This is a genomic window from Streptomyces sp. NPDC006923, from assembly GCF_040635655.1.
Lineage (GTDB): Bacteria > Actinomycetota > Actinomycetes > Streptomycetales > Streptomycetaceae > Streptomyces.
Genome location: NZ_JBEYIF010000005.1, coordinates 286,844 through 343,226, shown reverse-complemented (window position 1 = coordinate 343,226; position 56,383 = coordinate 286,844). Strand labels below are relative to the sequence as shown.

49 protein-coding genes (2 of these 49 cut by a window edge) are annotated in these 56,383 nt (G+C 71.0%); 18 read left to right on the top strand and 31 right to left on the bottom strand.

The features are described 5' to 3' along the window. Together ABZ707_RS12650 and aspS are read right to left on the bottom strand one after the other, a co-directional pair. Nucleotides 1-253, bottom strand: partial view of a SigE family RNA polymerase sigma factor gene (locus tag ABZ707_RS12650; RefSeq protein ID WP_360172149.1) — the beginning only. 257 nt of this gene lie to the left of the window's left edge; only the first 253 of its 510 coding nucleotides appear in the window; its start codon is at nt 251-253; its stop codon lies off the left edge, out of view. A gap of 137 nt (nt 254-390) precedes the next feature. Next, entirely contained in the window at nt 391-2,163 is a 1,773-nt protein-coding gene (aspS, locus tag ABZ707_RS12645; RefSeq protein WP_360172146.1) for an aspartate--tRNA ligase, read from the bottom strand. A 130-nt stretch (nt 2,164-2,293) separates the two neighbouring features. On the opposite strand from aspS, the gene ABZ707_RS12640 reads away from it, so the two are divergent. Then, the gene (locus ABZ707_RS12640; RefSeq protein ID WP_360172143.1) at nt 2,294-4,540 is read left to right on the top strand and encodes a SpoIIE family protein phosphatase; all 2,247 of its coding nucleotides are present in this window, start codon (nt 2,294-2,296) and stop codon (nt 4,538-4,540) included. Here ABZ707_RS12640 and ABZ707_RS12635 read toward each other — a convergent pair. From ABZ707_RS12635 to ABZ707_RS12625, 3 genes are all read right to left on the bottom strand, one after another. Further along, complete coding sequence (locus ABZ707_RS12635) at nt 4,432-5,568, bottom strand: AI-2E family transporter (RefSeq protein WP_360172140.1); 1,137 nt, start codon at nt 5,566-5,568, stop codon at nt 4,432-4,434. The genes ABZ707_RS12640 and ABZ707_RS12635 overlap by 109 nt on opposite strands. Before the next feature lie 151 nt (nt 5,569-5,719). Further along, nucleotides 5,720-6,673: a pirin family protein gene (locus ABZ707_RS12630; RefSeq protein ID WP_360172138.1), complete on the bottom strand. Its 954-nt coding sequence runs from the start codon at nt 6,671-6,673 to the stop codon at nt 5,720-5,722. A 146-nt stretch (nt 6,674-6,819) separates the two neighbouring features. After that, nucleotides 6,820-7,296, bottom strand: coding sequence for an SseB family protein (locus ABZ707_RS12625; protein ID WP_360172135.1), 477 nt, complete (start codon nt 7,294-7,296; stop codon nt 6,820-6,822). A 153-nt stretch (nt 7,297-7,449) separates the two neighbouring features. Here ABZ707_RS12625 and ABZ707_RS12620 point away from each other — a divergent pair, with 153 nt between their 5' ends. The 3 genes from ABZ707_RS12620 to ABZ707_RS12610 all read left to right on the top strand — a co-directional run bounded on the left by ABZ707_RS12620 (nt 7,450) and on the right by ABZ707_RS12610 (nt 11,263). Further along, nucleotides 7,450-9,285, top strand: coding sequence for an acyl-CoA dehydrogenase (locus ABZ707_RS12620; protein ID WP_360172132.1), 1,836 nt, complete (start codon nt 7,450-7,452; stop codon nt 9,283-9,285). A gap of 351 nt (nt 9,286-9,636) precedes the next feature. Continuing rightward, complete coding sequence (locus ABZ707_RS12615; protein WP_360172129.1) at nt 9,637-10,926, top strand: M18 family aminopeptidase; 1,290 nt, start codon at nt 9,637-9,639, stop codon at nt 10,924-10,926. Nucleotides 10,927-11,038: 112 nt separating this feature from the next. Continuing rightward, entirely contained in the window at nt 11,039-11,263 is a 225-nt protein-coding gene (locus tag ABZ707_RS12610) for a DUF6458 family protein (protein ID WP_319679159.1), read from the top strand. Between the two features lie 81 nt (nt 11,264-11,344). Here ABZ707_RS12610 and ABZ707_RS12605 read toward each other — a convergent pair whose 3' ends face one another. Both ABZ707_RS12605 and ABZ707_RS12600 read right to left on the bottom strand, forming a co-directional pair. After that, the gene (locus tag ABZ707_RS12605) at nt 11,345-13,165 is read right to left on the bottom strand and encodes an NHL domain-containing thioredoxin family protein (RefSeq protein WP_360172126.1); all 1,821 of its coding nucleotides are present in this window, start codon (nt 13,163-13,165) and stop codon (nt 11,345-11,347) included. An 82-nt stretch (nt 13,166-13,247) separates the two neighbouring features. After that, nucleotides 13,248-14,048 (bottom strand): carbon-nitrogen family hydrolase, encoded by an 801-nt coding sequence (locus tag ABZ707_RS12600; RefSeq protein ID WP_360172123.1) that lies wholly within the window; start codon nt 14,046-14,048, stop codon nt 13,248-13,250. 166 nt (nt 14,049-14,214) lie between these two features. On the opposite strand from ABZ707_RS12600, the gene ABZ707_RS12595 reads away from it, so the two are divergent. Next, nucleotides 14,215-15,039 (top strand): maleylpyruvate isomerase family mycothiol-dependent enzyme, encoded by an 825-nt coding sequence (locus tag ABZ707_RS12595; protein WP_360172121.1) that lies wholly within the window; start codon nt 14,215-14,217, stop codon nt 15,037-15,039. Between the two features lie 107 nt (nt 15,040-15,146). Here the strand turns inward: ABZ707_RS12595 and ABZ707_RS12590 are convergent, their stop codons facing one another. The 7 genes from ABZ707_RS12590 to ABZ707_RS12560 form a co-directional block, all read right to left on the bottom strand. After that, entirely contained in the window at nt 15,147-15,347 is a 201-nt protein-coding gene (locus ABZ707_RS12590; protein ID WP_360172119.1) for a hypothetical protein, read from the bottom strand. A 109-nt stretch (nt 15,348-15,456) separates the two neighbouring features. Next, the gene (locus ABZ707_RS12585) at nt 15,457-16,758 is read right to left on the bottom strand and encodes an MFS transporter (RefSeq protein ID WP_360172116.1); all 1,302 of its coding nucleotides are present in this window, start codon (nt 16,756-16,758) and stop codon (nt 15,457-15,459) included. Further along, the gene (locus ABZ707_RS12580; RefSeq protein WP_360172113.1) at nt 16,755-17,417 is read right to left on the bottom strand and encodes a GntR family transcriptional regulator; all 663 of its coding nucleotides are present in this window, start codon (nt 17,415-17,417) and stop codon (nt 16,755-16,757) included. Before ABZ707_RS12580 ends, ABZ707_RS12585 begins: the two co-directional genes overlap by 4 nt. Nucleotides 17,418-17,623: 206 nt before the next feature. Next, complete coding sequence (locus ABZ707_RS12575) at nt 17,624-18,559, bottom strand: hypothetical protein (protein ID WP_360172110.1); 936 nt, start codon at nt 18,557-18,559, stop codon at nt 17,624-17,626. Between the two features lie 207 nt (nt 18,560-18,766). Continuing rightward, a complete protein-coding gene (locus ABZ707_RS12570) occupies nt 18,767-19,282 on the bottom strand; it encodes a hypothetical protein (protein WP_360172107.1) in 516 nt (171 codons plus the stop codon). Between the two features lie 69 nt (nt 19,283-19,351). Beyond that, nucleotides 19,352-19,525, bottom strand: coding sequence for a DUF397 domain-containing protein (locus ABZ707_RS12565; protein ID WP_360172104.1), 174 nt, complete (start codon nt 19,523-19,525; stop codon nt 19,352-19,354). After that, nucleotides 19,525-20,409 carry a helix-turn-helix transcriptional regulator gene (locus tag ABZ707_RS12560; RefSeq protein ID WP_360172102.1) on the bottom strand — a complete coding sequence of 295 codons (885 nt, stop codon included), beginning with the start codon at nt 20,407-20,409 and terminating at the stop codon, nt 19,525-19,527. The genes ABZ707_RS12565 and ABZ707_RS12560 overlap by 1 nt, the downstream gene beginning before the upstream one ends. A gap of 268 nt (nt 20,410-20,677) precedes the next feature. Here ABZ707_RS12560 and ABZ707_RS12555 point away from each other — a divergent pair, with 268 nt between their 5' ends. Further along, nucleotides 20,678-21,118, top strand: coding sequence for an ATP-binding protein (locus ABZ707_RS12555; RefSeq protein WP_360172099.1), 441 nt, complete (start codon nt 20,678-20,680; stop codon nt 21,116-21,118). Between the two features lie 158 nt (nt 21,119-21,276). Here ABZ707_RS12555 and ABZ707_RS12550 read toward each other — a convergent pair whose 3' ends face one another. The 4 genes from ABZ707_RS12550 to pdhA (ABZ707_RS12535) all read right to left on the bottom strand — a co-directional run bounded on the left by ABZ707_RS12550 (nt 21,277) and on the right by pdhA (ABZ707_RS12535) (nt 27,228). Then, entirely contained in the window at nt 21,277-23,193 is a 1,917-nt protein-coding gene (locus ABZ707_RS12550) for an N-acetylmuramoyl-L-alanine amidase (RefSeq protein WP_360172097.1), read from the bottom strand. 422 nt (nt 23,194-23,615) lie between these two features. Continuing rightward, nucleotides 23,616-25,049 carry a dihydrolipoamide acetyltransferase family protein gene (locus ABZ707_RS12545; protein WP_360172095.1) on the bottom strand — a complete coding sequence of 478 codons (1,434 nt, stop codon included), beginning with the start codon at nt 25,047-25,049 and terminating at the stop codon, nt 23,616-23,618. Between the two features lie 14 nt (nt 25,050-25,063). Next, a complete protein-coding gene (locus ABZ707_RS12540) occupies nt 25,064-26,044 on the bottom strand; it encodes an alpha-ketoacid dehydrogenase subunit beta (RefSeq protein WP_360172093.1) in 981 nt (326 codons plus the stop codon). A 2-nt stretch (nt 26,045-26,046) separates the two neighbouring features. Next, the gene (gene pdhA / locus ABZ707_RS12535) at nt 26,047-27,228 is read right to left on the bottom strand and encodes a pyruvate dehydrogenase (acetyl-transferring) E1 component subunit alpha (protein ID WP_360172091.1); all 1,182 of its coding nucleotides are present in this window, start codon (nt 27,226-27,228) and stop codon (nt 26,047-26,049) included. A gap of 323 nt (nt 27,229-27,551) precedes the next feature. On the opposite strand from pdhA (ABZ707_RS12535), the gene ABZ707_RS12530 reads away from it, so the two are divergent. From ABZ707_RS12530 to ABZ707_RS12520, 3 genes are all read left to right on the top strand, one after another. Beyond that, nucleotides 27,552-28,211, top strand: coding sequence for a response regulator transcription factor (locus ABZ707_RS12530; protein WP_360172089.1), 660 nt, complete (start codon nt 27,552-27,554; stop codon nt 28,209-28,211). 175 nt (nt 28,212-28,386) lie between these two features. Continuing rightward, nucleotides 28,387-28,803, top strand: a complete 417-nt coding sequence (locus ABZ707_RS12525; protein ID WP_360172087.1) for a pyridoxamine 5'-phosphate oxidase family protein — start codon at nt 28,387-28,389, stop codon at nt 28,801-28,803. A gap of 222 nt (nt 28,804-29,025) precedes the next feature. Further along, a complete protein-coding gene (locus ABZ707_RS12520; RefSeq protein WP_360172586.1) occupies nt 29,026-29,997 on the top strand; it encodes a phosphotransferase in 972 nt (323 codons plus the stop codon). Between the two features lie 156 nt (nt 29,998-30,153). On the opposite strand, the gene ABZ707_RS12515 is transcribed toward ABZ707_RS12520, so the two are convergent. After that, nucleotides 30,154-31,797 (bottom strand): protein kinase, encoded by a 1,644-nt coding sequence (locus ABZ707_RS12515; RefSeq protein WP_360172084.1) that lies wholly within the window; start codon nt 31,795-31,797, stop codon nt 30,154-30,156. A gap of 422 nt (nt 31,798-32,219) precedes the next feature. On the opposite strand from ABZ707_RS12515, the gene ABZ707_RS12510 reads away from it, so the two are divergent. The 6 genes from ABZ707_RS12510 (at nt 32,220) to ABZ707_RS12485 (ending at nt 39,914) form a co-directional block, all read left to right on the top strand. Beyond that, nucleotides 32,220-33,824: a protein kinase gene (locus ABZ707_RS12510; protein ID WP_360172081.1), complete on the top strand. Its 1,605-nt coding sequence runs from the start codon at nt 32,220-32,222 to the stop codon at nt 33,822-33,824. A gap of 154 nt (nt 33,825-33,978) precedes the next feature. Continuing rightward, a complete protein-coding gene (locus tag ABZ707_RS12505) occupies nt 33,979-34,734 on the top strand; it encodes a hypothetical protein (RefSeq protein ID WP_360172079.1) in 756 nt (251 codons plus the stop codon). A gap of 84 nt (nt 34,735-34,818) precedes the next feature. Beyond that, nucleotides 34,819-35,445, top strand: coding sequence for a PadR family transcriptional regulator (locus ABZ707_RS12500; RefSeq protein ID WP_360172077.1), 627 nt, complete (start codon nt 34,819-34,821; stop codon nt 35,443-35,445). 204 nt (nt 35,446-35,649) lie between these two features. Beyond that, the gene (locus ABZ707_RS12495; RefSeq protein WP_360172075.1) at nt 35,650-36,420 is read left to right on the top strand and encodes an ABC transporter ATP-binding protein; all 771 of its coding nucleotides are present in this window, start codon (nt 35,650-35,652) and stop codon (nt 36,418-36,420) included. Beyond that, nucleotides 36,417-39,257 carry an ABC transporter permease gene (locus ABZ707_RS12490; RefSeq protein WP_360172072.1) on the top strand — a complete coding sequence of 947 codons (2,841 nt, stop codon included), beginning with the start codon at nt 36,417-36,419 and terminating at the stop codon, nt 39,255-39,257. The genes ABZ707_RS12495 and ABZ707_RS12490 overlap by 4 nt, the downstream gene beginning before the upstream one ends. 114 nt (nt 39,258-39,371) lie before the next feature. Continuing rightward, nucleotides 39,372-39,914 carry a bacterial proteasome activator family protein gene (locus ABZ707_RS12485; protein ID WP_360172069.1) on the top strand — a complete coding sequence of 181 codons (543 nt, stop codon included), beginning with the start codon at nt 39,372-39,374 and terminating at the stop codon, nt 39,912-39,914. Nucleotides 39,915-40,031: 117 nt separating this feature from the next. Here the strand turns inward: ABZ707_RS12485 and ABZ707_RS12480 are convergent, their stop codons facing one another. The 7 genes from ABZ707_RS12480 to pdhA (ABZ707_RS12450) form a co-directional block, all read right to left on the bottom strand. Beyond that, on the bottom strand, nt 40,032-41,021 hold the full coding sequence (locus tag ABZ707_RS12480; protein ID WP_360172066.1) for an NAD(P)H-quinone oxidoreductase: 990 nt from the start codon (nt 41,019-41,021) through the stop codon (nt 40,032-40,034). A gap of 82 nt (nt 41,022-41,103) precedes the next feature. Continuing rightward, a complete protein-coding gene (locus tag ABZ707_RS12475; RefSeq protein ID WP_360172063.1) occupies nt 41,104-42,192 on the bottom strand; it encodes a potassium channel family protein in 1,089 nt (362 codons plus the stop codon). Further along, a complete protein-coding gene (locus ABZ707_RS12470) occupies nt 42,180-43,646 on the bottom strand; it encodes a molybdopterin molybdotransferase MoeA (RefSeq protein WP_360172060.1) in 1,467 nt (488 codons plus the stop codon). The genes ABZ707_RS12475 and ABZ707_RS12470 overlap by 13 nt, the downstream gene beginning before the upstream one ends. After that, on the bottom strand, nt 43,643-44,515 hold the full coding sequence (locus tag ABZ707_RS12465; RefSeq protein ID WP_360172057.1) for an NTP transferase domain-containing protein: 873 nt from the start codon (nt 44,513-44,515) through the stop codon (nt 43,643-43,645). Before ABZ707_RS12465 ends, ABZ707_RS12470 begins: the two co-directional genes overlap by 4 nt. A gap of 112 nt (nt 44,516-44,627) precedes the next feature. After that, the gene (locus tag ABZ707_RS12460) at nt 44,628-46,061 is read right to left on the bottom strand and encodes a dihydrolipoamide acetyltransferase family protein (protein ID WP_360172054.1); all 1,434 of its coding nucleotides are present in this window, start codon (nt 46,059-46,061) and stop codon (nt 44,628-44,630) included. Beyond that, nucleotides 46,061-47,065, bottom strand: a complete 1,005-nt coding sequence (locus ABZ707_RS12455) for an alpha-ketoacid dehydrogenase subunit beta (protein ID WP_360172051.1) — start codon at nt 47,063-47,065, stop codon at nt 46,061-46,063. Before ABZ707_RS12455 ends, ABZ707_RS12460 begins: the two co-directional genes overlap by 1 nt. Further along, complete coding sequence (gene pdhA / locus ABZ707_RS12450; protein WP_360172048.1) at nt 47,062-48,225, bottom strand: pyruvate dehydrogenase (acetyl-transferring) E1 component subunit alpha; 1,164 nt, start codon at nt 48,223-48,225, stop codon at nt 47,062-47,064. Before pdhA (ABZ707_RS12450) ends, ABZ707_RS12455 begins: the two co-directional genes overlap by 4 nt. A gap of 189 nt (nt 48,226-48,414) precedes the next feature. Between pdhA (ABZ707_RS12450) and ABZ707_RS12445 the strand changes: the two genes are divergently transcribed. Further along, on the top strand, nt 48,415-48,927 hold the full coding sequence (locus tag ABZ707_RS12445; RefSeq protein ID WP_360172583.1) for an Lrp/AsnC family transcriptional regulator: 513 nt from the start codon (nt 48,415-48,417) through the stop codon (nt 48,925-48,927). A gap of 7 nt (nt 48,928-48,934) precedes the next feature. Here ABZ707_RS12445 and ABZ707_RS12440 read toward each other — a convergent pair whose 3' ends face one another. Continuing rightward, the gene (locus ABZ707_RS12440) at nt 48,935-49,585 is read right to left on the bottom strand and encodes a TetR/AcrR family transcriptional regulator (RefSeq protein ID WP_360172045.1); all 651 of its coding nucleotides are present in this window, start codon (nt 49,583-49,585) and stop codon (nt 48,935-48,937) included. Continuing rightward, complete coding sequence (locus tag ABZ707_RS12435) at nt 49,582-51,102, bottom strand: 3-hydroxyacyl-CoA dehydrogenase (protein WP_360172042.1); 1,521 nt, start codon at nt 51,100-51,102, stop codon at nt 49,582-49,584. The genes ABZ707_RS12440 and ABZ707_RS12435 overlap by 4 nt, the downstream gene beginning before the upstream one ends. 158 nt (nt 51,103-51,260) lie before the next feature. On the opposite strand from ABZ707_RS12435, the gene paaN reads away from it, so the two are divergent. Next, complete coding sequence (paaN, locus tag ABZ707_RS12430) at nt 51,261-52,979, top strand: phenylacetic acid degradation protein PaaN (protein WP_360172039.1); 1,719 nt, start codon at nt 51,261-51,263, stop codon at nt 52,977-52,979. Nucleotides 52,980-53,053: 74 nt separating this feature from the next. On the opposite strand, the gene ABZ707_RS12425 is transcribed toward paaN, so the two are convergent. The 3 genes from ABZ707_RS12425 to ABZ707_RS12415 all read right to left on the bottom strand — a co-directional run bounded on the left by ABZ707_RS12425 (nt 53,054) and on the right by ABZ707_RS12415 (nt 55,947). Further along, nucleotides 53,054-53,827 carry a TrmH family RNA methyltransferase gene (locus tag ABZ707_RS12425; protein ID WP_360172036.1) on the bottom strand — a complete coding sequence of 258 codons (774 nt, stop codon included), beginning with the start codon at nt 53,825-53,827 and terminating at the stop codon, nt 53,054-53,056. 105 nt (nt 53,828-53,932) lie between these two features. After that, on the bottom strand, nt 53,933-55,240 hold the full coding sequence (locus ABZ707_RS12420) for an HTTM domain-containing protein (protein ID WP_360172033.1): 1,308 nt from the start codon (nt 55,238-55,240) through the stop codon (nt 53,933-53,935). Next, nucleotides 55,237-55,947 (bottom strand): DUF5819 family protein, encoded by a 711-nt coding sequence (locus ABZ707_RS12415; protein ID WP_360172580.1) that lies wholly within the window; start codon nt 55,945-55,947, stop codon nt 55,237-55,239. The genes ABZ707_RS12420 and ABZ707_RS12415 overlap by 4 nt, the downstream gene beginning before the upstream one ends. Before the next feature lie 115 nt (nt 55,948-56,062). Here ABZ707_RS12415 and paaA point away from each other — a divergent pair, with 115 nt between their 5' ends. Further along, nucleotides 56,063-56,383, top strand: partial view of a 1,2-phenylacetyl-CoA epoxidase subunit PaaA gene (paaA, locus tag ABZ707_RS12410; protein WP_360172030.1) — the beginning only. The gene runs 687 nt beyond the window's last position; only the first 321 of its 1,008 coding nucleotides appear in the window; its start codon is at nt 56,063-56,065; the stop codon falls past the right edge of the window.

Genomic DNA, 56,383 nt, shown 5'->3' with positions numbered 1-56,383 from the left:
GCTCCCCGTACGGCAGCTCGCCCCACCAGCGGCGCCGCCACCACGAGGCGTGCGTATGCACCAGTGCCTTGCGGACATACGCCTCCGGACGGTCCCCGGCGATCCGCGCCCATTTCGGCCACACCTTCGCGAGCGTGCTCTGGAGCAGATCCTCGGCAAGATGGGCGTCGCCGGTCAGCAGCCAGGCCACCCGCAGCAGCCTCGGGCCGTGGGCGGCGACGAATGCCTCGAAGTCGCCGTCGCCGGGATCCATCCTGTTGTCCTCGCCATCCTGCTGTTCGGTCTTCCACGCCCTTAGAACGCGCCGGGCCGCCGATCGGGTTGTCGCGGGACGCGAAGAGGCCCGGAACCTTTTCGGTTCCGGGCCCCCGTGGCCTGTACGCCCGAGTGCTACTCGGCGGACTTCGCGACCGGCTTGCGGAGCGCGATGTTCAGCTCGCGCAGACGGCTCTCGTCCAGCTCCGTCGGCGCGCCCATCATCAGGTCCTGCGCGTTTCCGTTCAGCGGGAAGGCGATGGTCTCGCGGATGTTCGGCTCGTCGGCCAGCAGCATCACGATGCGGTCGACACCCGGCGCGATGCCACCGTGCGGCGGGGCGCCGAGGCGGAACGCGCGCAGCATGCCCGCGAACTCGTGCTCGACGGTCTCGCGGTCGTAACCGGCGATCTCGAAGGCCTTGATCATCAGTTCCGGCTCGTGGTTACGGATCGCGCCCGACGACAGCTCGATGCCGTTGCAGACGATGTCGTACTGCCACGCCAGGATGTCCAGCGGGTCCTTCGTCTCCAGGTCTTCCAGGCCGCCCTGGGGCATCGAGAACGGGTTGTGCGAGAAGTCGATCTTCCCGGTCTCCTCGTCCTTCTCGTACATCGGGAAGTCGACGACCCAGCAGAAGCGGAAGACGCCTTCCTCGAAGTGGCCCGCGCGCTTCGCGGCCTCGACGCGGACGGCGCTCATGATCTTGGAGACCTCGCCGAACTCTCCCGCGCCGAAGAAGACGGCGTGGCCGGGGGCCAGCGCCAGCCGCTCGGTGAGGACCTTGACGTTCTCCTCGGTGAGGAACTTGGCGATCGGCCCGCTGAGCGTGGCGTCCTCGCCGACCCGCACCCAGGCGAGGCCCTTCGCGCCGTGCTCGACGGCGAACTCACCGAGCCCGTCGAAGAACTTGCGCGGCTGGCCCGCGGTGTCCGGCACCGGCAGGGCGCGGACGTGCTTCCCGGCGAACGCCTTGAACTCGGAGTCCGCGAAGACGTCCGAGATGTCGGTCAGCTCCAGCTTGGCCCGCAGGTCCGGCTTGTCGTTGCCGTACTTCAGCATCGACTCGCGGAACGGGATCCGCGGGAAGGGCGAGGTGACCTCGCGGCCGCCGCCGAACTCGGTGAACAGCTCGGTCATCAGCTTCTCGATCGGCTGGAAGACGTCCTCCTGCTCGACAAAGCTCATCTCGACGTCGAGCTGGTAGAACTCGCCGGGCGAGCGGTCGGCGCGGGCGTCCTCGTCGCGGAAGCACGGCGCGATCTGGAAGTAGCGGTCGAAGCCCGAGATCATCAGGAGCTGCTTGAACTGCTGCGGCGCCTGCGGCAGCGCGTAGAACTTGCCGGGGTTCAGCCGGGACGGGACCACGAAGTCACGGGCGCCCTCGGGTGAGGTCGCGGTGAGAATCGGCGTGGCCATCTCGTTGAAGCCGAGCGCGGTCATCTTGTGCCGGATGGCGGAGATGACGGCCGTGCGCAGCATGATGTTGCGGTGCATGCGCTCGCGGCGCAGGTCGAGGAAGCGGTACTCCAGGCGCCGCTCCTCGTTCACGCCGTCCTCGGTGTTGATCGTGAACGGCAGCGGCGCCGCCGCGCCGAGGACCTCGACTCCGGAGACCTCGATCTCGATCTCGCCGGTCGGCAGGTCCGGGTTGACGTTCTCCGCTCCGCGCGCGGAGACCTTGCCGTCGATACGGACGACGGTCTCCTTCGTGAGCTTGGACAGCTCCTCGTTGGCCGCGGTGCCGGGGCGGGCCACGAGCTGGACCAGACCGTAGTGATCGCGGAGATCGATGAAGAGGATGCCGCCCAGGTCTCGGCGATTGTGCAGCCAGCCGCTCAGCCGGACGTCGGTGCCGACGTCAGAGGCGCGGAGCTCGCCGCAGGTGTGGGACCTGTACCGATGCATCGTCGTTCATCCAGTCTTAGCAAGTCGGGGGTGACCGGGCCCGGGTTGTGCCGGTCCGGACAAGGCTACCGCCCGGCGACAGCGGCACTCTCGGTGGCGTTGGGGGCCCATGTATTAATAAAGTAGGACGATGCGCACGGAGCAGGTCCTGGCCGCTACCGCGACCGGTCTGTGGCACTGGGACAGAGCGTCCGGGGTGACTCTCGACGCGGAGGCGGCCCGGCTGGTGGGGCTGCCCTCCGAGCCGGCCACGCTGCGCGAGTCGGCGGCCCGCGCCCGGCTCCACCCCGTCGACTGGAACGAGATCGGCGCGATCGTGCATCTGGCGGTCACCGAGGGCACGGTGGCCGAGGCCAGGCTCCGGGTCATGGACGGGAACGGCCAGGTGCTGCGCACCCTGCGGGCCCGTACCAAGCCCATCGTCACCGCCAATCAGGACGGCGGCCTGGACTACACCTTCACCGGCACCGTCCAGGAGGTCGCGGAGCCGCCGCCGGGCACCACCATCGACGCGGCTCCCGTCACCGGCGACTGGCGCAGATCCCGCGAGGCATTCCTGCTGGACGCGGGCCGGGCGCTCGCCGAGGCGCGCTCGACCGCCGAGGTGCTGCGGGTCGCCGCCTCGCTGTCCATGCCCGGCTTCTCCCCCGACGGCCTGGCGGTCTTCAGCTCCTCCGGCGGCCGGCTCAAGATCATCGGACATCATGGGCACGAGGCCGGGGACATCGGCCCCTTCGAGGACATGTCCGTGCACACGGACTATCCGGCGGCCGAGGTCGTCAGGACGGGGCGCGCCGTCTATCTGCCGACGCCCGAGGCGTACCAGAAGCGCTACCCCGCCACCTGGCCGTACGTGCAGCGCTTCGACCGCCAGTCCTGGGCCTTCGTACCGCTGATCGTGTCGGGCCGCACGGTGGGCACCTGGATGGCCGCCTTCAAGCACCGGGTGAGCTTCTCGCCGGACGAGCGGTCCGTCCTGACGACGGTGGCGCGCATGCTGGCGCAGGCGCTCGCCCGCGCCGGGGTCGCGGAGTCCGAGCGCGCGCTCTCGCGCGGCCTCCAGCGTTCGATGCTGCCGACGCTCGGGCCGGAGATCCCGGGGATGACGGTCGCGGCACGGTACGTCCCGACCGGCGGCGGCCTCCAGGTCGGCGGCGACTGGTACGACATGATCCCGCTGCCGGGCCGCCCCGCCCGGCGCGGGGGCGGCGGATCCGGCAGATTCGCGCTGATCATCGGAGACGTCCAGGGGCACGACGTACGGGCCGCCGGGCTGATGGGACAGCTCAGGATCGCGCTGCGGGCGTACGCGTCCGAGGGACATCCGCCGGACGCGGTCCTCTCCCGGGCCTCCCGCTTCCTCTCCGGGCTCCAGCGCCATCCGCTGCCGGAGGACTCCGGCGGCAGCGCCGCGGCCGACGAGGACTACGCGATCAATGGCGCGCGCTTCGCGACCTGCCTCTATCTGGAGATGGACCCGGCCGCCGGCACCCTCGACATCGCCCGCGCCGGCCATCCCGACCCGATGGTCCGCTCCGTGGACGGGACGGTGCTGGTCCGGCAGACCGAGGGCGGGCTGCCGCTCGGTATCGAGGCCGACTCCGACTATCCGACGACCCGGCTCACCCTGGAGCCCGGCGAGACGCTGATGCTGTGCACGGACGGGCTGATGGAGACGGGCGGGCACGACTTCCTGAGCGGCTGGGCACGGCTGCGGCCCATCCTGGAGAAGGGCGGCGAGTCCCTGGAGCGGCTCGCCGACGCCCTCATCCAGGCCGTGCACGGCCCGGCCTCCGACTACGGCACCGGGCAGCTCGCCTTCCGCCACGAGGACGACATCGCGCTCGTACTGCTCGCCCGGGACCGCGCGCCCGACGGCCTCGGCGGCCGGCTCCAGCGGCGCACCGCGCTGACCATCGCGCAGACCGAGCCCGAGCGGCTCGCGGGCGCCCGGCGCCAGGTCCGCGAGCTGCTGCACGACTGGACGGACGACGAACAGGTCGACTCGGCGGAGCTGATGGTCTCCGAGATGGTCACCAATGTGCTGGTCCACACGGACAGTGACGCGCTGCTGGTCGCGGAGGCCGGCGGGGAGCACGGCGAGCGGCGGCTGCGGGTCGAGGTCGCCGACACCAGCGACGCCCTGCCGCACCGCCGGACCCCCGGCGAGCTGGCGTCCGGCGGCCGGGGCCTGCTGCTGATGGAGATCCTCGCCGACGCGTGGGGGGTGGTCCCCCAGGGCGAGGGCAAGTCCATCTGGTTCGAGCTCTACGAGTCGGGGCGGCCGGTGGCCGGACCGGGGCTCGCGCCGCTGTCGGGACCCGCGCCGGTGTCCGGGCCCTGTCCGGCGCGGGAGGCGCCGTTGCGGCGGCCGTAGTGCCCCCGCAGCTCCGAGACCACGCCGAACGCGGCGGCCGTCAGCGGCACGGAGAGCAGCAGGCCCAGGATCCCCGCGACGCTCGCGCCCGCGGTGATCGCCAGTATCACCACGGCCGGATGCATCTGGACCGTACGGCTCTGCACCATCGGCTGGAGCACATGGCCCTCCAGCACCTGCACGGCGAGGACCACGCCGAGCGTCCAGAGCCCGATCGCCAGACCCCGGTCGGCCAGCGCGACCAGCACGGCGACGGCGCCGGAGAGGACCGCGCCGAGATACGGGATGTACGCGCCGACGAAGACCAGCGCGCCGAGCCCCACGGCGCCGGGCACCCGGAGGATCAGCAGACCGACGGTGATGCAGAAGGCGTCGATGAAGGCGATGACGGTGGTGCCGCGCATAAAGCCCTCGACGGCCTCGAAGGCACGGCGGGCCATGGCCTCGGCCGTCTCGCCGGTCGCGCGCGGCGCGAGGGACCGGAGCAGCCCGGCGGCCTTGTCCGAGTCGCGCAGGAAGAAGAACATCAGCAGCAGCGCCAGGACGGCCGAGGCGATCAGCTCGCCGACGACGCTGAGCCCGGTGATCACTCCGGAGGCCGCGGTGGCGCCGAACTTCGCGACCAGGTCCTTGGCATTGGCCGCCACGTCGTCCAGCGAGGTCCCGGCCGCTCCGAAGTGCCTGGCCAGGTCCTTTCCCGCCTGCCGCAGCGAGGCCACGATCTGGTCGCCGGTGTCGACCAGCACGCTGACCACGATGTAGGTCGCGCCGCCGACCACGGCGACGACCGCGGCGCAGGTCAGCGCGGCGGCGAGGGACCGGTTGAGCCGCATCGCCACGAGCCGCCGGTGCAGCGGCCCGAGCAGGGCGGTGCCGAGGACGGCCAGCAGTACGGGGGTGACGGCGGTCTTGAAGGTGACGACCAGCCAGATCCCCACGGCGCCCACCGCGGCCACCAGCACCACCACCACGCACCACGCGGCGAGGCGCCGGGCGCTCTCGGGCAGGAGGGGTGACGGCGAGGGCATCTGCACCTTCCCACCCGACCACGCCACCCCGGCCGTGTCCCGCCGGGGCCCCCGCCCGGGTGATACGACGGCACCGCCCCGCGGGGCGGTGCCGCGGGGCGGTGCGGGACGGGGGCCGCGGCCCCCGCCGGCGGAGCGGGAGGGAGCGGGGTCAGGCGTGGGCCGCCGGGACCGTGCCCAGACGCCCCGACTGGAAGTCGTCGAAGGCCTGCCGCAGCTCCGCGTGGCTGTTCATGACGAACGGACCGTAGTGCGCCATCGGCTCCCGGATCGGGCGCCCGCCGAGCAGCACGATCTCCAGGTCCGGCGTGTTCGAGTCCTGGGACTCGTCCGCGCGCACGGTCATCGTGCCGCCCGCGCCGAACACCGCGGTCTGGCCCATCCGGACCGGCCGCCGGTCCGTACCGACCGTGCCCCGGCCCGCCAGGACATACGCGAGCGCGTTGAAGTCCTCGCGCCACGGCAGCGTGATCTCCGCTCCCGGCCGCAGCGTCGCGTGGATCATCGTGATCGGCGTGTGCGTGACGCCGGGACCCTCGTGGCCGTCCAGTTCGCCCGCGATCACCCGCAGCAGCGCACCGCCGTCCGGCGACGTCAGAAGCTGGACCTGGCCGCCCCGGATGTCCTGGTAGCGCGGGTCCATCATCTTGTCGGACGCCGGCAGGTTCACCCAGAGCTGGAGGCCGTGGAAGAGGCCGCCGGACATGACGAGCGACTCCGGCGGCGCCTCGATGTGCAGCAGGCCGGAGCCCGCCGTCATCCACTGGGTGTCGCCGTTGCGGATGGTGCCGCCGCCGCCGTTGCTGTCGTTGTGGATGAACGTCCCGTCGATGATGTACGTGACGGTCTCGAAGCCGCGGTGCGGGTGCCACGGCGTGCCCTTGGGCTCGCCCGGCGCGTACTCCACCTCGCCCATCTGATCCATCATGATGAACGGGTCGAGATGCTTGTAGTCGATCCCGGCGAAGGCGCGGCGCACCGGGAAGCCCTCGCCCTCGAAACCGCTGGGCGCGGTCGTCACGGCGAGCACGGGCCGCGCCACGGCGTCGGCCGGTGCCACCACCCTGGGCAGGGTCAGCGGGTTCTCGACGGTCACTGCGGGCATGAGGGCCTCCTCGATTGTTCCGCTCTCAATTTAGTTGAACGGTGAACATCCTGCAAGGCTCCATTCATTCCCGCGCCGGATCCGCCGCGCGCGACTGAGGCCCGTACCGGTGCGGCACGGGCCTCAGTCGTCGGTGAAAGCGCTGGTCAGCCGTACATGCGGCGCATCGCGAAGTCCACCATCTGCTCGACGGCCTTCGCGTCGAACACCATCCGGTGGTCGCCCTCCATGTCGAGCACGAAGCCGTACCCCGTCGGCAGCAGGTCGATCACCTCGGCGCCCGTGATCACGAAGTACTTCGACTCCTTCCCCGCGTACCGCCGCAGCTCCTTGAGCGTGCTGAACATGGGGATGACCGGCTGCTGGGTGTTGTGCAGCGCCAGAAAGCCGGGATTGTCGCCGCGCGGGCAGTAGACCTTCGACGTCGCGAAGATCTGCTGGAAGTCCTCGGCCGACAGCGACCCCGTCGTGAACGCCCGCACGGCGTCACCGAGCGACGGAGGCGACGGCTCCGGATACAGCGGCTGCTCGCCGTAACCGGGACCGCCCATCGGCTGCTGCGGCTGCTGCTGCGGGTGCGCGTACTGCTGCTGAGCGCCCGGATTCTGGTCGTAGCCGTACATGAGCGCAAGAGTACTGAGGATTACCGCGAAGAGGAGCCTCGTCACAGATGCCCGGAGGGGGTTGCGTCTTATTACCCATGGGTAGCATCATCGTAGCTACTTACCGGTACACGCATGAGGAATCCGCCTCCCGATCCTTACGGAGTCGCAGCCATGGGGCACTACAAGCCGAATCTCCGCGACATCGAGTTCAACCTCTTCGAGGTCCTCGGGCGCGACAAGCTGTACGGGACGGGACCGTTCGCGGAGATGGACGTGGAGACCGCCAGGAGCATCCTCGGTGAGGTCGTCCGCCTCGCGGAGAACGACCTCGCGGAGTCGTTCGCGGACGCCGACCGCAACCCTCCGGTGTTCGACCCGGAGACGAGTACGGCACCGGTGCCCGCCTCCTTCAAGAAGAGCTACCAGTCCTACATGGACTCCGAGTACTGGCGGCTGGGCCTGCCCGAGGAGATCGGCGGCACGACCGCGCCGCGCTCCCTGATCTGGGCCTACGCGGAGCTGATCCTCGGCGCCAACCCGGCCGTGTGGATGTACGCCTCGGGCCCGGCCTTCGCCGGCATCCTCTTCGAGGAGGGCAACGAGGCCCAGAAGAAGGCCGCCGCGCTCGCGGTCGAGAAGCAGTGGGGCGCCACGATGGTCCTCACCGAGCCGGACGCCGGCTCGGACGTCGGCGCCGGCCGCACCAGGGCCGTCCAGCAGCCGGACGGAAGCTGGCACATCGAGGGCGTGAAGCGCTTCATCACCTCCGGCGAGCACGACATGTCGGAGAACATCCTGCATTACGTCCTCGCCCGCCCCGAGGGCGCCGGACCCGGCACCAAGGGCCTGTCGCTCTTCCTCGTGCCGAAGTACGAGTTCGACTGGGAGACCGGCGAACTGGGCGCGCGCAACGGCGTCTACGCCACCAATGTCGAGCACAAGATGGGCCTCAAGGCATCCAACACCTGCGAGATGACCTTCGGCGACCGCCACCCCGCCAAGGGCTGGCTGGTCGGCGACAAGCACGAGGGCATCCGGCAGATGTTCCGCATCATCGAGTTCGCCCGGATGATGGTCGGCACCAAGGCCATAGCCACCCTCTCCACCGGCTATCTGAACGCGCTGGAGTACGCCAAGGAGCGCGTCCAGGGCCCCGACCTCGCGCAGTTCACGGACAAGACCGCGCCCAAGGTCACCATCACCCACCACCCCGACGTCCGCCGCGCGCTGATGACGCAGAAGGCGTACGCCGAGGGCATGCGCGCGCTGGTCATGTACACCGCCTCGGTGCAGGACGAGATCGCGCTCAAGGAGGCCGGCGGCGAGGACGTCACGGCGCTCAACGGGCTGAACGACCTGCTGCTGCCGATCGTCAAGGGCTACGGCTCGGAGCGCTCCTACGAGCTGCTCGCGCAGTCGCTCCAGACCTTCGGCGGCTCCGGCTACCTCCAGGAGTACCCGGTCGAGCAGTACATCCGGGACGCCAAGATCGACACGCTCTACGAGGGCACCACGGCCATCCAGGGCCAGGACTACTTCTTCCGGAAGATCGTCCGCGACCAGGGCCAGGCGCTGAACACCCTGGCCGAGGAGATCAAGACGTTCCTCGCCGTCGGCACCGGCGGTACGGAGCTGGCCCCGGCCCGCGACGCGCTCGCCAGGGCCGCCGTCGACCTGGAGGCGATCGTCGGCCGGATGCTCACCGACCTCACCGCGACCGGCGAGGACGTCAAGAACATCTACAAGGTCGGGCTCAACACCACCCGCCTGCTGATGGTCTCGGGCGATGTCGTCGTCGGCTATCTGCTGCTGCGCGGCGCCGCCGTGGCCGCCGAGAAGCTGGAGACGGCCGCCACCAGGGACATCGCGTTCTACCAGGGCAAGATCGCCGCCGCGAAGTTCTTCGCGGCGAACATCCTGCCCGGCGTCTCGGCGGAGCGCGCGCTCGCCGAGTCCGTCGACGGCACCGCCGACTCCCTCATGGAGCTGGACGAGGCGGCCTTCTAGGGTTCCCGCACCTTCGCTCGCGGCCCGCGGCCGTCGCGTGATCGTCAGGGGTCCACCGGGACCCCGATGACCAGGCGACGGCCGCGGCCGTTTCCGGCCCGGTCCAGACGACGGGGTCACGTGGTCGGCGGGCCGCCCGTACCCGCCCGCGCCCCCGCCGACGCCACCGCCCGGCGCCTCTCCCGCTGCCGTGCCCGCCCGGTTTTCCGGCCACTTTTCCAGCCGCGCGCACCGCTTCCCGTCCTTCTCCGGTGCCTGATTTACCCATGTGCGGAGCTTGTCCCGACCCTGCCCGAACCGTTGCCTCCGCAGGCGCGCCGGGGGCCATGAGCCGTCGTTATGGTGAACCCCATGAGCATTTCCGCCCGCTTCGACCGCGGCCACACCGACGACCTCATGTCCTTCCTCGCGGCGAGCCCATCGCCGTACCACGCGGTGGCCAATGCCGCGGAGCGCCTCACGGCGGCGGGCTTCCGCCAGGTGCTGGAGACGGACGCCTGGGACGGGTCGCCGGGCGGGCGCTTCGTGCTGCGCGGTGGAGCGATCATCGCCTGGTACGTACCGGAGGGCGCGGAGCCGCACACCCCGTTCCGCATCGTCGGCGCGCACACCGACTCGCCGAATCTGCGGGTCAAGCCGCTGCCGGACAGCGGCTCCTACGGCTGGCGGCAGATCGCCGTCGAGATCTACGGCGGGACGCTGCTGAACACCTGGCTCGACCGCGATCTGGGACTCGCGGGCCGCATCACCCTGCGGGACGGCTCGCACCGGCTCGTCAATGTCGACCGCGCGCTGCTGCGCGTGCCCCAGCTCGCCGTGCATCTGGACCGCTCGGTCAACACGGACGGTCTCAAGCTGGACCGGCAGCGCCACATGCAGCCGATCTGGGGCCTGGGAGAGCCGGAGGAGGGCGACCTGATCCGGTTCGTGGCCGAGGAGGCGGGTGTCGAGGCCGCCGACATCACCGGCTGGGACCTGATGCCGCACGCCATCGAGCCGCCCGCCTATCTGGGCCGCGACCGCGAGCTGCTGGCCGGGCCGCGGATGGACAATCTGCTGTCCGTGCACGCCGGTACGACCGCGCTGGCCGCCGTCTCCGGCGGACCGCTCCCGTACATCCCGGTGTTCGCCGCCTTCGACCACGAGGAGAACGGCTCCCAGTCGGACACCGGCGCGGACGGACCGCTGCTCGGGACCGTGCTGGAGCGTTCGGTGCTCTCGCGCGGCGGCACCTTCGAGGACCGGGCACGGGCCTTCGCCGGGACGGTCTGTCTGTCCTCGGACACCGGCCACGCCGTGCATCCCAACTACAGCGAGCGCCACGACCCGACGCACCACCCGCGTCCCAACGGCGGCCCGATCCTCAAGGTCAACGTCAATATGCGGTATGCGACGGACGGCAGCGGCCGGGCCGTGTTCGCCGCGGCCTGCGAGAAGGCGGGCGTGCCCTGGCAGTCGTTCGTCTCCAGCAACTCGATGCCCTGCGGCACGACGATCGGCCCGATCACCGCGGCCCGGCACGGCATCCGCACCGTCGACATCGGCGTGGCCATCCTGTCCATGCACAGCGCGCGTGAGCTGTGCGGCGCGGACGACCCGTATCTGCTGGCGAACGCGCTGGTCGCGTTCCTGGAGGGCTGACCGGACAGCGCGGAGCGATGCCCCGACTCCCGGCGCCCGCATGGCTGTTCCGGACCGGGGTACCCGCAGTGTGGCCCGGAACGGCCACCACTCGTATCAGGAGGCGGGATCCATGGGCATTGGCGGATGCATCGTTCTTATCGCGGTGGGGGCCATCCTCACCTTCGCGACCGACTGGGAAGTCGACAGCGTCAATCTCGACCTGGTCGGACTGATCATGATGGCGGTCGGCATCATCGGTATCGCCACGTTCACCAGCATCGCCCGGCGCCGTCGCGCCATCGTCACCCCGGTCGCGCCGACCGTCGTGGAACGGGACGAGCGCTCCGGCTTCTGACCCGCGCGGCCGAGCCCGGCGACGACCGGGCCCGGCGGCCGGGTGCCGGTCCCGCCGGACCGGCACCGGGGCCGAGAGGTCCTACGCGTCCATTCCGGCGAGCACCAGACCGAGCCGGGCCGTGCCCGACTCCGTCACCCGGACCGGAACTCCCCAGTCCTGCTGATGGACATGGCAGGCCGGGTACTCGTTGGCCGGGTCGTCGTCGCAGGACGCCGCCATCGCGGAGACATGCAGCACCCCCTCCGTGATCCCGTCGGCCAGCACCAGCTCACGGCTCAGGTCGGAACCGGCGCCGCCGCCGTCCGCCAGCAGCTCCGGCGGGGTGGCGGAGACCAGCAGCCGCGTCGACGGGCCGTAGCGGGTGTCCAGCTTCTGGCCGCTCGGCGCCGTGAAGACGACATCCAGCCGGAGCGCACCGGGTGCGACCTCGGTGGCGGCCCGCTGCGTCCGGTGCGCGACGGCCTCGACCCGGACAGCCTCGTCGGGCAGCCGCAGCCGGGTCAGCCGGTGCCGCGCCGACTCGACGACGACGATGTCCTCGCCGACCAGCACGGCGCCGCTCGGCTCCCGCAGGTCCGTGGCCAGCGTGGTCACCTCACCGGTCGCCGGATCGAAGCGGCGCAGCGCGTGGTTGTAGGTGTCCGAGACGGCGACGGAGCCGTCGGGCAGCGCGGTGACGCCCAGCGGGTGCTGAAGCAGTGCCTGTCCGGCCTCGCCGTCGCGGTGTCCGAAGTCGAAGAGCCCGGTGCCCACGGCCGTACGGATGACAAAGCCGTCCTCGCGGTCGCGCTCGGCCCAACGCAGCGCGCTGGTCTCCGAGTCGGCGATCCACAGCCGGTCACCGGCCGTGGCGAGCCCGGACGGCTGCGCGAACCACGCCTCGGCGGCGGGCCCGTCCACCAGTCCCTCGTTGGTGGTGCCGGCCGCGACCTCGACCGTGCCGGTGGCCGGGTCGTACGTCCAGAGCTGATGGACACCGGCCATCGCGATCCACACCCGGTCGGCCCACCACGCCACGTCCCACGGCGAGGAGAGGTCCACTTCGAGCGCGGGCCCGGCGGTCGGTGATCCCTGCCACCACTGCCGGCCGGTCCCGGCGACGGTCTCGATCGCGCCGCTGACCGGGTCGTACGTCCGCAGCGCGTGGTTCACGGTGTCCGCGACGATCACCTTGCCGTCGGGCAGCAGCGCCAGTCCCTGGGGCTCGCTGAAGGAGTCCCGGCCGAAGCCGCGCTCGCCGGTGCCGATCCGCCGTACGACCGTCTCGCCGTCCGGCTCCAGCTCGACGAGCTGGTGGCGGCTGGAGTCCGAGACGAGGAGGTTTCCGTTCGCCAGCGCCAGCGCCTTGCCCGGGAAGCGCAGATCGGTCGCGACCGGCTCCGGCGGGACATACGGTCCGTCGCCGCGCCGGAGTGTGCCCTTCGCCGCGTGCTCCGCCTCCAGCTCCTGGACCAGCCTCTCGATGGCGTGCGCGTGTCCCTCGCCCGCGTGCTGGGCGACCACATACCCCTCGGGATCGATCACGACAAGCGTGGGCCAGGCCCGTACGGCGTACTGCTTCCAGGTCGCCAGCTCGGGATCGTCCAGGACGGGGTGATGGACCTCGTACCGCTCGACGGCGTCCACGACGGCCTGGTGCTCGGCCTCGTGCACAAACTTCGGCGAGTGGACACCGATGATCACCACCGTGTCCCGGTGCTTCTCCTCCAGCTCCCGCAGCTCGTCCAGGACATGCAGGCAGTTGATGCAGCAGAAGGTCCAAAAATCCAGAATGACGATGCGTCCCCGCAGGTCAGCCAGGGTGTAGGAGGTGTCGCCCGTATTGAGCCAGCCACCCTTGCCGATCAGTTCGGGGGCGCGGACACGGGCACGGCGGGGCGCGGGAGAAGCATCGTTCATGCCTTAAAGAGTGCCACCACGGAATCCACCCCGGCCGACCGGGACCGGCCGGGGCCCCCGGGTTCGGGAGCGCGGCGCCGGCTCAGCGGCGCGGCGGTTCCAGGCCCAGCAGGCGGTCCTTCAGTACCGGGAACTGCTCGCGGGTGATCGCGACCTTCGCCGGGTCGATCTCCACGGTGAGGACCTCCTCGCCCGTCCCCGCCTCGGCGAGCACCTCGCCCCACGGGTCCACGACAAGGCTGTGGCCCGACTGCTCCACTCCGGCGTGGCTGCCGGCGGTGGCGCAGGCCAGCACGTACGCCTGGTTCTCCACGGCGCGGGCCCGGGTGAGCAGGGTCCAGTGCGCGCGGCGGCGGGCCGGCCAGCCGGCCGGGACGACGAGCAGCTCCGCGCCCGCGTCGATCAGCCCTCGGAACAGCTCGGGAAAGCGAAGGTCGTAGCAGGTGGCGAGGCCGATCGTGGTCTCAGGCAGCGTGACGGTGACGAGTTCGTCGCCCGCGCCCATCAGCGTCGCCTCGCCCTTGTCGAAGCCGAAGCGATGGATCTTGCGGTAGGCGCGGACCAGCTCACCGGCCGGGGAGATGACCAGCGAGGTGTTGTAGAGAGTGCCGGATCCGGACGCGGCCCGTTCCACGACGGACCCCGCGTGCAGCCAGACCCCGGCATCGCGCGCCGCCTCGGACATGGCTTCGAAGGTCGGCCCGTCGAGCGGCTCCGCCTCGTCGGCGAAGGACTCGTAGGCGAAGGCTCCCATCGGCCACAGCTCCGGGAGCACCACCAGACCGGCGCCCCGCTGCTGCCTCACCAGCGCCGCGACTCGTTGTCTCCGGGAGTCGACTGATTCGTCCGGGTCTACTGCGATCTGGAGGAGCGAGGCGCGCACAGTACCACCGTCCTGGCATTCAAGCCGTCAACACGGGCCTACGATCGTCACACGAAAGCACTGCCGGGGTGCCACCGGGCAGCGTAACTTAGCTGCCAAACCTCCCACGCAGCCCGCAGCCAGCCAGCAAGCCAGCCCGCGTACCGCAGAACCGCCGAGGGGTCCCGTGACCGTCCATCCCAGCCTTCAAAACTACGCCGATGCCTGGACCGACTCCATCGAGGCCATAGCCGAGCTGGTGCAGCCGCTCGTCGAAGGTGAGTGGAGTTGGCGCACGCCGTGCCCGGGCTGGTCCGTCCGGGACATCGTCTCGCATGTCATCGGCATGGAGTCCGAGATGCTCGGGGACCCGCGGCCGATCCATTCGCTGCCGCGTGACATCTTCCACGTGCAGAGCGAGATGGCTCGCTACATGGAGATGCAGGTCGATGTGCGGCGGCATCACACCGCGCCGGAGATGACCTCCGAGCTGGAGTACACGATCATCCGCCGCAACCGGCAGCTCCGGAACGAGAACCGCTCTCCCGACACCATGGTCCGTGCTCCTCTCGGTAAGGAGCAGACCCTCGAAACGGCCATGCGACTGCGCGCGTTCGACGTCTGGGTGCATGAGCAGGATCTGCGGACGACGCTGAACAAGCCCGGCAACCTCGACTCGCCCGGTGCCTACATCGCCCGTGACCACCTGCTGGCCGCCCTGCCGAAGGTCGTCGCCAAGGACGCGGGCGCGCCGCCGAACTCGGCGGTGGTCATCGATGTACACGGCCCGGTCGAATTCCTCCGTACGGTCCGGGTGAACGCGGACGGACGCGGCTCGATCGACGGCTCCCCCTCGCTCGGTCCCCTGGTGACGCTGGCGATGGACTGGGAGACGTACTTCCGGCTGGCCTGCGGCCGGGTGCGGGCGGCGGCTGTCGCCGACCAGATCAAGATTGACGGCGATCAGGAGCTGGCGACGGCGATCCTGCGCGAGTTCGCGGTGACGGACTGACCCGCGCGGGGCGTACGGCGCGGCGGTGGCGGCAGCGGTGAGGTGAGGTCGCTCCCGGCGGGGCGGGCCGGCCGGGAGCGATCATCGCCGGTGGGGCCTCAGGGGCCCTACCCGGCGTCCACCACCGGGACCGCCGGCGCGACGTGGGCGACGGCGGCGGTCAGTCGGTCCTTGTCGAGACGCCGGCCGCTCACCGGCCGTGAGACCAGCACGACATCGGCCGGCAGGTGCGGCACCAGCGTTTTCCGGTCCCAGCCGAACCGCGTTTCGTACACCGGCTTCCCCCCCGTCCGCCATGTCTGGATCATGGCAACTCCGGTGTCCGCGGGGAAGAGCGAAGCGTGTGCGTTTTCTGTCGGACATGCGCGGCAGGCGTTCCCTCGGACATCGGTGGTGGGCGCGCGTCCGCCCGGCGGGTCATGCCGGTACGTGCACGGCCTCCACCCGGCTCGCCACCAGCCGCTCCCGCTCCCGCCGTGCCGTCCGCGCGCGGAGCCGCAGGATCTGCACCACGCCGAGCGCCTGGAGGACGAAGACGGACGAGAACGCCGTCCGATAGCTGTCGCCGGTCGCGTCCAGCAGCACTCCCACCGCCAGCAGTGTGGTCATCGAGGCGACAAAACCGCCCATGTTGACGATGCCGGAGGCCGTGCCCTGACGCTCCGGCGGGTTCGCGGGCCTGGCGAAGTCGAAGCCGATCATCGACGCGGGTCCGCAGGCGCCGAGGACCGCGCAGAGCGTGATCAGCAGCCACATCGGGGCGTGGTCGGCGGGATAGGCGAGTGTCGCGGCCCAGAGCAGCGCCGTCGCTCCGACCGTGCCGAGGGCCAGTGGCGCCCTGGCCGCGTGGTGGCGCGCGATGACCTGTCCGTACACCAGCCCGACGGCCATGTTGGACAGGACGACCAGCGTGAGCAGTTCACCGGCGGTGGCCCGGGACAGGCCCTGCGCCTCGACCAGGTACGGCAGCCCCCACAGCAGCAGGAAGAACATCGCCGGGAACTGCGTGGTGAAGTGCACCCACAGCCCGAGCCTGGTGCCCGGTTCGCGCCAGGACTCGGCGATCTGCTTGCGGACATAGGCGGCGCCGGCGTGTTCGGCGGGCGGCGGCTCATGGCCTTCCGGATGGTCCTTCAGGAAGAGCAGCATCAGCACGAGGACCAGGACACCGGCCATGGCACTGCCGGCGAAGGTCGTGGTCCAGCCGAGGCCGTGCAGGGTGCGGGAGATGAAGATGGTGGAGACGAGATTGCCCGCCATTCCGAACAGCGCGGCGATCTGCGCGATCATCGGCCCGCGCCGGGCCGGGAACCAGCGGGTGCCGAGCCGCAGCACGCTGATGAAGGTCATCGCGTCACCGCAGCCGAGCAGCGCGCGGGAGGCGAGAGCGGTGCCGTACGAGGGGGAGAAGGCGAAGCCGAGCTGTCCGACGGTGAACAGCACCACTCCGAAGGTGAGCACCTTCTTGGTGCCGAACCGGTCGACCAGCAGCCCCACGGGTATCTGCATGCCCGCGTACACGAGCAACTGGAGTATGGAGAAGGTCGACAGGGCCGAGGCGTTGACGTCGAAGCGCTCGGCCGCGTCGAGGCCCGCGACGCCCAGGCTCGTGCGGAAGATGACGGCGACGAAGTAGACGGCGACGCCGATGCCCCAGACCCAGGTGGCGCGACGGCCGCCGGGTGGGTCGCCGGGCAGGGCGACGGAGGCGGCGGTCACCGGGCCTCACCCCTGATCAGGACCTTGACGCGGCTGACGTGACGTCGCACACACAGGGCCGCGCCGTCCGCGTCGCCCGTTCTGAGGGCTTCGAGCAGTTCGGCGTGCTCGATGATGTTCTTCGCGATCCGGTCCGGATGCGCCTCCATCACGGCGACGCCCATGCGGAGTTGCCGGTCCCTGAGCTGGTCGTACAGCTTGGAGAGGATCTGGTTTCCGGCGTTGCGCACGATCTCGGCGTGGAAGGAACGGTCGGCCATCGACGCACCCGCGAGATCGCCTTCCCCGGCCCTGAGCCGGTGCTCCGCCAGCAGCGCCTCCAGCCGGGTGATCAGGCGCGGCGACGCCGGTACGGCCTTGCGCACGGCGAAGTCCTCGACCAGCAGCCGGGTCTCGACGACATCCGCGATCTCCTGCGCGGACACCGCGAGCACCAGCGCGCCCTTCTTGGGATAGAGCTTGATCAGCCCCTCGACCTCCAGCTTGAGCAGCGCTTCCCGTACGGGTGTCCGCGACACTCCGACGGCCTCGGCCAGCTCTCCCTCGGTGAGCAGCGTGCCGCCCTCGTAGCGGCGGTCGAGCACGGCTTCCTTGATGTGGCTGTAGACACGATCGGCGGCGGGCGGTTGCTTCATCGGGGCGGCGGGAGCGGACGGCATGAGCACAGCTTAGATACAACAGAGGTGCAACAGGGTCGCCGTCCGGGATACGGACGGCGAAGGCGGCCCGGTGGCCCCGGCGGCACGGGCCAACGCCTCGGGCGCCAGGCGAATACGCCTGGCGCCCGAACGGGTGACGGCCCGTCGACCCCACCGACGACGGGCCCTCCCGGTCGCACCGCCTCCGGGAGCGGAGGCGGAGACCGTTATCCGAAGAAGACGGAGGAGACGGTGTTGTCGAAGCCGATCGTGGACAGGTCGGCGACATCACCGTTGATGATCTTCGACTGGCCGGTGCAGTTCGCCTCGGACCAGATCTTCAGCGAACCGCCGGCCTGGATGGAGGAGGCTATGTTGTCGCGTGCGACGTTCTGGCAGCCCTGGCCGGACAGGCCCTGCGAGCCGTTGTCCGCGAAGTTCTTGTCGTCGAAGAGGACGGCGCTGGTGGCGGGCGCCGTGTTCGCGCCGCCCCCGGTCTGACCGCCGTCGGCCGCCTGGCCGCCACCGACCGCCGGGCCGCCGGCCTTCTGGCCGTCGGGGGTGACACCGAACCACGTGCCGCCCACGCCCTGGCCATTGGTGTCGCCGGGCTTGAGGTCCTTGCTGAAGCGGTAGACCGGCCAGCCGCCGAGCGTCACCTGAAGGGTGCCGTCATCGCGCCTGACCACACCGACGTCGGACTTCTTGACGCCGTCGATGAAGATCTTGCCGCGCGGGTCCACGACCACCGGCGGCCAGGTGACGGCGCAGGCGTCGTTGCAGTTCGACTTCGACGGGTTCGCCGTGTCCTTGTCGAACCGGTAGAGAGTGAATCCGGCGCCGTTGACGACCACCGGGTCCAGGTTTCCGGCCTTGGCGGCCGAGAGCTGCACCCACTTCTTCGCGACCGGCGAGACCGCGGGCTTGCCGGGCTGGTTCGCCCAGTCTCCCGTGTTCGCCGGCGCGTTGTTCTTCTTCGCGGAGCCGCTCAGAAAGGCCAGATCGCCGGCGCCGGCCGCATTGGCGGCGGGAGCGGCGGCGGCCGAAGAGGACTCGCCGGCCGCACCGTTGTCGGTACCGCCGTCGTTGCCGCCGCAGGCGGTCAGCAGCATCGCGCCCGTGGCGGCGGCCGCGGCGATCATTCCCATGCGCTTCCGGAACATTCCGTAACTCCTCTGGTCGTGAACTCCGGCACATCCGGAGCCATCACCACCCAGTACGAGCCCGCCGTCCGGCCTTCTCAGCCGGTTACGGCCTGGTGACACAACACCAACAGGTCCCCGACAACGCCGACGTGATCAAGACGAAGAGCCGCGCGAGGAGCCGAGATTGTCACCCGGAGTGATCAATGGGGAGCGCATGTGATCTCACTACTGCCTGCGGGCCCGCCAGGCGGTGGCGACGGCGCCGCCGGTCAGTACGACGGCACCGCCCAGCGAGGCGAACAGCAGCGCGTTGATCCAGCGCGGGACGAGCTCGACCTCCGTACCGTCCGGCCAGGTGCAGAGGGTCGACGGGGGAAAGGCCCGCCAGGTGATGACGATGCCGTCGTTCTCAGGGGCCCGGTACGCCTGCGGGCTCATGTCCCCGGTGCGCTCGGTCACACAGGGCCGGGTCGGCCGGGTGTCGAATCCGCTCATGGCCCCCACGACAAAGGCGATCGCGGCCACACAGAGGCAGAACGCGATTCCACCGGCCCACTTGGCCCAGGACATACGAGCGGGCATCCGGACGGCGGCCGGCCGCTCCACGGCGGGGCGGCGCATCACCTTGGCCATGAGCAGGACGACGGCGATTACCGCGAGGAGTAAGGCTACTTCGAGGATGGTGTGCTCCCGGAGTTCGTCAGTCCGAAGTGGCGGGGGCTGGGTCCACGGTGTCGCCACGAAGTAGCACGATGGCACGAGCCGGTACGGGGCGCGGACAACGGGCGGTGACCGCGCCCCGTAACGGGCTCACGGACGACGCAGGCCGGACCGGAAAGCATCCCAGGCGGCCGGAGCCACACGCAGGACCGGACCGGAGACATCCTTGGAATCACGCACGGCGACGGTGCCGGGAACGTTGAGGGCTACCTCGACGCACGCCCCGGTCTGGTTGCTGTAACTAGACTTTTTGAAGCGGAACATCACTCACTCAATTCCTTGCCGAGGCTGTTGATGAGCTGCGCGGAGTCGTAGGGCGAGAGGCTGACACCGCACAAGCGGGCGAAGAGGTGTACGTAATCGGCGCTTTCCTCCAGGCCTTCGACCCAGGTTGTGGAGCGGAGACCGTCCATGTGCACCACGTCCAGCGCACCTTCTTCGGCGAACGAGAGGACGTTAAAGCAACCTCCCACGCCAGGGTAGCCGCCTGCCCGAAAAGGCAGCACCTGGATAAGGATGTTAGGTAGCCGGGCCAACTCATTGAGGTGTGCGAGCTGTTGCCGCATCACCTTTGGGCCGCCGATCAGTTGACGGAGCGCCGCTTCCCAGATCACCGCGTGGACCTGGAGCGGAGGGTCGTCGTAGAGGCGCGCCTGACGTCGGAGACGTACATCCACGACCTGCTCGATCTGGCCGATCTTGTCTACCGAGATGTCGGGCACCGCCATGGCTCGGGTGTAATCAGCGGTCTGGAACAGCCCCGGAATGAGCGAAAGCTGCCACTCACGCACCTTGAGGGCCGCGTCCTCCATGGCGATGTACTCACGCAAGTTGCCGGGGTCGAGGGCGCCCCACCAGCCCTTCGCCCTGCGGCGCTCGCGGTCCAGCTTGGCAAGGCGGAGAAGGCCCGCCACAACACGTTCGTCCTCAACCCCGTACAGCTTGCAGAGCGCGATGATGTCGGGATCGCGGAACGGCACCCAACCTCGCTCCATCTTGGCGACCTTGGCCGTCTGCGAGCTGAGCACCTCCGCCGCGCTCGACTGATTCAGGCCGGCGGCCTCCCTGAAGGACAGCAGTTGCCCGCCCAACTGGCGCGCCAGCACTGTCGATACACGGTTTCCCGCGTTCGCCCGCCCTTGTGTCACGGCTCATCACTCCTCGTGTCAGACACAGTCTGCAACCGCCTCTCGACAACACACAATCACCCTTGCGGGGATAAATATCCTGAGGATTATTGTGCGCAACGCCGCGAGGCCGCTACGTTCAGTGCCCAACCGCTCGCACAGCGGCGCCGACCGGCGGAAGTGCACCGCCCCGCCATGCCACCGCGCACGGCCGGACGCGGCATTGCCACTGCCAGGGCCACGCGCACATGTACGGGCAGATCCCGAACGCACAAGGAGATGCGTGTCCATGACCGCAGCCCACGAAGTGCCCGCGTCCGAGCCCGTCCTTCAGGAGGACTGCCTGAGCTACACGCCCACCGCGCGCAGCGTCAGCCTCGTCCGGCGGCGGGCCGCGCGGCTCGTCGGCGAATGGGGGCATCCGGAGCTGGCCGGTGACACCGCTCTGGTCGTCAGCGAACTCGCCACCAACGCGCTGCTGCACGGCGGTCTTCGCGACCGGCTCTTCCGGGTACGGATCGTGCTCACCCGCCGCGCCCTGCGGATCGAGGTCACCGACGCCCGTGGTGAGCGGCTGCCGACGCTGCGGACCGCCGCCGACGACGAGAAGTTCGGGCGCGGTCTGCTGATCGTCGCTCAGCTCTCGGACCGCTGGGGCGTCGAGCCCCGTACCGTCGGCAAGACCGTCTTCGCCGAGATCGGTCTGCCCGGTCCCGCGGAGGTCCTGTGAGGCCGGCCGCTCCGGGCCCCGGCCGTGCGGGCGGAGCACATCGCAGGCGGCAAAGGGCGCCGGGAACGCGGAAAGGCGCCCGGGGCCGCGTCGGCCCCGGGCGCCTCGTACCGGTGGTGTCCGTCCTGGCGGGACGGACACCACCGGCTCGGGAGTCACTACCTCCGGGAGGTGGTGGCGGTGACGTCGCCGGAGTTCACCAGGACATACCGGTGGTTGAACTGGATCGTGTAGTAGAGCTTCGCCCCGATGACGACCGCTCCGCTGGACGGGAAGAAGTCGGCGCTGGCGAGCGGCGGCTGGTCGGCGACATACGCCTGGCCGACGGGGATCGCGTAGTTCGCCGCGGCGAGCGGCTTCTGCGTCGACGGGGACAGTCCGGCCGGGTACTCGGCGACGTCCGGGTAGGCCGTGCCGTACACCGGCGCGGCGGTGGTGCCGGCCGCCTTGATGATCCGCGCGCCCGGGGCGAGAACGGTGTTCTTGCCCTTGGGGTTGTGGATCCAGCCCTTCTGGCCGTCGTACCAGATCGCGGTCCAGTCACCCTGGACCTCGGCGACGACAAAACGCTGTCCGGCCTGGACGGTGACGCTCCAGTCGTTGACGCGGTCGGTGCCGCCCGTGGCGGCCGGGTCCGGGTGGACGACCGGGTCGAGGATGAGCGGGGCGTCGGCGCTCGGCGCGCTGCGCACGAACAGGGCGCTGGACGGCTCGGTGACCTGCGTGCAGGCGGTGGTGGCACCGGTCGGGTCGTCCCCGGGGCAGACCGTGTAGGTCTGGAGGTTCCGGTTGTAGCCGGGAGCGATGGTGACGGCGGTTCCGACGGCGCCGACACCGCGGGTGCCGTTGTCGATCGGCGCGCCGATCATGCGCATGAAGCGGGTCCAGTCCCAGCCGTTGCCCGGATCCCAGTGCATGCCCGCGAGACTGCTGGTGGAAGGACCGGGCACATTGTCGTGGCCGAGGATGTGCTGACGGTCCAGCGGGATGTCGTAACGGTCGGCCAGATAGGTCACGAGCTTGGCCGTCTGACGGTAGGCCGCCGTCGTGTACCAGTCCGCGCCGTGCGCCGAGAAGCCCTCGTGCTCGATCTGGATCGAGTGGAGGTTGCTGTCGTAATTGCCGTCACCGAACGCGATGTCCTTGTTGGGCACCATCTGGGTGACGGCGCCGTCCGAGGAACGCATCACATACTGCGACGAGCTGCCGCCCGGCGTCTGGAAGGTCTGGATCGCGGCGTCGTAGGAACCCTCAGTCGTGTGGATGATGATCTGAGTGATCTTGATGCCGTTGTCGGGCCGGTTGGACACCTGGCCGTTGGACGGCGCCGCCGGGACGAACTGGCAGTTCATCGAGCGGGGGCACTCGGCCGCCGGTGAGGAGGCGTCCTTCAGCTTGAGCTTGGCGAGCTGGCCTGCGACCGGCTTCGCGGACGGGTCGGCCTTCATCGTGACGCCGTCCGCGGTCTTCCGCCGCGCGCCGGACTTGATGGTGGCGAACACGTCGTCGACGTACGACGCGGCGGCCTTCTTGTCCGAGAGCTTCCCGTAAGCGGCGATCGCCGCGGTCCACTGCGAGGGGTCCTCGGAGGTGCCGCCGGTGAGCTTCTTCTGGTACGAGGCGAGCAGTGCGGCGCCGCCGCGGATGTTGTCCCGCCGGTTGTTCTGGAGCCGCTCGGCCGGGATGCCGGTCAGCTTCGAGGCGGTCCGCAGGGTGTGCAGTTCGGGATGGTTGGTGAACGAGGCGAGGTCGGAGCGGCCGGCGGCGCCCGCGGGGCCCTCGGCCGCCATCTCCGGCGTCACCTCGGTGAGGTTCATCAGACCCCAGCCACCGGTGTTGCTGTAGCCGGAGTGCTGCTGCCAGCCGGACTCCTCGTGGGCCACGCCGAGCAGGACGGACAGCGGGACCTTGAACTCCGCGGCGGCGGCGGCGAAGTCGGCCTGTGTGGTCGACTGCCCCGCACTGTCCTCGTCCTGCGCCTGGGCGACGGTCGGCAGGAAAGCGAAAGCGCCCGCGGCCAGTGTGGTGCCGAGGGCGGCCGCTGAAAGCCAGCGCTTTCCATTTCGCTTGTGCAAGATGTTCCCTTCAATACAACGCTGCTTAAAGTAACGTCGGCGAAGCGTTCCGTAATCGTTTCGCGCGGACGCGAAAGCGCTTCGCCGGCCGTTAGGACGGAGCGGGCACGGCCGCGGTTCCTGCGCTGACGCACCGATGAGCCGAGGTCGCCGGGCAGGCCAATTCGCCGCTCGGGCCGAACCGCTGACACGTTGGCACCGATGTCCCGGCCCGGCCTTCGATCCCTGCCGTCATCAGATCAGACAATGACTCCGCTGCCCATTGCGGGGCCCAGAAATTGCCCAATTTCCTACACCGTGTGCACGGAAGGACTACCGGCACCGCCGGAAGGCCGAATGCCCCGGCGTGTGCCGGGACAGAGAAAACCCCGCGACGGCGGCGGCCGTCGCGGGGCTCGTGGTGGGACGGGGCCCGAGCGCCGTCAGCCCCAGGTGATCAGCCGCTTCGGCTGTTCCAGGACGGCGGCGATGTCCGCAAGGACCATGGAGCCGAGCGCGCCGTCGACCAGGCGGTGGTCGAAGGAGAGCGCCAGGGTGGTCACCTGGCGGGGCTTCACCTTGCCCTTGTGGACCCACGGCTGGAGCTTGATCGCGCCGACCGCCAGAATCGCGGACTCGCCCGGGTTGAGGATCGGCGTGCCGGTGTCCACGCCGAAGACGCCGACATTGGTGATGGTCACCGTGCCGCCCTGCATGGCCGCCGGTGTCGTCCTGCCCTCGCGGGCCGTGGACACCAGTTCGCCCAGCGCTTCGGCCAGTTGGGGCAGGGTCTTGTCGTGCGCGTCCTTGATGTTCGGGACGATCAGGCCGCGCGGGGTCGCGGCGGCGATGCCCAGATTCACATAGTGCTTGAGCACGATCTCCTGGTTGGCCTCGTCCCAGGTGGCGTTGATCTCCGGGTTGCGTCTGATCGCGACCAGCAGCGCCTTGGCGATCAGCAGCAGCGGATTGACCCGCAGCCCCGCCATGTCCTTGTCAGCCTTGAGTTCCTCGACGAGCTTCATCGTGCGCGTCACATCGACGGTGACGAACTCCGTGACGTGCGGCGCGGTGAAGGCGCTGCCCACCATGGCGGCGGCCGTGGCCTTCCGTACGCCCTTGACCGGGACACGGGTCTCCCGGCCGCCGGCCGGGACCGCCACCGGTGCGGCGGCGGGGGCGGTGGCCGTGGCGGCGGGCACGACCGGCGCCGGAGCAGCCGCCGGGGCCGTCGCCGCGTGGACGTCGCCGCGCGTGATGATCCCGTCGGGGCCGCTCGGCGTGATCGTCGCCAGGTCCACACCGAGGTCCTTGGCGAGCTTGCGCACCGGCGGCTTGGCGAGCGGCCGGGACGTCGTGACCGGCTCGGCCTGACCGACCCGGGGGATCTCCGGAGCCGGTGGAGCCTCGCCCGTGTGCCCGTTCATCTCGGCCTGGATCGCGGCGGAGGCCGGCGCCTGTACCGGCACCGGGGCGCCTCTGCGCGGGCGGCGCTTGGTGGACGCCTCGGCGACCCCGTATCCGACGAGGACGGGCTGACGGCCCGTCGGCTCGGCCGGCGCCTCGGCGGCGGCCGGCGGGGCGGGCGGCGCCGCCGGGGCCTCGCCGGGGGTGCCGGGCGCCACGTCCACCGTGATGATGGACGCGCCGACGTCGACGGTGGTGCCCTCCTCGAAGCGCAGCTCGTGCACCACTCCGTCGTACGGGATGGGCAGCTCGACGGCCGCCTTGGCGGTCTCGACCTCGCACACGACCTGGCCGTCGGTGACGGAGTCGCCCGGCTTTACGTACCACTTGAGGATCTCGGCCTCGGTCAGTCCCTCGCCCACGTCGGGCATCCGGAATTCCCGGTAACGAGTGGAAGTGTCAGCAGTCATGGTCACGGCACTCCTCAGTACGCGAGCGAGCGGTCGACGGCGTCGAGCACTCGGTCCAGGCCCGGGAGGTACTCGTCCTCCAGCCTGGCCGGCGGGTACGGCGCGTGATACCCGCCGACCCGCAGCACCGGAGCCTCCAGATGGTAGAAGCACCGTTCGGTGATGCGCGCGGCGATCTCCGCGCCGGAGCCGTAGAAGACCGGCGCCTCGTGCACGACGACCAGCCGGCGCGTCTTCTCCACCGAGGTCTGGATCGCGTCGAAGTCGATCGGGGACATCGAGCGGAGATCGAGGACCTCCAGCGACTTGCCCTCCTCGGCCGCCGCGGCGGCGGCCTCCAGGCAGACCTTCACCATCGGGCCGTACGCGGCGAGCGTGAGGTCCGAGCCGCCCCGGACCACCCGGGCCGCGTGCAGCGGGTCAGGGATGGCCTCGTCGTTGACCTCGCCCTTGTCCCAGTAGCGCCGCTTCGGCTCGAAGAAGATCACCGGGTCGTCGCTCAGGATGGCCTGCTGCATCATCCAGTACGCGTCAGACGCCGTCGACGGCGAGACGATCTTCAGTCCGGCGACATGCGCGAAGAGCGCCTCGGGCGACTCGCTGTGGTGCTCGACCGCGCCGATACCGCCGCCGTACGGGATCCGGATCACGACGGGCAGCTTGATCTTGCCGAGCGAGCGGGCGTGCATCTTCGCGAGCTGCGTGACGATCTGGTCGTACGCGGGGAAGACGAACCCGTCGAACTGGATCTCGACGACCGGGCGGTAACCGCGCAGCGCCAGACCGATGGCCGTGCCGACGATGCCGGACTCGGCGAGCGGCGTGTCGATGACGCGGTCCTCGCCGAAGTCCTTCTGGAGGCCGTCCGTGACGCGGAAGACACCGCCGAGCTTGCCGACGTCCTCGCCCATGATCAGGACCTTGGGGTCCGTGTCGAGGGCCTTGCGGAGCGACTCGTTGATCGCCTTGGCGATGGGGAGCTTCTGTACGGCCATGACTACTTGCCCTCCTCGGCGGAGCCGCTCTCCACGTCCGCGAACGACGCCTGGTAGGCGGCGAACTGCGCGCGCTCCTCGTCGACGAGCGCGTGCCCGTCGGCGTACACGTTGTCGAAGACGGCCAGCGGGTCGGGGTCGGGCATGGCCCTCACCGCCTCGCGCACACGCTTGCCGAGCGTCTCGCTCTCCTCCTCCAGGGCCGCGAAGTACGCCTCGTCGGCCCAGCCCTCCCGCTCCAGATACCTGCGCAGCCGGAGGATCGGGTCCTTGGCCTCCCACGCCTCCGTCTCCTCGTTCGCCCGGTACTTCGTCGGGTCGTCCGAGGTCGTGTGGGCGCCCATCCGGTAGGTGAACGCCTCGACCAGGGTCGGTCCCTCGCCCCGCCGGGCCCGGTCCAGCGCGGAGCGGGTCACGGCCAGGCAGGCGAGCACGTCATTGCCGTCGACCCGGACGCCGGGGAAGCCGTACCCCTGCGCGCGCTGGTAGAGCGGCACGCGGGTCTGCTTCTCGGTCGGCTCCGAGATCGCCCACTGGTTGTTCTGGCAGAAGAAGACCACCGGCGCGTTGTAGACCGCGGAGAAGGTGAACGATTCGGCGACATCGCCCTGGCTGGAGGCGCCGTCCCCGAAGTACGCGATCACCGCGGCGTCCGCGCCGTCCTTGGCGACACCCATGGCATAGCCGGTGGCGTGCAGGGTCTGCGAGCCGATGACGATCGTGTAGAGATGGAAGTTGTTGCTGTTCGGGTCCCAGCCGCCGTGGTTCACGCCGCGGAACATGCCCAGCAGATTGGTCGGGTCGACCCCCCGGCACCAGGCGACGCCGTGCTCCCGGTAGGTCGGGAAGACATAGTCGTCGTCGCGCAGCGCGCGGCCGGAGCCGATCTGCGCGGCCTCCTGGCCGAGCAGCGACGCCCACAGTCCCAGTTCGCCCTGCCGCTGGAGCGCGGTGGCCTCGGCGTCGAAGCGGCGGGTCAGGACCATGTCCCGGTACAGCCCACGCAGTTCGTCCGGGGTCAGGTCGATCTCGTAGTCCGGGTGCTCGACGCGCTCGCCCTCCGGGCTGAGCAACTGTACGAGCGGGGGCTCGGAAGTCTGTGGCTGCGGCGTCCTCTTCGCGCTGGCGCGCTTGGCGCCGCTGCTGCGTCGCGGTTTGCGCGCGGCAGTGCTCTCCACGGTCACGTGCGTGCTCCTCCGTCTGTCCGGCCCCCGGGATCCGCCGGGAACCAGTGCGGCTCGCCTGTACCGCCGCGCGCACGGGGTGGGTGCGACCCGGTAGGGACAGGCGTGACAGGTGCCCCGGCGAGCGCCCTGTCACAGGCACGTTACCCAGTGCGCCGCATTACTGCGAAACCCCGTTTGACCTGCAATTTTGCTTGGATTTCCAAGTAAATCGTCAAAGTCGGGAACAACCACTGGTCACAGCCTTGCAGGCCGCCGGAACAACGGCACGTTATCCCGCTGATCTGCGACAGGGAAGGGGTGAGTGTGTGAGACTGAATTCTGTGTACGAAGATGGAAAAATTACCGTATTCCTGGTTGATGACCATGAAGTCGTCCGCCGGGGTGTCTTCGAACTTCTGTCTGTGGAGGAGGACATAGAAGTCGTAGGAGAGGCGGGCACGGCCGAGGACGCCACAGCCAGGATCCCGGCGGCACGCCCCGATGTGGCCGTGCTGGACGTACGGCTGCCGGACGGCAGCGGGGTCGAGGTCTGCCGGGAGATCCGCGCGCGGGACGAGAACATCAAGTGCCTGATGCTCACCTCGTACGCCGACGACGAGGCGCTGTTCGACGCGATCATGGCCGGAGCGTCCGGATATGTGCTCAAGGCGATCCGCGGCAGCGAGCTGCTGGCGGCGGTACGGGACGTGGCGGCGGGCAAGTCGCTGCTCGATCCGGTGGCGACGGCTCAGGTGCTGGAGCGGCTGCGCGACGGCAACGGCCGCAAGGCCGACGACAAGCTGGCGGGCCTCACCGACCAGGAGCGCCGGATCCTGGATCTGATAGGCGAGGGCATGACCAACCGCGCCATTGGCGAGCGGCTGCATCTCGCCGAGAAGACGATCAAGAATTATGTCTCCAGCCTGCTGTCCAAGCTCGGGATGGAGCGGCGGTCGCAGGCGGCCGCGTATGTGGCCAGGCTGGGAGCGCAGAAGCACTGAGCCGCGCGGGCACGCGTGCTCGCAACGGCCCCGGGAGCCGCGCCGGCACGGACCGGCGAAATCGAATCCCGTATACATACCGTGACAGTCCCGGTCGTAATCGGGACCAACGTCCTCTGTTTTCGGGGCCGCCTCCCCTGTTGGACGAGGGGTTCGGTAACGGACAGTGGGATCCATGCTGACCGACGAACACCGCGCCATGGAACTGCTCGACCGAGTCCCCTTCGGACGAGTGGCGGCCAGCATCCGCGCGATGCCGTTCGTCGCACCGGCCCGCCATGCCGTGGCGGAGGGCTGCGTCCTGCTCCGACTGCACGAGGACCTGGGATACCGGCGGCTGTCCGGCGGCTGCGTGATGGCGTACTGCGCGGACAACTTCGGCAGCGCCGACGCCGAGCTCTGGTCGGTCCAGCTGACCGGGACCGCCGAGATCATCGATCCGACGCCCGGAGAGCTGGAGCTGTTCGGTATTGGCCCACAACAGGTGGACGACGAGCCGCTTGATCCGGTCTATATGCGGCTTGTGCCGCAGTTCGTAACCGTACACATGCTCGACAACTCCCGGGAGCGACGGAGCGGACACGCTGCGTGATCTACCATCTGACAAGTGCCGCGCTCATATGACCTCGCTGCGCCTGCCGCGACTGCTCTGATTCCCCCGCCCGCCCCCGCTTCTCACTTCTCACCAGCCACACCCGCACCACATCGAGCCCCACCTGTCACTCCTCCCCCTGCCATCGCTCGTACCTCTTCCGCCACTCACGCCGCTTCCGCTCCTCATGCCACCTCCGCCTCGGCGCCGCCCGTCCGGGCGCTGCTGCGCCGCTACCGCAACGCCGGCGAGCCCCTCTCGTGCGAACCGGTCGCCCAGGGGCTGCTGAACCGCGGCTACCGCCTCTCCACCACCCGCGGCTCCTACTTCCTCAAACACCATCTCGACGGCGACCGCGAGGCCATCGCCCGCCAGCACCGCGCCACTCTGCGGCTCCAGGCGCTCGGCGTGCCCGTCGCACCACCCGTCGAAAACACGGACGGTGACACCGTCGCCGTCATCGGTGGCCGCTGCTACGCCCTGCACCCCTGGGTCGAGGGCCGCCACCGCGACGGCGCCCAGCTCACGGCCAAGGGCTCCCGCCGTCTCGGCGGACTCCTCGGGCTGGTGCACGTCTGCCTGGAGCAGGTGATGGAGCCGGACCCGGCGGGCCGGGCACACGACAGCCCGGACCCGGCCGGGACCTTCGCGCTCATCGACGAACTGCTGACGCTGGCCCGCGACCGCACACCCAGAAGCGCCTTCGACGCGCTGGCCGAGCACCGCCTCACGGAACGCCGCGTCCTGCTGGAGCGCCACGCCCACCGCCGCCCGCCGCCGGGCGCCGAACCGGCCACGGGCTGGGTGCACGGCGACTTCCACCCGCTGAATCTGCTCTACCGGGGCGCTGAGCCCGCCGCGATCGTCGACTGGGACCGGCTCGGCGTACAGCCGCGCGCGGAGGAGGCGGTACGGGCGGCGGCGATCTTCTTCGTCCGGCCGACGGGCGAGCTGGAGCTCGGGAAGGTACGGGCGTACGCGCGGGCCTACCGGAGGGCGGCCGGCGCGGACGCCTCGGAACTGGCCGCCGCCGTGCACCGCGTGTGGTGGGAGCGGCTCAACGACTTCTGGATACTGCGCTGGAGCTATCAGCGGGGCGACCGGAGGGCCGACCCGCTGTTCGCCGCCGTGTCGGCCCTCGCGGTGTGGTGGACGCGCGAGTACGAGGCGGTGTACGAGGCGTTCACGGCCTGACAGTTCACGGGCCGTGAGGTCACGGGCCGACAGATCACGGCCTGACAGTTCACGGGCCGACAGGTCACAGGCCGACAGAAAGGTCCCGGGTCCCCGCCATGACGGGCGGGGACCCGGGACCGTGCCGTACGCGTCCCGCCCGGGGCGGGGCGGGCGTCAGCCGCCGCCGCCGGGAGCGCCGCCCTCCTGGCCGGCGACCGACGTACCGGGATCGCCGTTGGCGGCGCCGTCCGTGGTCCCTCCGGTGTCGGTGCCCGTGCTCGCCCCCTGGTCGGTCCCGCCCGAGTCGGTACCACCGTCGGTGGTGCCCTCCGAGGTGCTGCCGGTGCTGCCGTCCGTGCCGCCCTGGTTCGACCCGCCGGTGGTGCCCGTCGAACCCGACGACTGGCTGGGCTTGGTCGGCGAGACGGTCGGCTTCTCGGTCTCCCCGCTCGGCGTCTCCGACGGCGTCTCGCGCGGCGAGTAGTCGGGCTGCTGATTGCCGCCCGAGGAATCGTCGGACTCCGTGTCCTGCGACGACTCCTCGTCGGACGGCGTCGGATCGGAGCTCTGGGACGACTCGCTCGGCGAGACGACCGGCGTGTCCTTGCTCTTCTCGTTGTCCGTGCCGCTCATCCCGTTCAGCGCGTACGCGGCGCCCGCCACGATCGCGACCAGCGCGAGCGCGACGAACAGCCACATCATCCTGCCGCGCCCGCCGCCGCCCTGGTGACCGCCCTCGTACCCGCCGTCGTCCGGATTCATCGGCGGCAGTATCGGACCCTGCGAGGTGTCGCCGTGCGGCGGATAACCCATCGCGGTCGTGGCGGCCATGCCCATCGCGCGGGTGCCGCCGCCGGGGTGCGCCTCTACCGGGCCGGTGTTCCAGCTTCCGGTGTGGCCGCCCTGCTGCTGGAGCATCTGCATGCCGTACTGGACCAGCCCGCGCATCTCCTCGGCGCTCTGGAACCGGTCGTCGGGCTCCTTCGCGAGCGCCCGCATGACCAGGCCGTCCAGCTCCGGCGGGGCGCCGTCCGAGACCTCGGAGGGCGGCACCGGGATGTCCTGGACATGCTGGTACACGACGGAGAGCGGGGTCTCACCGGTGAACGGGGGCCGCAGCGCGAGGAGTTCGTAGAGCAGGCAGCCCGTCGCGTACAGGTCGCTGCGGTGGTCGACGGCCTTGCCCAGCGCCTGCTCGGGCGAGAGGTACTGGGGCGTGCCCATGACCATGCCGGTCTGGGTCATCGTCGACTGCGCGCCGTGCAGGGCGCGCGCGATGCCGAAGTCCATGACCTTCACGGCGCCGCTGTGGGTGATGATCACGTTCGCGGGCTTGATGTCGCGGTGCACGATGCCGTGCTGGTGCGAGTAGGCGAGCGCCTCCAGCACACCGGACACGATGATCAGTGCCTGCTCCGGGGGCGGGGCCTCCGCGTTGACCAGCAGATCGCGGATGGTGCGGCCCTCGACCAGTTCCATCACGATGTACGGCACGGTCTGGCCGTTGACGGTGTCCTCGCCGGAGTCGTACACCGCCACCACCGCGTGGTGGTTGAGGCCGGCCACCGACTGGGCCTCACGCGTGAAGCGTGCCTTGGAGACCGGGTCCTCGGCCAGGTCGGCCCGGAGCAGCTTGACGGCGACCGTGCGTCCGAGCCGTACGTCCTCGGCCGCGAACACCTCGGCCATGCCGCCGCGGCCGAGCCGGTGGGTCATCCGGTAGCGGCCGTCGCCGACCAGTCCACCGACCAGCCCGCCGTCGCCCCAGGATTCCGCGGCATCCGACACTCCGCCGCCTGCTTCGGGTTCGGCTGCCATCAGTCCTCGCCGTCGTTTCTGTCCGCGTGATACCCGCGTGCGCGGTCCGCGGTGTCGCTGTGTGTCTCAGATGTGGCCATGCGTGTCTCATCAGGTGTCGCTCTGCCATGTCACGCTACAGGCTTCCCGGGACACGCCGGTTCAGGATGGACGGGCCATCAAACCCGCTGCCACCGCACCCAGGCAAATTCCCCGTTCCGCCTGTAACGCTTCCGAGACGCTTGCTGTGCGTACGGTCACGGAACGGGCACCCGGCTTGACGTGTCGGTGCCCTGGGGCAGACTTGGCCCGTACTACGGATCACCGCGTCAATATTCACCATTCACCGCGTCGACATCACAGCACCGGCATCAGTGCGGAGCGCCTCCTCACGGCGGCCGGGCCGGCCGTGCTGTGTGGCGTGCCGAGGGGGAAGCACAGTCATGAGCCAGGACGGCGCACACGGCCGCCATGCGGGCAGTTCGGTCGCGGGCGGCCGGTACCAGCTTCGTGACCTGCTCGGTGAAGGCGGGATGGCGTCCGTATACCTGGCGTACGACGTGGCGCTGGACCGCCAGGTGGCCATCAAGACCCTCCACACTGAACTGGGCCGCGAACAGTCCTTCCGTGAGCGCTTCCGGCGCGAGGCCCAGGCTGTCGCCAAACTGTCACACACCAATATCGTCTCGGTATTCGACACCGGCGAGGACGAGCTGGACGGCGCGCTGATGCCGTACATCGTCATGGAGTACGTCGAGGGGCAGCCGCTCGGCTCCGTGCTCCAGGCGGACATCGCGCGGTACGGCGCGATGCCGGCCGACAAGGCGCTCAAGGTGACGGCCGATGTGCTGGCCGCCCTGGAGACCAGTCACGAGATGGGCCTGGTTCACCGGGACATCAAGCCGGGCAACGTCATGATGACCAAGCGCGGCATAGTCAAGGTGATGGACTTCGGCATCGCCCGTGCCATGCAGTCCGGCGTCACCTCGATGACACAGACGGGCATGGTCGTCGGCACACCGCAGTATCTGTCGCCCGAGCAGGCGCTGGGACGCGGCGTCGACGCCCGTTCCGATCTCTACTCGGTCGGCATCATGCTCTTCCAACTGCTGACGGGCCGGCTGCCGTTCGACGCGGACTCGCCGCTGGCGATCGCGTACGCGCATGTGCAGGAGGAGCCCGTCGCGCCGTCCGCGTTCAACCGCTCGATCACCCCGGCGGTGGACGCGCTGGTCGCGCGGGCGCTGAAGAAGAACCCGAACGAGCGCTTCCCGAGCGCGGTCGCCATGCGCGACGAATGCGCGCGCGTGATGGCGGCGGGGCACAGCGGCGCCCCGGTGATCGTGCAGGGCGGTCCGCGCCACAGCGGCCCGGGGGTCGGCTCGGCGGTCTTCCCGCCGGTGGACTCCGCGGCCGTGCCGCCGCCCGGGGTGCGGACGCCCTACCAGCCGGGACCTTACGGACCGCCCGCGCACACGCCGCCTCCGATACAGACCCCGGCGCCCGGCTACGGCTATCCGCAGGCGCCGCCGCCCTACGGCAACCCGCAGTCGTACTCCGTCTCCTCCCACTCCGCGGCCGGCGTCCACGGCGCTCACGGCGGCCGTGGCGGCGGCCGCCGGAACATGCCGCTCATCGTGGGCTCGGTCGTGCTCGCGGTCCTCGCGATCGGCGGTGTGATCACGGCGCTCTCCATGAACGGCGACTCGGACCCCGGCGGCACGGAGGGCACGGGGATCAGCGACTCGCCGGTGGCGGGTCACCAGCCGCCGGAGCGGAACCGGACCATGGACGCCTCGGACTGCACGGACGCCTCCGAGGACGGCATCGACCCGGCCAAGGTCGAGGCTCCCGATCTGCGGTACAAGGACCTCATCTCCGTGAAGGAATGCCTCCGTGAGGCGGGCTGGAGATGGACGGTCAAGGAGGAGAACAACGGCCAGTACGCCGAGGACACCGTGATCGACCAGTTCCCGCGCGAGGGCTCCGGGATCGTGCCGAGGAATCAGGTGTTCGAGTTGACGATCTCGACGGGCGACCCGGAGTAGTCCCTCCGTCGTACACCCGGCCTCCCCCCTCCGGACGATTCCGGACGGCGTCCCGGACGACCGGCTTCCGGGCCGCGCACACCGCCCGACGGGCAGGCGTCCCATACGGCTCATCCGGGATGCCGGAGTCCCGGTCGCGTGTGACGCTGATCCGGTGACTCCAACGCTGGGCTCCCGCTGTGCGATCACGGTCGCGTCCCTGTTGCTGGCCGCGCCGGCCGCGTACGCCGAGGAGTCCCCGCTACCCGCGGCCGTACCGGTGTCGTCCCGGGCGCCGGCCAACGGACCGGCCGGCCTGATCGCCGACGGGCCGGCGGAAGCGCTGGACGCTCCGGCGGACGGACCGGAGGAACCGGAGGACGGACCGGCCGAGGAGCCCGGCGACGAGCTGTCGGAACCACTGGCGGGCCGGCCGGCCGGCGAGGGACGCATCAGGCCGGGCAGACCGGCCGAGCCCGGGGAATGGCCGCCGGAGGACCCGGCCGGCGAAGAGAGTGACACCTTCTGGGACGACGCCCGGGGCCACGCCTGGGACGACCCGAGAGCGGAGACGGGCCTGAACCCGTCCAGGCGGCCGGGACGGTCGCCCTCCCCCTCCACGAGCCCTTCCCCGTCGGCCTCCGCCTCCCCCACGGCGCAGCCGACGCCCGAGCCGTCCCGCGAGAGCGGGAGGACGGACGAGGGGAACGCGAGGGATCAGACCTGGGAGTCGGAGGATCCCGCGGACGAGTATCCGGCGGAGGAGGCGACCCCGCGCGGGTCCCGGCCGCCCTCCGCCGCCCGCAAGCCGGTCTCGAAGGCCATCGCCGAGTCCATGACCCGGCCGATTCCCGTGCTGACACTGGGCGCCGGAATCACGCTCATCGGCCTCGGACTGGGCTTCCTGGGGATGCGGCTGCGCCACCGCTGACCGGCGCCTCCTCCTTCCGGCGTAGGTGTCAGGTCCGTCTCAGGTCGCTTGCGGGCCACTCCATACTCGGTATACATACTGAGTATGTCGATTCGCCACGGGCTTCTCGCCCTGCTGGAACACGGCTCGCGCTACGGCTCTCAGCTCCGCACGGAGTTCGAGTCCCGCACCGGTGCCACCTGGCCGCTCAACGTGGGCCAGGTCTATACGACCCTCAGCCGCCTGGAACGCGACGGCATGGTCGCACAGGACGGTGAGGACGACGCGGGCCATGCCCTCTACGCGATCACCGACGCCGGCCGCGCGGAGCTGCGGTCCTGGTTCCGCACGCCCGTCGACCGCAGCAGCCCGCCCAGGGACGAGCTGGCGATCAAGCTCGCCATGGCGGTGGGCGCGCCCGGAGTCGACATCCGGGAGGTCATCCAGTCGCAGCGCCACCACACCGTCCAGGCGATGCAGGACTACACCAGGCTGAAGGCCCGGGCGCTGGAAACCGCCCCGGCCGACCGCGACGAGGTGGCCTGGCTGCTCGTCCTCGAACAGCTCATCTTCCAGACCGAGGCCGAGGCCCGCTGGCTCGACCACTGCGAGTCCCGGCTGGTCCGGCTCTCGCTGCCGGCGGAACGGAAGGACGGGGCGGCGCAGTCGCCTGCGGGCCGGCCGGCCGCGCGGCCGGAGCCCGAGCCCGTGGTCACGCCCTCCGCCGACTAGGGGCCGAAAGTCTCGTCCGGATCGTGCTGGGCCGGCGTGTCGGCCCGTGCGCCTGCGGTCCGTCGCACCGGCGGGCGGTTCCCGCCGGTGCGGCCTCCGTCTTTCGGCCGACCCCGTCTCGTCTCGCCTCTCGCCTTCCTCCCGCTCACTCATATCCGCTCGCGCTCACGCGGGCCCACGCGTACGCCCCAAGGGGGACCCCTCATGCCCGGCCAGTCACACCAGCAACAGCAGAAACACCAGCAACAGCGCCAACCCGTGCTGCGACTCCAGGAACTGACCCGTGTCCATGGCAGCGGAGCCACCGAGGTCCATGCCCTGCGCGGTATCAACCTCGATGTCTTCCCCGGCGAACTCGTCGCCGTCATGGGCCCGTCGGGCTCCGGCAAGTCCACGCTGCTCACCATCGCGGGCGGCCTCGACACCCCGACCTCCGGGCGCGTGATCGTCGAAGGCACCGACATCACCGGCGTCGGCCGCAAGAGGCTCGCGGCGCTGCGCCGGCGCAGCATCGGCTATGTCTTCCAGGACTACAACCTCATCCCGGCCCTCACCGCGGCGGAGAACATCGCGCTCCCGCGCGAGCTGGACGGCACCTCCGCGCGCACGGCACGGACCGAAGCGCTCGCCGCGCTCGCCGAGATGGGCCTCGACCAGCTCGCCGACCGTTTCCCCGACGAGATGTCCGGCGGCCAGCAGCAGCGGGTGGCGATAGCCCGCGCGCTCATCGGCGACCGGCGTCTGGTGCTCGCGGACGAGCCGACCGGCGCCCTGGACTCCGAGACCGGTGAAAGCGTGCTCGCGCTGCTGCGCACCCGCTGCGACGCGGGCGCCGCCGGTGTCCTGGTCACTCATGAGCCGCGCTTCGCGGCCTGGGCGGACCGGGTGGTCTTCCTGCGGGACGGCGCGGTCGTCGACCAGACCCTCCGCAGCACGGCGGACTCGCTGCTCACCGGCCAGGCGGCCGAGCTGTGACGACCTGGTTCCACTCCTGGCGTGCGGCGGTGCGGATAGCCCGCCGTGACGCCTGGCGCTTCAAGGGACGCAGTTTCCTTGTCCTCGCCATGATCGCGCTTCCCATCCTCGGTGTGAGCGCGGCGGATCTGACGCTGCGCAGCGCGGATCTCTCCACCGAGGAGAGCCTGAGCCGGACCCTCGGACGGGCCGACGCCCGGTTCACCGATCCGTCCCTCGGCGGTACGCCGCTCCTCCAGAGCCCGGACGGCCAGAGCTATATGCCGGTCGGCGACTTCGAGGAAAACCCCTGGCCCGAGGGTTCCGCCGAGGTCAGGAAGGCCCTCCCGCCGGGCGCCACCGTCCTGGAGGACTCGCTCGGCTCCGCGAAGCTCCGCACCACACACGGTCTGCTTCCGACCGAGATCCGCGAGCTGAGGGCCGCCGACCCGATGGCCCGGGGCATCATGCGCCTGGACAGCGGACGCTTCCCCGAGAAGGCCGGTGAGGTCGCCGCGACCACCCACTTCCTGGAGACCAGCGGGCTGCGGGTGGGCTCGAAGCTCACCGCCCGCGGCCTTGACGCCGACTACCGGATCGTGGGCGCGTACGAACTGCCCGACGCCCTCAAGACCGATCAGGTCACCGCGCTGCCCGGAGCGATGCTGGGTCCGCTCGACAAGGCACTGGAGGCGGACGGGCTGCCCGGCACGGACCAGAGCACCACCCTGCTGGTGAACGCGCCGGGTGGTTTCACGTGGAACAAGGTCCAGCAGGTCAACACCCATGGCATCACGGTGGAATCCCGCGCCGTCGCCCTGGCCCCGCCGGCCGACGCGGACGTCCCGCTGTACCAGGAGGAAGGCTGGGGCGATCGCCCCGCGACCTCCTCCACCACCGAGCTCGCCGTGGCCGCCACCGTCGTGGGCCTCGCCATGCTGGAGATCTGTCTGCTGGCCGGCCCCGCCTTCGCCGTCGGCGCCCGGCGCTCGCGCCGTCAGCTCGGCCTGGTCGGAGCCAATGGCGGCGACCGGCGCCATATCCGCGCCATCGTGCTCGCCGGCGGTCTGGTGATCGGGGTCGCGGCGGCCGTGACCGGCACGGCCCTGGGCATCGCCCTCACCTACGCCCTGCGGCCCGTCCTGGAGCAGTACCTGGGCAAGCGGTTCGGCAGCTTCGACCTGCGGCCGGCCGAACTGCTCGGGATCGCGCTGCTCGCCGTGGTCACGGGTCTGCTGGCCGCGATCGTCCCCGCCGTCACCGCTTCCCGGCAGACGGTGCTGGCCTCGCTCACCGGCCGCCGAGGTGTGCGCCGGAGCAGCAGGGTCCTGCCCGTACTGGGTCTGATCGCGTTGGTGCTCGGCGCGGCGATCGCGCTGTACGGATCGGCGGTGAGCGAACAGTTCGCCATCGTCGCGGGCGGCAGCGCCATCGCGGAGCTGGGCGTGGTCGCGCTGACCCCGGCCCTGGTGGGCCTGTTCGGCCGGGTCGGCCGCTGGCTGCCGCTCTCGCCGCGGCTCGCGCTGCGCGACGCCGTACGCAACCGGGGGCGTACGGCCCCGGCCGTGGCCGCGGTGCTCGCGGCGGTCGCCGGCACGGTGGCCGTGTCCACCTACGCGGCGAGCACCGACGCCCAGAGCAGGGCCGCGTACGAGCCGCAGCTTCCGCGCGGCGCGGTCTACGTCATGATCACCGAAGACGGCGGCCGGGATGTGCCGACCGTGCGCTCGGCCGTCCAGAAGACCCTGCCCGTGGACATCCGGGCCAATGTGGACCGGATCTCCGTGGGGAAGCCGAGCTGCCCGGTCTACGGCGGCGAGGACGGCTGCGGACGGTACGAAGTGGTCGTCCCCCAGCCCAATCGCTGCCCGCTGTGGGAGACCGGCCCCGCCGACCCCGCGACACAGTTCAGCGCCGAGGAGCGCCGCAAGCTCGTCAAGGACTGGCGCTGCAAGGAAGCGGACGTCTACAGCAATGTCGACGGCCGGGTCCTGATCGGTGACGCCACGGTCCTGAAGGTCCTCGGGATCGACGACCCCGGAGCGGAGAAGGCGCTGGCGGACGGCGAGGCCGTCTCCTTCGACAAGCGCGATATCGACTCCGACGGGAAGGTCGGCATCCGTCTGATCACGGACACCGACCGGGCGGACGCCGCCGCCGGGAGGGGCCAGGACGCCCCGGGTGTGATCAAGTCCTTCCCGGCCCACCAGATCCCGGACGGACAGAACGCGTACGGCCTCTCGATGATCCTGACGCCGGCCGCGGCCAGGTCGGCGGGCATCGGCACCGTCCCGCTCGGCGCGTACTACACGACCAGCGCCATGCCGGACAGCGCGCAGGAACAGAAGCTGAACAGCGAGATCGACAAGACCGGTACCGAGGCCACCGTGCACATCGAGCGGGGCTATGTCGGCGAGAGTGACATCACGCTGCTGGCGCTGACCGTCTTCGCCGGACTGATCACCATCGGCGCGGCGGGTATCGCCACCGGTCTCGCCCAGGCCGACGCGGAGTCCGATCTCAAGACGCTCGCCGCGGTCGGCGCACCGGAGCGGGTACGCAGGACGCTCAGCGGATTCCAGTGCGCGGTGGTGGCCGTGATGGGTGTGCTGCTGGGTTCGGCCGCCGGTGTGCTGCCGGCGGTCGGGCTGCGGCTGACCCAGCGCCGTGAAGGGCTGGCCGGATACCAGCGGACGATCAAGGAAGGGCTGAGCGACGCCACCGCGCCGTATGTGCCCGTCGTCATCCCCTGGGAGACGCTGGCGGTCCTGCTGATCGCGGTCCCGCTGGGCGCGGCGGTCCTGGCGGCCCTGGTCACCCGCTCGCACCGGACGCTGGGCCGCCGGGCGGCCGCGTAGCGCGGACGGCGCGAGTCCCGCCCGGCACGGCGGGATGTGCCCCCGTAGGAGGGTGGATCATCCTCGTACGGGGGCACACCGTCTGATGACGCACACGTGCGCGACAATGGCGGCATGGAGATGCCGAGGAACGAACGGTCGCAGGAGAGCCCCCATGTCCTTGTTGTGGGACAGGACGGGATGTCGCTCGGCGGCGGTGGAGCCGACAACGAGGCACGCGAGGTCCCGGTGACGGAGATGGTCGAACAGCCCGCGAAGGTCATGCGCATCGGCAGCATGATCAAGCAGCTTCTGGAGGAGGTGCGTGCGGCTCCTCTGGACGAGGCGAGCCGGGTGCGGCTCAAGGAGATCCACGCCGGCTCGGTGAAGGAGCTGGAGGACGGGCTGGCCCCCGAGCTGGTCGAGGAACTGGAGCGGCTCTCGCTTCCCTTCACCGACGAGGCCATCCCCTCCGAGGCAGAACTGCGGATCGCGCAGGCACAGTTGGTGGGATGGCTGGAGGGCCTCTTCCACGGAATCCAGACGGCGCTGTTCGCTCAGCAGATGGCCGCCAGGGCCCAGTTGGAGCAGATGCGGCGCGCCCTTCCGCCCGGCTCGGTCCAGGAGGACGACGGCGAGCCCGGACACGGGGCGCTGCGCTCCGGCCCGTATCTGTAGACGGCCGTCCCCCGGGGCCGCCCTCGCGCGGCCCGCTGCTCAGCGACTCGGGGAGATCCGCCCCCGAGCCGGCGCACCGTGCGGTGCACCGGATCGGGGGCGGACCGGACTCTCGCCTCAGACCGCGGAGGGCGTGAGCAGCAGGATCTTGCCCACATGGGCACCGGCCTCCAGCGCGCGATGCGCCTCGGACCCTTCCGACAGCGGCAGCCTCTGATCCACGACCGGCCGGACCCGCCCCGCCGCGACGAGCGGCCAGACGTGCTCGCGTACCCCCGCGACGATCTCGGCCTTCTCGCGCAGCGGCCGGGCGCGCAGTGAGGTCGCGGTGACGGTGCCGCGCTTGCGCAGCAGCTCGCCCAGGTTGAGCTCGGCCTTCACCCCGCCCTGCATACCGATGACGGCCAGCCGGCCGTTCACCGCCAGGGCCTTCACATTCCGTTCCAGATACTTCGCGCCGACGATGTCGAGAATGACATCGGCACCGGCGCCGTCCGTGGCCTCGCGGATCTCCGCGACGAAATCCTGCTCGCGATAGTTGATCAGGGTGTCCGCGCCCAGCTCGGCGCAGCGCGCCAGCTTGTCGGCGCCGCCCGCCGTGACCGCGACCCGCGCGCCGGTCGCCTTGGCGAGCTGGATCGCCATGGTGCCGATGCCGCTCGCTCCGCCGTGTACCAGCAGCGTCTCGCCCGGCGCCAGCCGGGCGATCATAAAGACGTTCGACCAGACCGTGCAGGCCACCTCGGGCAGGGCCGCGGCCTCGGCCAGATCCACTCCCTCCGGCACCGGGAGCAGTTGCCCCGCCGGTACGGCGACCTTCTCGGCGTATCCGCCACCGGCCAGCAGCGCGCACACCTCGTCGCCGACGGCCCAGCCGGAGACCCCGGGGCCCAGCTCGATGATCCTGCCCGAACACTCCAGGCCGGGGTACGGGGAGGCGCCGGGCGGCGGATCGTAGAAGCCCTGCCGTTGCAGCAGATCGGCGCGGTTGACGGCGCTCGCCACGACCTCGACGAGCACTTCGCCCTCGCCGGGTACGGGGTCGGGCACCTCGGCCCAGACAAGTGCCTCGGGGCCACCAGATTCCGGAATCGTGATCGCATGCATGGCCGCGAGGCTACTCCCCGGAAACCTCCGGGGCGCGTTCAACGGCGGGGTCATGACCCCCTGTTGGCGGCGGGCCGCCTTGTCATTCCGAGTGGGCCGGGGCCGGGTCGCTCTGGGCCCGGACGATGGCGATCAGACGGTCGGTCAGTTGCAGCGGGCTCGCGGCCGGGTCGTCGTAACCGATCAGACGGTGTCCTCGCAGGACACACACCACCAGGTCGTCCGTCTCGCGGACGCTCCGTCCCACTTCCGCCTTGACGACCGGGCGCTCTATGAGGTCGAGACCGCTGCCCTGCTGGATGAGATCCTCCATCACGGCGCCCGCCCGGGGACTGAGTACCGAGAGGCCGAGCAGCCGGCCGGCCGCGCTGGCGCTGGTGATGACCGCGTCGGCGCCGGACTGGCGCAGCAGCGGCGCGTTCTCCTCCTCGCGCACGGCGGCGACGATCTTCGCTCTGCGGTTCAACTGCCGGGCGGTCAGCGCGACCAGAACCGCCGTGTCGTCGCGCTGAGTGGCGATGACTATCTGACGGGCCCGCTGAAGCTCGGCCCGCAACAGCACATCGCTGCGGGTGGCATCGCCGACAACGCCCACAAACCCTTCCGCGTTGGCCGCCTCGATCACCTTGCTGGAGGGATCGACAATGACGATCTGTTCCTTCTTGATGCCTGTGGCGCAGAGGGTCTGCATCGCCGACCGTCCCTTGGTGCCATAGCCGACGATGACGGTGTGGTCGCGCAAGTTGGACCTCCAGCGGTTCAGCCGCCACTCCTCCCGGGTGCGCTCCGTGAGGACCTCAAGAGTGGTACCGACCAGGATGATGAGGAAGAGCACCCGCAGCGGGGTCACAAGCAGCACATTGGCGAGCCGTGCGCTGTCGCTGTACGGGACGATATCGCCGTACCCCGTCGTGGAGAGCGTCACGGTCGCGTAGTAGACAGAATCGAGCAAATCGACGGCGTCGTCCGAGTTGTCGTGATAGCCCTCGCTGTCCACAAAGACGATGAACACCGTCAGGGCCAGCACGAACAGCGCCATCAGCAGTCGTTTGCTGACCTGGCGCAGGGGCCGTTCGACCCGTCGGTGCGGAAGCTTCACCCGGGCGGTGACCAGATACTCGTCCGCATGCCTGGCCATCGCGTCATGACCGGGAAGTTTCACGTGAAACATCCGCCTTCCGCCGAGGCCGCCCACGGCAGGTCGAGAACTTCCAGCTCCTCGCCGGGCCGTCCGCCGCCCGGCGGTACGACCGCGAGACCGTCGGCCCCGGCGATACCCCGCAGCATGGCAGGGCCGTTGAAGCGCAGCGGCACGAGCCCCTCGTCCCGGTGGACGAACGGCACCAGCCGGGTGTCATGGGGGTGCCCCTGCACCGCGTCCCGCAGGAGTGCGCGGTACGGAGTACCGGGTGCCCGGCCCGCCAGCGCGTGAAGCACCGGCTCGGCCAGCGTCAGCAGTCCGGAGACGGCGGCGAGCGGGTTGCCGGGCAGCCCCACCAGATGCCGTCCCGATGCCAGCCGGGCCAGCAGCATCGGATGACCGGGACGGACGGCGACGCCGTCCACGAGCAGCTCGGCACCCGCCTTCCGGAGCACCGGATGGACATGGTCGACCGGCCCGGCGGCGGTGCCGCCGGTGGTGATGACGAGATCGGCCGTGGATGTGGTGATCGCGCCGTGCAGGGCGCCCGCGTCGTCGCCGATCCGCCGGGTGGCGACGACCTCGGCGCCCAGGGCGCGGAGCCAGGGCGCCAGCATCGGGCCCAGGGCGTCACGGATCAGCCCGTCATGGGGCAGTCCCGCCGCGAGCAGCTCGTCACCGAGGACAAACACCTCGACCCGGGGACGCGGGACGGTGAGCAGCTCGTCGTAACCGGCCGCCGCCGCGAGGCCCAGCACGGCGGGGGTCACCAGGGAACCGGCGGGCAGCAGCCGGTCCCCGAAGCGGCACTCCTGGCCGCGCGGCCTGATGTCCTGCCCGGGGACCACCTCGCGCTCGGCATGGAGATGGCCGCCGCTGTCCGTACGGGCGTGCTCGCTGCGGATCACCGCGGATGTGTCGGGCGGGACCCGGGCGCCGGTGGCGATCCGTACGGCGGCTCCGTCGGGCAGCGCCGCCACCGCGTCATGACCGGCGAGAATGCCGTTGTTGTCACTGGCGTCCGCCGCCTCGCCGCCGGGGCGCCGCACGGACCAGGGCCCCGGCCCCGAGACGGCCCAGCCGTCCATGGCGGAGGTGTCGAAGGACGGCAGGTCGGTGAGCGCGGTCAGGGGCTCGGCAAGCGCCAGGCCCAGGGCCTGGTCGAGGGGGAGCGGACGGGCCGCGGCGGACGGCGACGACCGTCCCGCACGGGCCGCGAGCGCGCGGGCCACCGCCCATGGCTCCGGCCGCCGGCCGCTCGCCCCGGCGAAGCCGCCACCATGATCCTGACCCGCGCCATGGCCCCGGCCGGAGCCATGGTCCCGGCCCGGGTCACGGTCCGGGGAGGCACCGCGTCCCGTGGCACCGCCGGCCGGGCGGCCGGCGCTCCATGCCCGGCCGGGGTCACGTGGTGCGGCCGAGTCCCTGCTGACCAGGGCCAGGGCGTCCGCGATCCCCTCGTCCTCGCCGTCCTGGGCCGTCATCCGGCGTCGGCCCCCTCGGACCCGGTCCCGCCGGTGTCCTCCGCCTCGTCCGCCCAGCGCGCGGCGAGCGCCGCCGCCTTGCGGGACGCTTCAGCGACGGCCTCCGGCCCGCCTCCGGCCCGCGCCGCCGCGTAACCGACCAGGAAGGTCGTCAGCGGCGCGGCGGGCCGGGCGACACCATGGGCGGCGTCGCGGGCGAGGTCGAGGAGGACACGGGTGTCGACATCCAGCTCGATGCCGAGTTCGTCCTTGACTGCGGTGATCCATTCATCCAGCACGGTCCCATGCTCTCTGATCCGGGCCCGGGCCGTGGAGATGTCTTCCCAGGTGTCGCAGTCGAAGGAAGCGAAGGGATCGGCATCGACCCGGGCGAAGTCGAGTTCGTGCGACAGCAGACGCAGCGGCAGACCGGCGAGCGTGCCGTACTCGGTTGCCAGCAGCGCGAGTTCGCGGCGCAGCGGCTCGGCGCGGTAGGCGGCGACCAGCGGCTGGTCCCTGCCGTCCTCGTCGGTGAGCAGAACCGCCTCCCGGCCGCCGGCGGTGAGCGTCTCGATCAGCAGGCGCACCGTCGGCTCTCCCAGGAACGGGAGGTCCGCCGAGAGCACCAGCACATGATCGGCCTCGACGCACCGCACCCCCGCGTCGAGCGCGGCCAGCGGTCCGCCGCCGGGCGGCTCCTCCCGCGTCCAGCGCACGGGCCGGACCGTGGGCCGTCTGCCGCCCACCACAACGGTGCGGGCGGCCCCCTCACAGGCCGCCAGCACCCGGTCGAGCAGCGCCCGGCCTCCGACGCTCACGCCGGGCTTGTCGGCGCCGCCGAGCCGCTTGGCGGCACCTCCGGCGAGCACGATGGCGTCATACGCGGTCATGGCTGAAGTATGGTCCGTGATCGCCCGTTCGAAGCGTCCCTTGCCCGGCCGGCTTGGGCCCCGGGCGGTGCCCCCGGCCGTTCCCCGCCCGTTTCCCGCGGACCGGACCCCGTTACAGCGTGCGCAGCAGCACCGCCGGCTGTTCGACGCAGTCCGCCACGTAGCGCAGGAATCCTCCCGCCGTACCGCCGTCGCAGACCCGGTGGTCGAAGGTGAGCGAGAGCTGGACGACCTGCCGGACGGCCAGCTCGCCCCGGTGGACCCAGGGCTTGGGCACGATCCGGCCGACCCCGAGCATCGCCGCCTCGGGATGGTTGATGATCGGCGTCGAGCCGTCCACGCCGAACACCCCGTAGTTGTTGAGCGTGAAGGTCCCGCCGGTCAGATCGCCCGGTGTCAGCGTCCCGGACCGGCCCGCCTCCGTGAGCCGCGCGAACTCCGCGCTCAGCGATTCCGCCGAGCGCGCCTGCGCGTCCCGTACGACGGGCACGACCAGACCTCGGTCGGTCTGCGCGGCGAAGCCCAGATGCACCTGGGGCAGTCGCACGATCTCCCGGGCGGCCATGTCCACCGTGGAGTTGAGCTCCGGATGGCGGGCCAGAGCGGCCGTGCAGATCCGGGCGAGCAGCGCGAGGAGCGAGATCTTCGGGCCGCCGGACGCGTTCATCGCGGCACGGGCCGCCATGAGTTCCGTCGCGTCCGCGTCGACCCAGCAGGTCGCGTCCGGGATCTCGTGGCGGCTGCGGGAGAGCTTGTCCGCGACCGCCCCCCGTACGCCCCGCAGCGGCACCCGGACGGCGCCGTCCCGGGCCGTCGAGACCGCCGGAGCGGCGGACGGGACCTCGGGGGCGGGCACGGGGGCCGGAGCGGCGGGCGCCGGTGTCCGCGCCGCGCCCCGCCGGATCGCCTGCTCGACATCGCCCCGCAGGATCAGCCCGTCCCGGCCCGAGCCCGTCAGCTCCCGCAGGTCGAGGCCGTTCTCCCGGGCCAGCCTGCGCACCAGCGGCGAGACCACCGGGACCGGCCCGGCCGCGCCGTTCACCGCCCGGCCGCCGGAAACGGCGGGGGACCCGGCGCGGGCGGCGGAATCGGCGACCGGCGCCCGCCGGACCCGGCGCCTGCGCGCCGCCGGAGCGGCCGTGCCGTAGCCGACCAGCACATTGCCCGACCCCTCGGCGGAGGCGGAGGCGGCGGACCGCTCCGGCGCCGGACCCGCAGACGGGGCGGCGGCCGTGTCAGGACCGGCGGCCGGGGACGGGCCCGGCGGGACGCTCCCGGCCTCCTCCCCGCTCCCGGCCGCGGCGCCCACCGCCACGGTCAGCAGCGGCGCCCCCACCGGCAGCTCCGTGCCCTCCTCGCCGTACCGCGCCGTCACCACGCCGCCGTACGGACAGGGGACCTCCACCATCGCCTTGGCCGTCTCGACCTCGACGACCGGCTGATCGACGGCGACGACATCCCCCACCGACACCAGCCAGCGGACGATCTCCGCCTCGGTCAGCCCTTCGCCGAGGTCCGGCAGCCTGAATTCGAGCACCTGGGCCATCAGCTCTCCATCTCCCACTGAAGCCGCGCGACCGCGTCCAGCACCCGGTCCACCCCAGGAAGATGGTGTCTCTCCAGCATCGGTGGCGGATAGGGGACATCGAATCCCGCCACCCGCAGCACCGGCGCCTCCAGATGGTGGAAACAGCGCTCGGTGACCCGGGCCGCGATCTCGCCGCCGGGACCGCCGAAGCCCGTGGACTCATGGACGACGACCGCCCGACCCGTACGCCGTACGGAGGCCGCGACCGTCTCGTCGTCGAACGGCACCAGCGAGCGCAGATCGACGACTTCCAGGTCCCAGCCCTCGGCGCGGGCCGCCTCCGCCGCCTCCAGACAGACCGGCACGGAAGGCCCGTAGGTGAGGAGCGTCGCGCTGCTGCCCCGGCGCCGCACGACCGCACGCCCGACCGGCTCCACCGCGGCCGGCGCGTCCGGCGACCACTGCGCCTTCGACCAGTAGAGCCGCTTCGGCTCCAGGAAGATCACCGGGTCGTCCGAGGCGATCGACGCCCGCAGCAGTCCGTAGGCGTCCTCCACCGTCGCCGGGGTCACCACATGGAGACCGGGGGTCGCCATGTAGTACGCCTCGGAGGAATCGCTGTGGTGCTCGACCCCGCCGATCCCGCCGCCGTACGGCACCCGCACGGTGATGGGCAGCGGCATCGCACCGCGCGTGCGGTTGCGCATCTTCGCCACATGGCTGACGAGCTGCTCGAACGACGGATAGGCGAACGCGTCGAACTGCATCTCCACCACGGGCCGCAGCCCGTACATCGCCATCCCGACCGCGGCCCCCAGGATGCCGGCCTCGGCGAGCGGCGTGTCCGTGCACCGGTCGTCACCGAACTCCGCGGCCAGCCCGTCGGTGATCCGGAAGACCCCGCCGAGCGTGCCGACGTCCTCACCGAGGACATGGACGGACGGGTCCTCGGCCATCGCGTCGCGCAGCGCGCGCCGGAGCGCCTGCGCCATGGTGGCGGGCTTCACCGCGACCGTGGTCATCGTGGCTCACCCGGCGCTTCCCCGGCCGACGCGTCCAGCTCGGCCGCGAGCTGCGCCGCCTGCTCGCGCAACTGCGGGGTCGGTTCCGCGTAGACGTGCGCGAAGAGGTCCATCGGGTCCAGCACCGGCTCGGCGTTCATCCGGTCACGCAGCCGCGCGGCCATCGCCTCGGCGGCCGCGGCCGCGTCCCTGATGCCGTCCTCGTCCAGCACCCCACGCTCCGTCAGCTCCCGCTCCAGCAGCCGGACCGGGTCGTGCGCACGCCACGCCTCGACCTCCGCGTCGTCGCGGTAGCGCGTCGCGTCGTCCGCGTTGGTATGGGCGTCGACGCGGTAGGTCACGGCCTCGACCAGCGTCGGCCCCTCGCCGCGCCTGGCGCGGTCCATGGCCTCGCTCAGCACCGTGTGCACCGCCACCGCGTCATTCCCGTCGACCAGCCGGCCCGGCATCCCGTATCCCACGGCCTTGTGGGCGAGGGAGGGCGCCGCGCTCTGCTTGGCGAGCGGCACCGAGATCGCGAAGCCGTTGTTCTGCACGAGGAAGACGACCGGGGCCCGCCATACGGCGGCGAAGTTCAGCGCCTCGTGGAAATCGCCCTCACTGGTGCCGCCGTCGCCCACCAGGGCGAGCGCGACCACGTCGTCGCCCTTGAGCCGGGCGGCGTGCGCCAGGCCCACCGCGTGCGGCAACTGGGTCGCGAGCGGCGTGGACAGCGGGGCGACGCGGTGCTCGTACGGGTCGTAACCGGTGTGCCAGTCGCCCCGCAGCAGCGTCAGCGCCTGCACGGGGTCGAGCCCGCGCGCCACGGCCGCGAGGGTGTCGCGGTAGCTCGGGAAGAGCCAGTCCTGCTCCGCGAGCACCAGCGCGGCGGCCACCTCGCAGGCCTCCTGGCCGGTGCTGGAGGGGTAGACGGCCAGCCTGCCCTGCTTGGTGAGCGCGGTGGCCTGCGTGTTGTACCTGCGGCCGCGCACCAGCTCCGCGTAGAGCCGCAGCAGCAGCGCGGGATCGGCACCGGCCGCGGCGGCCGTGCCCAGCACCCGGAACGGCTGCGCGTCGGGGAGCAGCGGTGCGGGATCGGTACGCGGCTGCCACGCCGGGGGCGGGGTGGACCGGGGAGCGGCGCCAGGCGGCTCCTGGACCGGCGTACTGCTTTTCTTCACGCGTGCACCTCCTCGTGGGAGCGGGCGACAGGGGTGCCTGAATGTGGCACGCCTCACGTACCGATTGTTCGGTCGGGAAGGCATTTTGGCTACAGGCGCCTCCAGCCTGTGGACAAACGGTTCTCCACAGCCTGGGATGGACGCAGGCCGTCCACGGCACGGAGGCGGGGAGACATGGGAGCTGAACAAATGGCCGACGGCGACAGGGCCGGCGGGGGCAACGGCGGTGCGGAGCAGAGCCCGCCGCCACGCCCGCTGGACGCCATCGACCGGGACATCCTCCGGATCCTCCAGGTGGACGGCCGGGCCTCGATACGGTCCGTGGCCGACCGGGTCCATGTCTCGCGCGCCAACGCGTACGCCCGGATCAACCGGCTGCTCGACGACGGGGTGATCCGTGGATTCAGCGCCAGGATCAACCATGAACGCGCCGGTCAGGGCGCATCCGCCTATATCACTCTGAAGATCGTCCAGAACTCCTGGCGCACCGTGCGCGAGCAGCTCCAGGAACTGCCGGGCGCCACCCACATCGCGCTGGTCAGCGGCGACTTCGATGTGCTGCTGCTGGTGCACACCCCGGACAACCGGTCCCTGCGCGAACTGGTCCTGACCAGACTTCAGGCCATCCCCGAGGTGCTCTCCACCCGCACACTGCTGGTGTTCGAGGAGACGGACCCGGGGGCGGCCGCGGACCCGCTCTGAAGCCGGGCTAGACCTTTCGGTCCGGCGTACCGGCAGCCGGCTCCTCCGGCCCCGCGACCGCCCCCGCACCATCCGTGCGCAGCCCGTCGAACGCGAGCCGTACGACCGCCTCCGCGACCTGGTCACGGTCGTAGCCACCGGCTCCCAGCGGGCGATACCACTCCACCAGCGAGTTGACCATGCCGAACAGCAGCCGCGTCGCCAGCCTGATGTCCATGTCGGCCCGCAGATCCCCGTCCGCCGCCGCGGCCTTGAGCAGATCGGCGACCCGCTGGTCGAACTCCCGCCGCCGCTCCATCGCCCACCGCTCGGTCTGCGTATTGCCCCTGACCCTGAGCAGCAGCGTCACATAGGGGAGTTCGGCCATCAGCACCTCGACCGTGCGGCGCGTCACGAATTCGACCCGCTCGATGGCCCGTCCGTGTACCGCCCCCTCCTCGTCGAGGATCCCGAAGAGGCCCTCCAGGGCGCGGCTGACCGCACGGCGCAGAAGCTCCTCCTTGCCCACGACATGGTGGTATATCGACGACTTGGAGATCCCGGCGGCCTTGGAGAGATGCTCCATCGACGTGCCGTCGTAGCCGCGCTCGTTGAAGACGCGGACGGCAACGGTCAGCAGGGTCTCCGGCGTATAGGTGTCACGCCTGGCGGTGGTCATGACGCGGGGCCCTCCTGCGCGGCGGCCAGTCGGCGCAGCGCCTGTGAGCAGGCGTAGCGGCCCGTCGGATACTCCTCGTGCAGGGACTGGAGCGTGCCCGCCACCCACCACGCGCCGAGCCGCCCGCCCCAGTCCAGGGGCCCGCGCGGGTAGTTGACGCCGAGCCGCATCGCGGTGTCGATGTCCTCCTCGGTCGCCACCCCGCGCGAGGCGGCGTCGAGCGCGAAATCAACGAGCATGGCGACCGTACGGGCCACGATCATGCCCGGGACGTCACCGATCACGCTGACCTTCTTGCCCAGCGCCTGGAAGAGACCCACGGCCTCGCGCAGGGCCGCCCCGTCCACTCCGGCGGCGGGCGCGAGGGCGATCCGGGCGGCCTCGCGGTAGTCCAGCGCGAGATCGAAGTGGATCACGGGCATCCCGGCGTCGTCGGCCGCCGACCCGTCCGCCAGGAAGAGCCGTGTGCCGTCGGACAGTTCGATCCAGCCCGGGTGGCCGGACACGGCCTCGTCCTTGCGCACAACACCGATACCCGCCTCCTCGATCAGGTCCGGCAGCGCGGCCGCCGCGAACAGCTCGCCCCGGACGACGACAGACCCGGGGGCGGCTTCGGGCGCGGCGGTGTGCGGCCCGGCCGCCTCGGCCCCCTCGCCGTACGCGAACCAGCCCCCTCCCGACTTGCGGCCCAGCCGCCCGGACTCCACCAGCCTGCGCTGCGCGAGCGACGGGGTGAACTTCGGGTCCTGGAAGAAGGACTCCCAGACGGACCGGGTGACGGCCTCGTTGACGTCCTGTCCGATCAGATCGGTCAGCTCGAAGGGCCCCATCCGGAATCCGCCGCACTCGCGCAGCACCGCGTCGATGGTCGCCGGGTCGGCGGCCCGCTCCTCGTACACGCGCAGCGCCTCGGCGTAGAAGGGACGGGCGACGCGGTTGACGATGAACCCGGGGGTGTCGGCGCTGCGCACCGGTGTCTTGCCCCAGGCCAGCGCCGTCGCGTACGCGCGCTCGGCGGCCGTCCCGTCCGTCGCGGCGCCGCTGACGACCTCCACCAGCGGCAGCAGCGGCGCCGGATTGAAGAAGTGCATGCCGAGGAAACGGCCGGGGGCGCGCAGCGCCCCGGCGACGGCCGTGACGGAGAGGGAGGAGGTGTTCGTGGCGAGCAGACAGTCGTCGGAGACGATCTCCTCCAGCGCGGCGAACAGTTCCTGTTTGACGGGGAGCCGCTCCAGGACCGCTTCGACGACAAGCGCGGCGTCGGCCAGCTCGGCGAGCGCGGCGGCCGGCCGCAGCCGCGCCCCGGCGGCGTCGCGCGCCGCCGCGTCGAGGCGGCCCTTCTCGACCAGTCGGGCGAGTCTGCCCGTGATCGCCGCGGCGGCCTGTGCCGCCCGGCCCGGCACGGCGTCGTAGAGCCGTACGGGATGCCCCGAGACCAGTGCCACCTGGGCTATGCCCTGTCCCATCGTGCCTGCGCCGACGACCGCGACGACGCGGCCGGGCTCGATTGCCGTCATGGACGCAATCCTCCCGCATGAGTTGTCCACAGGTGAGTTATGCACAGGTTTCCCGCGCCCTGTTGTCCCGACCGATCGTTCGGTTACTCTAACTCTGTCTGTCAGCTCAGTCAGCTCATGTCCCTTTTCCGCCCAGCTCGACGAGGAGTTGGTCCGTCATGGCCGCCCAGCTCAGCCCCCAGCAGCTCTCCGAGAAGCACCGGCCCACCCTCGACCAGGCCCTCGACGCCATCCGCACCCGCGCCTACTGGTCGCCGCACCCCGAGCACCCCAAGGCGTACGGCGAGAGCGCGCCGGCCGACGGGCTCGCCGCCTTCCAGGCGCTGCGCGGGACCCGCTTCGAGCTGGACCAGCCCGGCACCGACGGCTGGACGGGCGGCGAGGTCTCGCCCTACGGCCCGGCGCTCGACGTCGAGTATCCGCACGTGGACACGGACGTCCTGCTGCCCGCCATGCGCGCGGGCATGGGCGCGTGGCGCGAGGCGGGACCGGAGACGCGCGCCCTGGTCTGTCTGGAGATCCTGGCCCGGATCAGCGCCCGTACGCACGAGTTCGCGCACGCGGTGATGCACACCAGCGGGCAGGCGTTCATGATGGCGTTCCAGGCGGGCGGGCCGCATGCCCAGGACCGCGGCCTGGAGGCCGTGGCGTACGCGTACCAGGAGCAGACCCGTACGCCCGCCGCCGCCGACTGGTCCAAGCCGCAGGGCAAGCGCGACCCCCTGGAGCTGCGGAAGTCCTTCACCGCGGCCCCGCGCGGCATCGCGCTGCTGATCGGCTGCAACACCTTCCCGACGTGGAACGGCTATCCGGGCCTGTTCGCCTCGCTGGCCACCGGCAATCCCGTCCTGGTCAAGCCGCATCCGCGCGCCGTGCTGCCGCTCGCGCTGACGGTGCGCGCCGCCCGGGAGGTGCTCGCCGAGGCAGGGTTCGACCCGAATCTGGTCGCGCTGGCCGTGGAGCGGCCGGGCGAGGGCATCGCCAAGTCGCTGGCCGTGCGTCCCGAGATCCGGATCATCGACTACACCGGATCCACGGCGTTCGGCGACTGGCTGGAGAGCCACGCCCGCCAGGCGCAGGTCTACACGGAGAAGGCCGGCGTCAACACGGTGGTCATCGACTCCACCGACGACTACCGGGGCATGCTCTCCAACCTCGCCTTCTCGCTGTCGCTGTACAGCGGCCAGATGTGCACCACCCCGCAGAACCTGCTGATCCCCAGGGACGGCATCACGACGGACGCCGGCGAGAAGTCGTACGACGAGGTGGTCGCCGATCTCGCGGCCGCGGTGTCCGGGCTGCTGGGCGACGACGCCCGGGCCAGTGCCCTGCTGGGCGCGCTGGTCAACCCCGATGTGAAGGCCCGTCTGGAGGCGGCGGCCGGGCTCGGGGACATCGCGCTGCCCTCGCGGGAGGTCGTCCATCCGGACTTCCCGGACGCCGTGGTCCGTACGCCCGCGATCGTGAAGGCCGACGGCGCCCGCAAGGTCTGGGAGAAGTCCTGGGAGGCGGGGCCCGAGGGCGAGGCCGAGGTGCCGTATCTCGCCGAGTGCTTCGGTCCGGTCTCGTTCGCCGTCGCGGTGGACTCCACGGCGGACGCGCTGGAGCTGCTGCGGCGCACGGTGCGTGACAAGGGCGCGATGACGGTCGGCGCGTACACGGCGTCGCCGGAGACGGAGCGCGCGATCGAGGACGTCTGCCTGGAGGAGTCCGCGCAGCTCTCGCTGAATCTCACGGGCGGGGTCTATGTGAACCAGACGGCGGCCTTCTCCGACTTCCACGGCTCGGGAGGCAACCCGGCGGCCAACGCGGCGCTGTGCGACGCGGCGTTCGTGGCGAACCGCTTCCGGGTGGTGGAGGTCCGCCGCCAGGCCTGAGGCCCGGCCCGGGGCGCCGCCCGCCAGAAGACGGGCGGCGCCGGGAGCCATCACTCAGGCCGTTTCCCGGCGCGTCACCCGGTCCGAGCGGGGTCCGGGGCCGGCCCTCCCCAGTGGAACAGCGTCATGGCCACGCTGGTGGCGAGGTTGTAGCTGGACACCTGCGGCCGCATCGGGAGTGCCAGAAGCCTGGCCGCCCGGCCGCGCAGTTCCGCCGAGAGTCCGTGCCGCTCGGAGCCGAAGGCGAGCAGGGCGTCATCGGGGATGTCCACGGACCTGATGTCGTCCCCCTCCGGGTCCAGGGCGTACAGCGGTCCGGGCGGGAAGTCGTCGGGGGCCAGCCGTTCGACGGCCGTGGCGAAGTGGAGACCGGCGCCGGCGCGGACGGCGTTCGGGTGCCAGGGGTCCATGTCGCCGGTGGTGACCACCCCGGTCGCGCCGAACCCGGCGGCGAGCCGCACCACGGCGCCGAGATTGCCGAGGTTGCGCGGGTTGTCCAGGACCACCACCGGGGAGCGCCGGGGCAGCCTCGCCAGTTCGGCCAGATTCGCCCGGCTGTCGCGCCTGACCGCCAGCGCGGCGACCTGGGTCGGGTGGACCTTGGTCACCAGATCGCGCAGGACCGGGGCTGGCACCTCGACCACCAGGTCCCGGAGCACCTCGGTCAGGTCCCCCGCGAGTTCGCCCGCGAGAGCCAGCACGGAGTCCTTGTCGCTCGTGACGGCCAACCGCACATCCGCGCCGAAGCGCAGCGCGTGTTTCAGCGCGTGGAAGCCGTCGAGCACCACGGCGCCGGGAGCGGCCTCGCGCCACCGCCGCGCGGCCGTCGTGGCATCAGCGTCCTTCATCGGCATCCCTCATCGGCTCAGACTACGGTTTCGGCGCCGCCGCCCCACCGGCCGCCCGGTGCCGCCGGCCCGGGCCGGATCCCGCGCCGGGCCGGTGTCCGCCGCTCAGCCGACGAGCGTGCGGGGCCGGTCCTCGCTGTCGTACCGCCGCTCCGGCGGTTTCGCCCCGGCCCGGGAGAAGAGCCGGCGCGCCCCGGCCGCGACAGCGTCGCCGAGGCGCCGGAGGAAGGTCGTCGGCAGGAAAACCGCGTCGGCGGCGATCATCGCGAGCGAGAAGAACGGCAGCCCGAGAAGCAGGGCGATGCCCGCGTGCTCCAGCATCATCGCGACCAGCAGGACATTCTTGACGCGCCGGTTGAAGAGCGTGAACGGGAAGGCGACCTGCACGATGACCGTGATGTAGGTCACCAGCATCACCACAACACCGCTGGCCGCGAGCAGACCGGAGAGATCCGGCCAGGGCGCGAAGTAATCGAGCTGGAGCGGGTAGTAGAGGGCGGTGCCGTCCTGCCAGCGCGAGCCCTGGATCTTGTACCAGCCGGCGGTGGCGTACACGAGACAGACCTCAGCCATGATCACCACGAGCGCGGCATTGTGGGCGAGATTGGCGAGGACATCGAGCAGGGCGCGCGGCTCGCCTCCCGGCGCGTAGCGGTTCGCGGCCCACCACAGCGCCTGCCCGGCCAGCACCCCCCAGAGAAGGACAAGCAGCCAGGTCTCCACCTGGACGCGGTCCGTCACCGTGCCGATGAGGAGGAAGGCCCCCATGAGCACCCACAGCACCGGTCCGAGCCGGTCCCGCACGGCGGCGGGGCGCGCAGCCGCCGCGCCGTCCCCTGCCGCGGCGCCGTGCCCCTCCGCCGCGTTCTCCTCGGCGGTCTCCCCGGCCCCGGCGCCCTCACGGGCCCGCGCCTCGGTCCGCGCGGCCCGCGCGGCGTCCAGCGACCAGACCTGCCCGCAGCGCGTCAGCACCAGATAGACCGACATCAGATGGATGACGTTGTCGCCGCCGTCGCCCATGAAGATGCTGCGGTTCTGGAGCGACAGGACACCGAACATGAACAGCACGGACATGGTGCGCGTGCGCCAGCCGAGCATCAGCAGAGCACTGGACAGCACGGCGACGGCGAACACGATCTCGAACCACACCGTGCTGTCCGACCACATCAGTCCGGTGAACGCGCCGTTCCTCGCGATCAGTTGCCGGGCCATCTCCCAGCTCCACGGGGACTCGGGCCCGTACAGCTCCCGGCGGTGCGGCAGCTCGCGCAGCAGGAAGAGCAGCCAGGTCCCGGCGAAGCCGATCCGGACGACCGCGCTCTGATACGGGCCGAGGGCCGTGGAGCTGATGCGCTGAAGGGCCCGGGCGGCCCACCGGTCGGTGCCCGTCCGGTTGATCGGCTGCTCGCTCATTCGCCCGCCTCCGTACGGCCGTTCCGTACACCGCCGGCAAGATCCGCGGCGTTCACCGTCCACCAGGGCAGGACCCGGTACAGGGGCCGTGTGCTGATCTTCTCCTTGCTCCACGCCGGGGCCGGTACGGCGCTGGTGGCGGACCTGAGCTGGATACGTTCCACCGGGCCGCCCAGATCGTGGCTCTCCAGGCGGAGCATCACTATGCGGCGGACATAGCCCTCGGAGAGCCGACCGCGCAGACCAGTGGGACGGTTCTCGTTGTCGTGCGAGCCGACGAAGAAGTCCCAGCCCCGGCGCAACTCGTTCTGGTCGACATGGCTGGGCAGGAGATTGCCGCGGATCGCCGCGCCGTCCTCGGCGGAGAGATCGATCCAGCCGGTGGTCTTCCGGGTGCCGTCGGAGGAGGACTCGACCTCGGCACGCACCTGCACCGCGACATTCTGCTGGAGAGGATTGGGCGCGAAGAGCTTCCAGTTCTGCTCGAACTCGGGATAGATCCACTCGTCGACGGCTTCGCCGTGCTGCTTGGTCAGCGTGTTGGACGGGGCGACATGCAGGAAGACCATGGCGAGATGCCCGCAGGTCAGCAGGGCGATGACCGCGAACGCGAGCGCGGCGGCCACCTGATAGGGGAGAGAGAGGCCGGATATCCCGACGCCGGGCGGCGACCCGGCCCTCACACCCTTGTCGTCGTACGAATCCATCCCGCCCCGATCCCCGTCGGTACCGCAGTCAGTCATCCACAGGGTTGACACCCTACGGGCCACCGACTCACCATTGAAGTTCACGAACCGAACGATCGGTCGGTAGGGGGTCCGGATGACGGCAGTGACCGCGAACGCCGCGGAGACGGCGACGGAAACGACGGCGGAGGCATTCGAGGCGGCTTTCGACGCCGCCGTGGCCGCCGACGAGCGCATCGAGCCGCGGGACTGGATGCCGGAGGCGTACCGCGCCACGCTGGTCCGCCAGATGGCCCAGCACGCCCACTCCGAGATCATCGGCATGCAGCCGGAGGCGAACTGGATCACGCGCGCGCCGTCACTGCGCCGCAAGGCGATCCTGATGGCCAAGGTGCAGGACGAGGCGGGACACGGCCTGTATCTCTACAGCGCGGCCGAGACCCTGGGCACCGGCCGC

What these genes read in the sequence shown, in the direction of transcription:
- aspS (WP_360172146.1), bottom strand. Translation starts at nt 2,163, where the DNA reads ATGCATCGGTACAGGTCCCACACCTGCGGCGAGCTCCGCGCCTCTGAC.
- ABZ707_RS12640 (WP_360172143.1), top strand. Translation starts at nt 2,294, where the DNA reads ATGCGCACGGAGCAGGTCCTGGCCGCTACCGCGACCGGTCTGTGGCAC.
- ABZ707_RS12635 (WP_360172140.1), bottom strand. Translation starts at nt 5,568, where the DNA reads ATGCCCTCGCCGTCACCCCTCCTGCCCGAGAGCGCCCGGCGCCTCGCC.
- ABZ707_RS12630 (WP_360172138.1), bottom strand. Translation starts at nt 6,673, where the DNA reads ATGCCCGCAGTGACCGTCGAGAACCCGCTGACCCTGCCCAGGGTGGTG.
- ABZ707_RS12625 (WP_360172135.1), bottom strand. Translation starts at nt 7,296, where the DNA reads ATGTACGGCTACGACCAGAATCCGGGCGCTCAGCAGCAGTACGCGCAC.
- ABZ707_RS12620 (WP_360172132.1), top strand. Translation starts at nt 7,450, where the DNA reads ATGGGGCACTACAAGCCGAATCTCCGCGACATCGAGTTCAACCTCTTC.
- ABZ707_RS12615 (WP_360172129.1), top strand. Translation starts at nt 9,637, where the DNA reads ATGAGCATTTCCGCCCGCTTCGACCGCGGCCACACCGACGACCTCATG.
- ABZ707_RS12610 (WP_319679159.1), top strand. Translation starts at nt 11,039, where the DNA reads ATGGGCATTGGCGGATGCATCGTTCTTATCGCGGTGGGGGCCATCCTC.
- ABZ707_RS12605 (WP_360172126.1), bottom strand. Translation starts at nt 13,165, where the DNA reads ATGAACGATGCTTCTCCCGCGCCCCGCCGTGCCCGTGTCCGCGCCCCC.
- ABZ707_RS12590 (WP_360172119.1), bottom strand. Translation starts at nt 15,347, where the DNA reads ATGATCCAGACATGGCGGACGGGGGGGAAGCCGGTGTACGAAACGCGG.
- ABZ707_RS12580 (WP_360172113.1), bottom strand. Translation starts at nt 17,417, where the DNA reads ATGCCGTCCGCTCCCGCCGCCCCGATGAAGCAACCGCCCGCCGCCGAT.
- ABZ707_RS12575 (WP_360172110.1), bottom strand. Translation starts at nt 18,559, where the DNA reads ATGTTCCGGAAGCGCATGGGAATGATCGCCGCGGCCGCCGCCACGGGC.
- ABZ707_RS12565 (WP_360172104.1), bottom strand. Translation starts at nt 19,525, where the DNA reads ATGTTCCGCTTCAAAAAGTCTAGTTACAGCAACCAGACCGGGGCGTGC.
- ABZ707_RS12555 (WP_360172099.1), top strand. Translation starts at nt 20,678, where the DNA reads ATGACCGCAGCCCACGAAGTGCCCGCGTCCGAGCCCGTCCTTCAGGAG.
- ABZ707_RS12545 (WP_360172095.1), bottom strand. Translation starts at nt 25,049, where the DNA reads ATGACTGCTGACACTTCCACTCGTTACCGGGAATTCCGGATGCCCGAC.
- ABZ707_RS12540 (WP_360172093.1), bottom strand. Translation starts at nt 26,044, where the DNA reads ATGGCCGTACAGAAGCTCCCCATCGCCAAGGCGATCAACGAGTCGCTC.
- ABZ707_RS12525 (WP_360172087.1), top strand. Translation starts at nt 28,387, where the DNA reads ATGCTGACCGACGAACACCGCGCCATGGAACTGCTCGACCGAGTCCCC.
- ABZ707_RS12515 (WP_360172084.1), bottom strand. Translation starts at nt 31,797, where the DNA reads ATGGCAGCCGAACCCGAAGCAGGCGGCGGAGTGTCGGATGCCGCGGAA.
- ABZ707_RS12510 (WP_360172081.1), top strand. Translation starts at nt 32,220, where the DNA reads ATGAGCCAGGACGGCGCACACGGCCGCCATGCGGGCAGTTCGGTCGCG.
- ABZ707_RS12500 (WP_360172077.1), top strand. Translation starts at nt 34,819, where the DNA reads ATGTCGATTCGCCACGGGCTTCTCGCCCTGCTGGAACACGGCTCGCGC.
- ABZ707_RS12495 (WP_360172075.1), top strand. Translation starts at nt 35,650, where the DNA reads ATGCCCGGCCAGTCACACCAGCAACAGCAGAAACACCAGCAACAGCGC.
- ABZ707_RS12485 (WP_360172069.1), top strand. Translation starts at nt 39,372, where the DNA reads ATGGAGATGCCGAGGAACGAACGGTCGCAGGAGAGCCCCCATGTCCTT.
- ABZ707_RS12480 (WP_360172066.1), bottom strand. Translation starts at nt 41,021, where the DNA reads ATGCATGCGATCACGATTCCGGAATCTGGTGGCCCCGAGGCACTTGTC.
- ABZ707_RS12475 (WP_360172063.1), bottom strand. Translation starts at nt 42,192, where the DNA reads ATGTTTCACGTGAAACTTCCCGGTCATGACGCGATGGCCAGGCATGCG.
- ABZ707_RS12470 (WP_360172060.1), bottom strand. Translation starts at nt 43,646, where the DNA reads ATGACGGCCCAGGACGGCGAGGACGAGGGGATCGCGGACGCCCTGGCC.
- ABZ707_RS12465 (WP_360172057.1), bottom strand. Translation starts at nt 44,515, where the DNA reads ATGACCGCGTATGACGCCATCGTGCTCGCCGGAGGTGCCGCCAAGCGG.
- ABZ707_RS12460 (WP_360172054.1), bottom strand. Translation starts at nt 46,061, where the DNA reads ATGGCCCAGGTGCTCGAATTCAGGCTGCCGGACCTCGGCGAAGGGCTG.
- ABZ707_RS12455 (WP_360172051.1), bottom strand. Translation starts at nt 47,065, where the DNA reads ATGACCACGGTCGCGGTGAAGCCCGCCACCATGGCGCAGGCGCTCCGG.
- ABZ707_RS12445 (WP_360172583.1), top strand. Translation starts at nt 48,415, where the DNA reads ATGGCCGACGGCGACAGGGCCGGCGGGGGCAACGGCGGTGCGGAGCAG.
- ABZ707_RS12440 (WP_360172045.1), bottom strand. Translation starts at nt 49,585, where the DNA reads ATGACCACCGCCAGGCGTGACACCTATACGCCGGAGACCCTGCTGACC.
- ABZ707_RS12435 (WP_360172042.1), bottom strand. Translation starts at nt 51,102, where the DNA reads ATGACGGCAATCGAGCCCGGCCGCGTCGTCGCGGTCGTCGGCGCAGGC.
- paaN (WP_360172039.1), top strand. Translation starts at nt 51,261, where the DNA reads ATGGCCGCCCAGCTCAGCCCCCAGCAGCTCTCCGAGAAGCACCGGCCC.
- ABZ707_RS12425 (WP_360172036.1), bottom strand. Translation starts at nt 53,827, where the DNA reads ATGAAGGACGCTGATGCCACGACGGCCGCGCGGCGGTGGCGCGAGGCC.
- ABZ707_RS12420 (WP_360172033.1), bottom strand. Translation starts at nt 55,240, where the DNA reads ATGAGCGAGCAGCCGATCAACCGGACGGGCACCGACCGGTGGGCCGCC.
- ABZ707_RS12415 (WP_360172580.1), bottom strand. Translation starts at nt 55,947, where the DNA reads ATGGATTCGTACGACGACAAGGGTGTGAGGGCCGGGTCGCCGCCCGGC.